Annotated in this window: 53 protein-coding genes (2 of these 53 only partly in view); 39 read left to right on the forward strand and 14 right to left on the reverse strand. The window is 65.3% G+C overall.

Annotated elements, in window-relative coordinates; all coding sequences use genetic code 11:
• The 6 genes from phnD to phnN form a co-directional block, all read left to right on the forward strand.
• On the forward strand, window positions 1–396 hold the final stretch of the coding sequence (gene phnD / locus shn_RS24745) for a phosphonate ABC transporter substrate-binding protein (RefSeq protein WP_064333161.1). The gene continues 510 nt to the left of window position 1, outside the view; the window shows 396 of its 906 coding nt (coding positions 511–906); the start codon falls outside the window, past its left edge; its stop codon occupies window positions 394–396.
• A 179-nt stretch (window positions 397–575) separates the two neighbouring features.
• Window positions 576–1532, forward strand: coding sequence for a phosphonate ABC transporter, permease protein PhnE (gene phnE / locus shn_RS24750; protein WP_245337438.1), 957 nt, complete (start codon window positions 576–578; stop codon window positions 1530–1532).
• Window positions 1533–1541: 9 nt separating this feature from the next.
• Window positions 1542–3044 carry a phosphonate ABC transporter, permease protein PhnE gene (gene phnE, locus shn_RS24755; RefSeq protein WP_064333163.1) on the forward strand — a complete coding sequence of 501 codons (1503 nt, stop codon included), beginning with the start codon at window positions 1542–1544 and terminating at the stop codon, window positions 3042–3044.
• Window positions 3045–3149: 105 nt separating this feature from the next.
• Window positions 3150–3857 carry a DUF1045 domain-containing protein gene (locus shn_RS24760; RefSeq protein ID WP_064333164.1) on the forward strand — a complete coding sequence of 236 codons (708 nt, stop codon included), beginning with the start codon at window positions 3150–3152 and terminating at the stop codon, window positions 3855–3857.
• Window position 3858: 1 nt separating this feature from the next.
• Window positions 3859–4998 carry an alpha-D-ribose 1-methylphosphonate 5-triphosphate diphosphatase gene (locus shn_RS24765; protein WP_064333165.1) on the forward strand — a complete coding sequence of 380 codons (1140 nt, stop codon included), beginning with the start codon at window positions 3859–3861 and terminating at the stop codon, window positions 4996–4998.
• A gap of 2 nt (window positions 4999–5000) precedes the next feature.
• On the forward strand, window positions 5001–5600 hold the full coding sequence (phnN, locus tag shn_RS24770) for a phosphonate metabolism protein/1,5-bisphosphokinase (PRPP-forming) PhnN (RefSeq protein ID WP_064333166.1): 600 nt from the start codon (window positions 5001–5003) through the stop codon (window positions 5598–5600).
• A gap of 9 nt (window positions 5601–5609) precedes the next feature.
• Here the strand turns inward: phnN and shn_RS24775 are convergent, their stop codons facing one another.
• The 3 genes from shn_RS24775 to shn_RS24785 all read right to left on the reverse strand — a co-directional run bounded on the left by shn_RS24775 (window position 5610) and on the right by shn_RS24785 (window position 8005).
• On the reverse strand, window positions 5610–7049 hold the full coding sequence (locus tag shn_RS24775; RefSeq protein WP_064333167.1) for a deoxyribodipyrimidine photo-lyase: 1440 nt from the start codon (window positions 7047–7049) through the stop codon (window positions 5610–5612).
• 7 nt (window positions 7050–7056) lie between these two features.
• Entirely contained in the window at window positions 7057–7422 is a 366-nt protein-coding gene (locus tag shn_RS24780; protein WP_064333168.1) for a YbaN family protein, read from the reverse strand.
• 268 nt (window positions 7423–7690) lie between these two features.
• Window positions 7691–8005: a DUF2934 domain-containing protein gene (locus shn_RS24785; RefSeq protein ID WP_064333169.1), complete on the reverse strand. Its 315-nt coding sequence runs from the start codon at window positions 8003–8005 to the stop codon at window positions 7691–7693.
• A 532-nt stretch (window positions 8006–8537) separates the two neighbouring features.
• On the opposite strand from shn_RS24785, the gene shn_RS24790 reads away from it, so the two are divergent.
• The 18 genes from shn_RS24790 (at window position 8538) to shn_RS24875 (ending at window position 27403) form a co-directional block, all read left to right on the forward strand.
• Window positions 8538–8789 (forward strand): hypothetical protein, encoded by a 252-nt coding sequence (locus shn_RS24790; RefSeq protein ID WP_145926047.1) that lies wholly within the window; start codon window positions 8538–8540, stop codon window positions 8787–8789.
• A gap of 101 nt (window positions 8790–8890) precedes the next feature.
• Window positions 8891–11809: a monovalent cation/H+ antiporter subunit A gene (locus tag shn_RS24795; protein ID WP_064333171.1), complete on the forward strand. Its 2919-nt coding sequence runs from the start codon at window positions 8891–8893 to the stop codon at window positions 11807–11809.
• Window positions 11809–12147 carry a Na+/H+ antiporter subunit C gene (locus shn_RS24800; protein ID WP_064333172.1) on the forward strand — a complete coding sequence of 113 codons (339 nt, stop codon included), beginning with the start codon at window positions 11809–11811 and terminating at the stop codon, window positions 12145–12147. Before shn_RS24795 ends, shn_RS24800 begins: the two co-directional genes overlap by 1 nt.
• Window positions 12144–13781, forward strand: a complete 1638-nt coding sequence (locus shn_RS24805; RefSeq protein WP_064333173.1) for a monovalent cation/H+ antiporter subunit D — start codon at window positions 12144–12146, stop codon at window positions 13779–13781. Before shn_RS24800 ends, shn_RS24805 begins: the two co-directional genes overlap by 4 nt.
• A gap of 1 nt (window position 13782) precedes the next feature.
• The gene (locus shn_RS24810; protein ID WP_064333174.1) at window positions 13783–14259 is read left to right on the forward strand and encodes a Na+/H+ antiporter subunit E; all 477 of its coding nucleotides are present in this window, start codon (window positions 13783–13785) and stop codon (window positions 14257–14259) included.
• Window positions 14256–14537, forward strand: a complete 282-nt coding sequence (locus shn_RS24815; protein ID WP_064333175.1) for a K+/H+ antiporter subunit F — start codon at window positions 14256–14258, stop codon at window positions 14535–14537. The genes shn_RS24810 and shn_RS24815 overlap by 4 nt, the downstream gene beginning before the upstream one ends.
• 2 nt (window positions 14538–14539) lie before the next feature.
• Window positions 14540–14929, forward strand: coding sequence for a monovalent cation/H(+) antiporter subunit G (gene mnhG, locus shn_RS24820; RefSeq protein WP_371328619.1), 390 nt, complete (start codon window positions 14540–14542; stop codon window positions 14927–14929).
• A 176-nt stretch (window positions 14930–15105) separates the two neighbouring features.
• On the forward strand, window positions 15106–15828 hold the full coding sequence (locus tag shn_RS24825; protein ID WP_064333177.1) for a FadR/GntR family transcriptional regulator: 723 nt from the start codon (window positions 15106–15108) through the stop codon (window positions 15826–15828).
• The gene (locus shn_RS24830) at window positions 15825–16997 is read left to right on the forward strand and encodes a PLP-dependent transferase (RefSeq protein WP_064333178.1); all 1173 of its coding nucleotides are present in this window, start codon (window positions 15825–15827) and stop codon (window positions 16995–16997) included. The genes shn_RS24825 and shn_RS24830 overlap by 4 nt, the downstream gene beginning before the upstream one ends.
• Window positions 16998–17037: 40 nt before the next feature.
• Complete coding sequence (locus tag shn_RS24835) at window positions 17038–18297, forward strand: sugar ABC transporter substrate-binding protein (RefSeq protein WP_064333179.1); 1260 nt, start codon at window positions 17038–17040, stop codon at window positions 18295–18297.
• An 85-nt stretch (window positions 18298–18382) separates the two neighbouring features.
• The gene (locus shn_RS24840) at window positions 18383–19306 is read left to right on the forward strand and encodes a carbohydrate ABC transporter permease (RefSeq protein ID WP_064333180.1); all 924 of its coding nucleotides are present in this window, start codon (window positions 18383–18385) and stop codon (window positions 19304–19306) included.
• Window positions 19307–19310: 4 nt separating this feature from the next.
• On the forward strand, window positions 19311–20141 hold the full coding sequence (locus shn_RS24845) for a carbohydrate ABC transporter permease (protein WP_064333181.1): 831 nt from the start codon (window positions 19311–19313) through the stop codon (window positions 20139–20141).
• 11 nt (window positions 20142–20152) lie between these two features.
• Window positions 20153–21220, forward strand: coding sequence for an ABC transporter ATP-binding protein (locus shn_RS24850; protein WP_064333182.1), 1068 nt, complete (start codon window positions 20153–20155; stop codon window positions 21218–21220).
• A gap of 353 nt (window positions 21221–21573) precedes the next feature.
• Window positions 21574–24051, forward strand: a complete 2478-nt coding sequence (locus shn_RS24855; protein WP_371328620.1) for a DNA translocase FtsK — start codon at window positions 21574–21576, stop codon at window positions 24049–24051.
• A 246-nt stretch (window positions 24052–24297) separates the two neighbouring features.
• Entirely contained in the window at window positions 24298–25341 is a 1044-nt protein-coding gene (gene fba / locus shn_RS24860; RefSeq protein WP_064333183.1) for a class II fructose-bisphosphate aldolase, read from the forward strand.
• Between the two features lie 338 nt (window positions 25342–25679).
• Window positions 25680–26828 (forward strand): alpha-hydroxy acid oxidase, encoded by a 1149-nt coding sequence (locus tag shn_RS24865; protein WP_064333184.1) that lies wholly within the window; start codon window positions 25680–25682, stop codon window positions 26826–26828.
• Between the two features lie 41 nt (window positions 26829–26869).
• Window positions 26870–27106, forward strand: coding sequence for a CopG family ribbon-helix-helix protein (locus shn_RS24870; protein WP_064333185.1), 237 nt, complete (start codon window positions 26870–26872; stop codon window positions 27104–27106).
• A gap of 6 nt (window positions 27107–27112) precedes the next feature.
• Window positions 27113–27403 carry a type II toxin-antitoxin system RelE/ParE family toxin gene (locus tag shn_RS24875; protein ID WP_064333186.1) on the forward strand — a complete coding sequence of 97 codons (291 nt, stop codon included), beginning with the start codon at window positions 27113–27115 and terminating at the stop codon, window positions 27401–27403.
• 3 nt (window positions 27404–27406) lie between these two features.
• Here the strand turns inward: shn_RS24875 and shn_RS24880 are convergent, their stop codons facing one another.
• The 4 genes from shn_RS24880 to shn_RS24895 form a co-directional block, all read right to left on the reverse strand.
• Window positions 27407–28441: a histone deacetylase family protein gene (locus shn_RS24880; protein ID WP_064333187.1), complete on the reverse strand. Its 1035-nt coding sequence runs from the start codon at window positions 28439–28441 to the stop codon at window positions 27407–27409.
• A gap of 2 nt (window positions 28442–28443) precedes the next feature.
• Window positions 28444–29832 (reverse strand): glutamine synthetase family protein, encoded by a 1389-nt coding sequence (locus shn_RS24885; RefSeq protein ID WP_064333188.1) that lies wholly within the window; start codon window positions 29830–29832, stop codon window positions 28444–28446.
• The gene (locus tag shn_RS24890; protein WP_064333189.1) at window positions 29829–31202 is read right to left on the reverse strand and encodes a transaminase; all 1374 of its coding nucleotides are present in this window, start codon (window positions 31200–31202) and stop codon (window positions 29829–29831) included. Before shn_RS24890 ends, shn_RS24885 begins: the two co-directional genes overlap by 4 nt.
• Window positions 31203–31291: 89 nt before the next feature.
• Window positions 31292–32341 carry a helix-turn-helix domain-containing protein gene (locus shn_RS24895; RefSeq protein ID WP_064333190.1) on the reverse strand — a complete coding sequence of 350 codons (1050 nt, stop codon included), beginning with the start codon at window positions 32339–32341 and terminating at the stop codon, window positions 31292–31294.
• A gap of 255 nt (window positions 32342–32596) precedes the next feature.
• Here shn_RS24895 and shn_RS24900 point away from each other — a divergent pair, with 255 nt between their 5' ends.
• Window positions 32597–33493, forward strand: coding sequence for a hypothetical protein (locus tag shn_RS24900; protein ID WP_064333191.1), 897 nt, complete (start codon window positions 32597–32599; stop codon window positions 33491–33493).
• A gap of 7 nt (window positions 33494–33500) precedes the next feature.
• Here shn_RS24900 and shn_RS37140 read toward each other — a convergent pair whose 3' ends face one another.
• The gene (locus shn_RS37140) at window positions 33501–34145 is read right to left on the reverse strand and encodes a DUF3307 domain-containing protein (RefSeq protein WP_245337439.1); all 645 of its coding nucleotides are present in this window, start codon (window positions 34143–34145) and stop codon (window positions 33501–33503) included.
• 335 nt (window positions 34146–34480) lie between these two features.
• Between shn_RS37140 and shn_RS36535 the strand changes: the two genes are divergently transcribed.
• The 3 genes from shn_RS36535 (at window position 34481) to shn_RS24915 (ending at window position 37481) form a co-directional block, all read left to right on the forward strand.
• Entirely contained in the window at window positions 34481–34642 is a 162-nt protein-coding gene (locus shn_RS36535) for a hypothetical protein (RefSeq protein ID WP_162853126.1), read from the forward strand.
• A 707-nt stretch (window positions 34643–35349) separates the two neighbouring features.
• On the forward strand, window positions 35350–36345 hold the full coding sequence (locus shn_RS24910; RefSeq protein WP_064333192.1) for a sterol desaturase family protein: 996 nt from the start codon (window positions 35350–35352) through the stop codon (window positions 36343–36345).
• Window positions 36342–37481 (forward strand): GNAT family N-acetyltransferase, encoded by a 1140-nt coding sequence (locus tag shn_RS24915; RefSeq protein ID WP_064333193.1) that lies wholly within the window; start codon window positions 36342–36344, stop codon window positions 37479–37481. Before shn_RS24910 ends, shn_RS24915 begins: the two co-directional genes overlap by 4 nt.
• 19 nt (window positions 37482–37500) lie before the next feature.
• On the opposite strand, the gene shn_RS24920 is transcribed toward shn_RS24915, so the two are convergent.
• The 5 genes from shn_RS24920 to gmd form a co-directional block, all read right to left on the reverse strand.
• A complete protein-coding gene (locus shn_RS24920; protein WP_064333194.1) occupies window positions 37501–37905 on the reverse strand; it encodes a DUF3307 domain-containing protein in 405 nt (134 codons plus the stop codon).
• An 89-nt stretch (window positions 37906–37994) separates the two neighbouring features.
• Entirely contained in the window at window positions 37995–39236 is a 1242-nt protein-coding gene (locus shn_RS24925) for an AGE family epimerase/isomerase (RefSeq protein ID WP_064333297.1), read from the reverse strand.
• A 234-nt stretch (window positions 39237–39470) separates the two neighbouring features.
• Entirely contained in the window at window positions 39471–40547 is a 1077-nt protein-coding gene (locus shn_RS24930) for a glycosyltransferase family 4 protein (protein WP_168168965.1), read from the reverse strand.
• Window positions 40548–40578: 31 nt separating this feature from the next.
• Window positions 40579–41547, reverse strand: coding sequence for a GDP-L-fucose synthase (locus tag shn_RS24935; protein WP_064333196.1), 969 nt, complete (start codon window positions 41545–41547; stop codon window positions 40579–40581).
• A complete protein-coding gene (gene gmd / locus shn_RS24940) occupies window positions 41540–42634 on the reverse strand; it encodes a GDP-mannose 4,6-dehydratase (protein WP_064333197.1) in 1095 nt (364 codons plus the stop codon). The genes shn_RS24935 and gmd overlap by 8 nt, the downstream gene beginning before the upstream one ends.
• 275 nt (window positions 42635–42909) lie before the next feature.
• Here gmd and shn_RS24945 point away from each other — a divergent pair, with 275 nt between their 5' ends.
• From shn_RS24945 to shn_RS24970, 6 genes are all read left to right on the forward strand, one after another.
• Complete coding sequence (locus shn_RS24945; RefSeq protein ID WP_064333198.1) at window positions 42910–43695, forward strand: WecB/TagA/CpsF family glycosyltransferase; 786 nt, start codon at window positions 42910–42912, stop codon at window positions 43693–43695.
• A gap of 146 nt (window positions 43696–43841) precedes the next feature.
• A complete protein-coding gene (locus shn_RS24950; protein ID WP_064333199.1) occupies window positions 43842–45089 on the forward strand; it encodes a glycoside hydrolase family 5 protein in 1248 nt (415 codons plus the stop codon).
• A 133-nt stretch (window positions 45090–45222) separates the two neighbouring features.
• Window positions 45223–46668 carry a lipopolysaccharide biosynthesis protein gene (locus tag shn_RS24955; RefSeq protein WP_064333200.1) on the forward strand — a complete coding sequence of 482 codons (1446 nt, stop codon included), beginning with the start codon at window positions 45223–45225 and terminating at the stop codon, window positions 46666–46668.
• 137 nt (window positions 46669–46805) lie between these two features.
• The gene (locus shn_RS24960; protein ID WP_084438441.1) at window positions 46806–48341 is read left to right on the forward strand and encodes a GumC family protein; all 1536 of its coding nucleotides are present in this window, start codon (window positions 46806–46808) and stop codon (window positions 48339–48341) included.
• Between the two features lie 5 nt (window positions 48342–48346).
• A complete protein-coding gene (locus tag shn_RS24965) occupies window positions 48347–49456 on the forward strand; it encodes a glycosyltransferase (RefSeq protein WP_064333201.1) in 1110 nt (369 codons plus the stop codon).
• Between the two features lie 160 nt (window positions 49457–49616).
• Complete coding sequence (locus shn_RS24970) at window positions 49617–50897, forward strand: hypothetical protein (RefSeq protein ID WP_145926048.1); 1281 nt, start codon at window positions 49617–49619, stop codon at window positions 50895–50897.
• Between the two features lie 29 nt (window positions 50898–50926).
• Here the strand turns inward: shn_RS24970 and shn_RS24975 are convergent, their stop codons facing one another.
• Window positions 50927–52279 (reverse strand): VpsF family polysaccharide biosynthesis protein, encoded by a 1353-nt coding sequence (locus tag shn_RS24975; RefSeq protein WP_245337440.1) that lies wholly within the window; start codon window positions 52277–52279, stop codon window positions 50927–50929.
• Between the two features lie 226 nt (window positions 52280–52505).
• Here shn_RS24975 and shn_RS24980 point away from each other — a divergent pair, with 226 nt between their 5' ends.
• The 5 genes from shn_RS24980 to shn_RS25000 all read left to right on the forward strand — a co-directional run.
• Window positions 52506–53594, forward strand: coding sequence for a hypothetical protein (locus shn_RS24980; protein WP_064333204.1), 1089 nt, complete (start codon window positions 52506–52508; stop codon window positions 53592–53594).
• Between the two features lie 276 nt (window positions 53595–53870).
• A complete protein-coding gene (locus shn_RS24985; protein WP_064333205.1) occupies window positions 53871–54716 on the forward strand; it encodes a hypothetical protein in 846 nt (281 codons plus the stop codon).
• Between the two features lie 30 nt (window positions 54717–54746).
• The gene (locus shn_RS24990) at window positions 54747–55004 is read left to right on the forward strand and encodes an acyl carrier protein (RefSeq protein WP_064333206.1); all 258 of its coding nucleotides are present in this window, start codon (window positions 54747–54749) and stop codon (window positions 55002–55004) included.
• Window positions 55001–56524, forward strand: coding sequence for an AMP-binding protein (locus shn_RS24995; protein ID WP_064333207.1), 1524 nt, complete (start codon window positions 55001–55003; stop codon window positions 56522–56524). The genes shn_RS24990 and shn_RS24995 overlap by 4 nt, the downstream gene beginning before the upstream one ends.
• On the forward strand, window positions 56517–57228 hold the 5' portion of the coding sequence (locus tag shn_RS25000) for a type III PLP-dependent enzyme (RefSeq protein WP_064333208.1). Its footprint extends 569 nt past the window's final position; the window shows 712 of its 1281 coding nt (coding positions 1–712); it begins with the start codon at window positions 56517–56519; its stop codon lies beyond the right edge, outside the window. The genes shn_RS24995 and shn_RS25000 overlap by 8 nt, the downstream gene beginning before the upstream one ends.

Below are 57228 nucleotides of genomic sequence, written 5' to 3' on the forward strand. Positions count from 1 at the left end.
GAAACCGGCTTCGGCGGCGGCCATGAGAACCTGGTTCTCGAAGTCATGAAGGGCACCTTCGATGCCGGCACGACCTTCGGTTCGGGCGTCGGCGAGTGGAAGGACGGCTACACCTCCGGCAACCTGCACAAGATGGTCGAGAAGGGCATTCTCGACATGAACGACCTCGTCGAAGTCTGGAAGTCGCCGCTGATCCCGAACGGCCCGATCGTCGTCCGCTCCTCCATGGAAGGCGACATGAAGGCGAAGTTCAAGCAGTTCATGCTCGACCTGCCGCAGAAGGACGCCGCCTGCTTTGCCGCTGTCATGGGCGGTGACTTCACCTCGTTCACGGAAGTCAACGTCGACTTCTACAAGCCGATCATCGACGCCCGCAAGGCAACGATCGGCGGTTGATCGCCAAACAGCATCCGGCGCCGGCCGCAACCCGGCCGGCGCCTTTTGCTGACGTCGCCACTCCACTCTCGACGTCACCCTCGGGTCAAGCCCGACCATGACGGAAGAGAGGTCGTGGCGCTTTGTCGGCGATCAGGATTGCGCACACAGAACTCTGCCGAGACGGACAGACCATGGCCATGAACACGCTTCACGACGGCTTCAGCGAAAAGGGTGCGCTCATCGAGCGGCACTGGCAGGAGCTGAACGCCCGCCGCCGGCTCTATACCTGGCTCGGCCTTGCCATCCTCGCCATGGCGCTCACCGGCTCGCTCTGGTTCGCCAACGAGACCAATGCCGGAAAGTTCTTCGACCGGCTGCCGCATCTCTTCGATTTCGTCGGCGACATGGTGCCGCGTGACGGGCTGGAGGTCTTTCGCGCATTGTTCGACCTGCCGTCGCCCTATGATGACGGCAGCTTCAAGTACAATTACCCGGAGGGGCGGCTCTACATCACCGAGAGCCTCTATGTGCCGGAATATTTCCACAAGATGCTGGAGACGCTGAACATCGCGATCTTCTCCACCGTCATCGGCATGGTCTTCGGTTTCCTGCTCTGTTTCCTTGCGGCGAAGAACCTCGTCGCCAACCGCCTGCTGCGCGCCTTCGTGCGCCGCTTCATGGAGATCCTGCGCGCCTTCCCGGAAGTCGTGCTCGCCGGCTTCTTCCTCGCCATCCTGTCGCTCGGCCCGCTGCCGGCCGTCATCGCCGTGTCGATCCACACGGTCGGGGCGCTCGGCAAACTGTTCTTCGAGGTGGTCGAGAATGCCGACATGAAGGCGGAGGAAGGGCTTCGCGCGGTCGGCGCAAGCTGGGTGGAGCGCGTCTGGTTCGGCATCGTGCCGCAGGTGCTGCCGAATTTCATGAGCTATTTCCTGCTGCGCCTCGAAATCAACGTGCGCGCCTCGACCATCATCGGCGCCGTCGGCGGTGGCGGCATCGGCGAGCTTCTGCGCCTGTCCATCGGCCAGGGACACCAGGCCAAGACGCTCGCCATCGTGCTGCTGCTGCTCATTACCATCATCGCCGTCGACCAGTTTTCCGCCTGGCTGCGCCGCAGGCTCGTCGGCGATCACGCCTTCCGGCTGACCCAATAGGAGAGTGCCATGACGACCCTCAATCCCGCTCAGATGGATGAGATCGCGGCACGCCATCCGGCCGTCTTCCACCGCTCGTTCTGGCAGCGCTTCCGCGTCGCCATCATCGCCGGCGGCTTCGTGCTCTACGCGCTCTATTGTTGGTGGTTCTTCGCCATCGGCCATGTGCTCGGCACGGCGAACTGGAACATTGCCGGCACCTATCTCGCCGACTGGGTCTCCTATGAGGTGCGCCCGGAAGTGACGATCGATCCCGACGGCGCGATGAAGTTGACCTATCCGCGCTTTTCGCCGCTCGGGCCGAATGCCGAGCCCGACTGGGTCGAGATCGAGCGCGGCACGATGACCCGCACCACGCCTTCCGCCGGCGCTGCGACGGACACCGCCCAAAAGCCCGCCTCGATGGGCTTCATGGGAACGGGCGGTACCATCGGCGGCTCGGCCACTGCCGCGAATGCCATGGCGACCGCGACCACCCGCGAGGAGGAGGTGGTCAAGCGTGCGAAGATCACGCTCAATTCCTCGACGAGCGTCGAGGTCGTGCCGGAGCGGGTGACCGTGCAGCATTCCGGCGAGACACTGCTCGTCGAGATCGCCGGCTCCGATATGACGGTCGAGGGCGCGCTGCCGGCCTGGGCGACGCAGAAGGCGCCGGGCGAAAAGATCACGCTTTCCTTCGGTGTCGCCGGCTGGGGCGAGATCGAGGCGGACGACATCTCGATCCGCAAGCGCTTCTTCGGCTGGGCGAACTTCCTATTCGACACCAATTCGCCCTTCCACGGCAAGCCGCTATCGGAGGTCTTCTCGCTGGTGACGTCGGGCGAGCGCATCGACCCGAAGCAGTCGAACCTGTCGCTTGCCTGGGACAATATCCTCTACAATGCGGAATGGCAGCATCTCGACGTCTGGACGAAGCTGCTCCAGACCATCGTCATGGCCTTCGTCGGCACGCTGTTCGCCATGCTGCTCGCCTTCCCGCTTTCCTTCCTCGCCGCGCGCAACATCACGCGGAGCTGGATCTCCAACCAGGTGACGAAGCGCCTCTTCGACTTCCTGCGCTCCGTCGACATGCTGATCTGGGCGCTGTTCTTCACCCGTGCCTTCGGCCCGGGGCCGCTCGCCGGCATGTCGGCGATCTTCTTCACGGATACGGGCACGCTCGGAAAACTCTATTCCGAGGCGCTGGAGAATATCGACGACAAGCAGCGCGAGGGCGTGAAGTCGGTCGGCGCGGCGCCGGCCGCGGTGCAGCGCTTCGGCGTGCTGCCGCAGGTCATGCCGCTGTTTGCCTCCCAGGCGCTTTATTTCTGGGAATCGAACACCCGTTCTGCCACGATCATCGGCGCGGTCGGCGCCGGCGGCATCGGCCTCAAGCTCTGGGAAGCGATGCGCACGAATTCCGACTGGGAGAACGTCGCCTATATGGTGCTGCTGATCCTCATCGTCGTCTTCGTCTTCGACGGCATCTCGAACGCGCTGCGCTCGCGCCTGATGGGCAAGCCGGCGCATTGAGCGGCGAAAGATCCGGCGTGGCGGCATGATGCTGCCACACGAATCCCTTCAAGTGCCGACGCCGCCGGACCGGCGGCGTCGAACGACTTTCACAGGAATGAACCATTGCGTTACGCCCTCTATTTCACCCCGCCCGCAAGCGACCCGCTGACCCTTGCCGCCCAGCGCTGGCTGGGGCGCAATGCGTTTACGGGGGCGGCGCTGGAACAGCCGGCCGTGAACGGCTTCGATGCGGCCGCGCTCGCCGGCCTGACGGCCGATCCGCGCCGCTACGGTTTCCACGCCACGCTGAAGGCGCCCTTCGCGCTTGCCGAGGGCCGCAGCGAAGCCGAGCTGCTGGCTGCAATCGGCCGTTTCGCTTCCGAGGTCGGGCCTTTCGAGATTCCGCGGGCTGTCGTCGGCCGCCTCGGCTCCTTCTTCGCGCTGGTGCCCGGCGATGATTGCGAGCCGCTACAGGCCTTTGCCGGCGAGGTGGTGCGCCGCTTCGAGCGTTTTCGCGCCCCGCTCACCTCCGCCGACATTGCCCGCCGCAAACCGGACGAGCTCACGGCCGAAGAGCGCCAGAACCTCGTGCAATGGGGCTATCCCTATGTTTTCGACACGTTCCGCTTCCATATGACGCTGACGGGGCGCGTCCCCGTGGAGCGCCGCGCGGCCGTCGAGGCCGCGCTGCTTGCGCATTTTTCCGATTTCCATGAACGCCCGCTGGCGATCGAGGGCCTCGCGCTCTTCCGCGAGCCCTCGCGCGGCGCCGATTTCACCGTCCATTCGCTTTTCCCGCTCGCAGCGGGAGCCAATAGAAAGACCGCCTGACATGACCCGCGAAACCGTTCTTTCCAATGCCCGCATCGTGCTTGAGGACCGGATCCTCGATGGCACGCTGGTGCTCCGTGATGGCCTGATCGCGGACATTTCCGAAGGTTCTTCCGCCGCTGGCGAGGACATGGAAGGCGACTTCCTCCTGCCCGGCCTCGTCGAACTGCACACCGACCATCTCGAAGCCCACTATTCGCCGCGCCCCGGCGTGCGCTGGGGCCTGACGGCGGCGATCCAGGCGCATGATGCCCAGGTCGTCACCTCGGGCATCACCACCGTCTTCGACTGCCTGCGCATGGGCTCGGACGAGGACGGCGGCTTCGAGCAGGGCGAGATGCGCGCCATGGCCGATGCCATCGCCGAGGCGCAGGACGAGGACCGCCTGCGCGCCGAGCACCTCATCCACCTGCGCTGCGAGGTCTCGACCGACAACGTGCTCGACCACTATGCGGAATTCGAGGACGATCCGCTGGTCCGCCTCGTCTCGCTGATGGACCACGCGCCGGGGCAGCGCCAGTTCCAGACGCTGGACCAGTACATCCTCTACTACAAGAAGAAGCGCGGCCTGACCGACGACGAATTCTCCGCCTTCTGCAAGCGCCAGCAGGACCTTTCCGCCCGCTATGCCAAGCCGCACCGCGATGCCATCGCCGCCTCCTGCGCGGCCCGCGACATCTCGGTCGCCAGCCATGACGATGCGACGCTGGAACATGTCGAGGAGGCGATCGGCTACGGCATCCGCCTTGCCGAGTTCCCGACCAGCTTTGACGCCGCCAAAGCCTCGCACGGCGCCGGCATGAGCGTCCTGATGGGCGCGCCGAACATCGTGCGCGGCAAGTCCCATTCCGGCAACATCGCCGCCCGCGACCTCGCGACGATGGGCGTGCTCGACGTGCTCTCCTCCGACTACGTGCCCTTCAGCCTGATGCATGCGCCCTTCATCCTCGCCGACGAGGTCGAGGGCATCGACCTGCCGCGCGCCATCGCCATGGTCTCCACCACGCCGGCCCGCACCGTCGGCCTCGACGATCGCGGCGCCATCGCCAGGGGCCTGCGCGCCGATCTCGTGCGCGTGCGCCGTCCCTCCGGCGTTCCGGTCGTGCGCTCGGTCTGGCGGCAGGGCAGGCGGGTCGCTTGAGCATGGAGGCCGAAATCGTCACGGCCCGGCCCCTGCCGGTCGCGGCCGGCACGATGGTCGTCGTCGTCGGCCCCAGCGGCGCGGGCAAGGACAGCGTGATGGCCTATGCCGCCCGGCAATTTGCCGGCGAGCCGCGCCTTGGCTTCGTGCGCCGCGTCATCACCCGCCCGCCGGATGCCGGCGGGGAGGCGCATGAGGCGGTCGATGCGGCCGGTTTCCAGGCGCGGGCGGCCGCCGGCGCCTTTGCGGTCTCCTGGGATGCGCACGGCCTTTCCTACGGCATTCCGCGCGAAACCCTCGACCAACTTTCGGAGGGCATGACGCTGGTCGCCAATGGCAGCCGGTCGGCGCTGCCCGCCTTCGCTGCGGCCTACGAGCGGCTGAAGGTCGTGCTGATCACCGCCCGCGCCGACATCCTCGCCGCGCGCCTCGCCGCCCGCGGCCGGGAAAGCACCGAGGCCATCGCCCGCCGGCTCGACCGCGCCGTGCCCGAGATCGTCGTCGCTGCCGATACGGTCGTCATCGACAACAGCGGCGCGCTGGAAGAGGCAGGTGATGCCCTCGTGCGCCTGCTTGCCTCCGCCCTTGCGCGGGACGATTAGGGCTCCGGCTCAGTCCGCCTTCAGCGCCTTGAAGGCGGCAAGCGCCCGTTCGCGGGCGCGGGCGTGGTCGACGATGGGTTTCGGATAGGTCCTGCCGAGATCGATACCGGCGCTCTTCAGCGCGGCCTCCGGGGCGGCGAAGGGCTTGTGGATCCAGGCGGCATCCAGGTTTTCCAGTTCCGGCACGAAGCGGCGCACATAGGTGCCGTCCGGATCGAATTTCTCGCCCTGCAGGATGGGATTGAAGATGCGGAAGAAGGGCGAGGCGTCTGCGCCGGAGCCGGCCACCCATTGCCAGTTCGCCGCATTCGAGGCCGCATCGGCGTCCACCAGCGTGTCGCGGAACCATTTTTCGCCGTGCCGCCAGTCGATCATCAGGTGCTTGATCAGGAAGGAGGCCGTGATCATGCGCACGCGGTTGTGCATCCAGCCGTGCCGCCAGAGCTGGCGCATGCCGGCATCGACGATCGGATAGCCCGTCAGGCCGCGCGTCCACAGCGTGAAGGCCTCGCCGCGTTCTTCCCAGGGGAAGGCATCGAACCGATCGTTCCAGTTCTTCTCCGCAAGGGCGGGAAAGTGGAAGTAGAGGTGGTAGCAGAATTCCCGCCAGGCCAGTTCCTTGCGGAAATGGACGAGATCGCCGGTCGGCGCGTCAAGCCCGCGCGTGGCGTGCCAGATGCGGGCCGGGGAGATTTCGCCGAGCGCCAGATACGGCGAGAGCATCGAGGTGGCGTCGAGGGCGGGATGGTCGCGGTCGGTGCCGTAGCCGTCGATCGCGCCGTCCACGAAGGTTGCAAGACGCTCCTGCGCGGCGGCTTCGCCCGGTGTCCATACCTCCCGGAAGGACGCGGCCCAGTCGGGCCTTGCCGGCGTGAGGCGCCAGTCCTCCAGGCGTTCCGACGTCAAGGGTTCGGGGAGGGCGGCCAGCGGTGCCGGCGGGTCGATCGGTTCCTGGGGTTCGCCCGCCCGTTCCAGCGCCTTCCAGAAGGGCGTGTAGACGCGAAAGGGCTTCTTTTCTCCCGTCAGCAGGCGGGTCGGGTCGTGCAGCAACTGGCCGGCGAAGCTGGTGGCGGCAAGGCCGCGCGCCTTCAGCGCGGCCTTGATCGCGCGGTCGATCGCCATGCCCGGCGGGTCGTGCCGGCGGTTCCAGTGGACGGTGTCGGCGCCGGTCTCGGCGATCAGCGCGTCGAGGACCGCATCGGCCGGCCCGCTGCGCAGGACGAGCGGCGCGCCGAGCCCGGAGAGGTTCCCGGCCAGCGCTTCGAGGGCGTGGTGCAGCCACCAGCGCTGGGCGGCGCCGAGCGCGCCGGTTCCACCCTCCGCAGGCTCAAGGACATAGAGCGGGACGACGGGGCGCCCGGTATCCGCGGCGGCGGCCAGCGCCGCATTGTCGTCGATGCGCAGGTCCTTGCGGAACCAGACGATGACCGGGGCTTGGTGCGTTGCCATCGGGCCGTCACGTCCTCTTCGGCAGGGGGCGGGTCAGGATGAAAAGGGCGCTTGCCGACAGGACGAGACCGACCACGACCGCAAGAAGAGGCGACGGCGCCGTGCGGTAATAGAAGAAACCGTAGCTCGCGACGATGAGACAGATGGCGATCGTCTTCGCGCGCGCCGAGATCGCGCCCTCGCGCCGCCAGTTCGCCAGCGGCGGGCCGAGGGTGCGGTGGTTCAGCAGCCAGTGTTCGAGGCGCGGCGAGGAGCGGGAAAAGCACCAGGCCGCGACGAGCAGGAACGGCGTCGTCGGCAGGAGCGGCAGGAAGACGCCGACAATGCCGATCGCCGTCATCAGCACGCCTGCCGCCATATAGATCGATCGCACCGGGTATCCTCGCTTCAGCCCGCGTTCGACCGTTCACATAGAGCGTCGCGTCGCCGTCTCCAAGGGCATTGATGCCGCAGGAGGGCGGGAATAATTGGTAAAGACCGGCTGAGAAGGCAGGGCTTCGCTCTTGCCTCTTCTTCCCGGGGGAGGAAGAGGCATGGTGTCGGGCGCCTTCATTCTATGGCCGATTGCCTGAGGCGGCCGGCTCATGGAGCGCGGAATGGCATATCCGCTATGGCAGGCCGTTTCTGCCGTGTCGCAGCGATCAGGCTTCCTTGCCGTTCGCCGTCGCCTTGACGGATTTTGCCTTCGCGACGATCGGCTTTTCCGTCGCGGCTTCGGCCTTCTTGCGCGGCTTGGCCGGGTCGGACTTCTTCGCCTGCGCCTTCCTGGATATCTCGATCAGCGGCGTCCTGGCGCCGGACGGCCTCGCCTCCGGGGCAAGTGCCACGCGCTCGAATTCGTCGCGCTCCTGCACGGCCTGTTCCCAGTGCTCGGCGTCATGGCCGTGCGGCCGCCCCGCCTCTTCCCAGAGCGTATAGGCCCGCTTGCTGATCCATTCCCTTCGCGCATCCGTCATCGCTAATCCCCGTTCCAGAGTGAACTGACGTCGTGCCGCCGCTGCCGCAGAAAAAGGCAGGCAGGATCGGGACACGGAACTCGCTGGATGGCCGGGACGACATTAACCGGCACGTCCAGATACCAGGCACCATGCGCTCCGGGCATCGCCCCACGGGAGCAGGTCTGCTTCATGCGATTCGCCGGGCTAGAATGCGCCCAAAGCGACGGGGCATCAAGCGGACATGGATGTGGCAGAATGACCGTTTGCCGGCCGGAAAAGGAAAAACATGCTGCCGGCTGCGGTAAACCGGCGTAATTTTGGAAAAGTTTCATGCTTGCGGGTGGACAGCGCCAATCCCGCCAACGTATTGTCCGCATGAGAGAATATTCAACGCGGGCGATGGAATCGAAAGGCAGGGCGTTTGGTAGCGGCAGGGCAACAGCATCGACCTGTTCGTCGGGCTTTTTGCCTCTTCTGTGCTGCGCTTGCCTGTCTTTTGCTGCTGATATCGATGCTCTCGGCGCCGTCTGCCGCCGGTGCCGGTTCGAAGATGCTTCGCTACGGCACCCACAAGACCGCGGGCCATCCCTCGGCGCTTCCCGATGCCGAATGCCGCAAGCGCATTGTCGCCGGGAAAGTGACGCCGCTCGACAGCACAGGCGATCTTGCCTGCCTGCCGGCGCGGGAAGCCTTTGGCCTCGAGGGCATGGTGACCGCCATGGCCATCATCGTGCCTTCGGTCTCCGGCGCGGGGCATGTGGACATGCGCGGGGCGCGTGCCCCTCCGTTGAATTTCACCTGACGACCGCCGCCGATCGTCCCGTCGGTCGCGTGCGGTCTCCCGATTTTGCCGGCATGCCGGCGCGTGAGAAGCTCTGACGTTCGAAAGCGACCGATCAAACGATGACAGGTGAAATGATTCTGGTCCTGCTGGTCTGCCTTCCCTTCGCGGGAAGCCTTGCCGCGACCATTCTGCTGCGGACCGATTCGAGGGTGCTTGCCGCGCGCATGTCCGGCGCCGTGGCCTTTGTGAGCCTGGTACTGACCGCCGCGCTCTATCCCGCGGTGCGCGACGGCGGCAAGGTCCGGATTGACCTCGAATGGCTGCCGCAGCTCGGGCTCAACGTCACGCTGCGCATGGATGGCTTTGCCTGGCTCTTTGCGATGCTCATCACCGGCATCGGCTGCCTCATCGTGCTCTATGCACGCTACTACATGTCGGAGGAGGACCCGGTTCCGCGCTTCTTCTCCTTCCTGCTCGCCTTCATGGGCTCGATGCTCGGCATCGTGCTGTCGGGCAACATCATCCTGCTCTCGGTGTTCTGGGAGCTGACCAGCATCTTCTCCTTCCTCCTGATCAGCTACTGGCATCACAATGCCGCTGCCCGCGACGGCGCGCGCATGGCGCTGACGATCACCGGGATCGGCGGCTTCTGCCTGCTCGCCGGCCTGCTCGTGCTCGGCCATATCGTCGGCAGCTACGATCTCGACGTGGTGCTTTCGTCCGGCGATCAGATCAAGGCGCATCCGCTCTACCTGACGGCGCTCGTGCTGATCCTCATCGGCGCGCTGACGAAGAGCGCGCAGGTGCCGTTCCACTTCTGGCTGCCCAATGCCATGGCCGCGCCGACGCCGGTCTCGGCCTATCTGCATTCGGCGACCATGGTGAAGGCGGGCGTCTTCCTGCTCGTGCGGCTCTGGCCCGCGCTGTCGGGCACCTATGAATGGTTCATGCTGGTCGGCATTGCCGGTGTCTGCACGCTGATCCTCGGCGCCTATTTCGCGATGTTCCAGCAGGACCTGAAGGGGCTGCTCGCCTATTCGACCATCAGCCATCTCGGTCTCATCACCACGTTGCTCAGCCTCGGCAGCCCGGTCGCCGCCGTGGCGGCGATCTTTCACATGATGAACCATGCCACCTTCAAGGCCTCGCTCTTCATGGCCGCCGGCATCATCGACCACGAGACCGGCACGCGCGACATGCGACGATTGAGCGGGCTCTTCAAATACCTGCCGATAACCGGCACGCTCGCCATGGTGGCGAGCGCGGCCATGGCCGGCGTGCCGCTGCTCAACGGCTTCATCTCCAAGGAAATGTTCTTTGCCGAGGCGGTGGAGACGCATGCCGATTCCGTGCTCGACCGCATGCTGCCCTATGTCGCCACGCTTGCCGGCGCCTTCTCGGTCGCCTATTCGCTCCGCTTCATCCACATGGTCTTCTTCGGCCCCGAGCCGACCGACCTGCCGAAGCCCAAGCCGCACGAGCCGCCGCGCTGGATGCGCTTCCCCATCGAGTTCCTGGTGCTCGCCTGCCTCGTCGTCGGCATCATCCCGTCGCTCTCGATCGGCCCGTTCCTGCATTCGGCCGTCGTCTCGGTGCTTGGTACGCGCACGCCGGAATACAGCCTCGCCTTCTGGCACGGCATCAATACCCCGCTCATCATGAGCATGATCGCGCTCATCGGCGGCGCCGCACTCTACGCGGTGCTGAAGGACTATCTTGCCAGGTGCGACGACGGCCCGCCGCTCTTCCGCCATCTCGGCGGCCAGCGCATCTTCGAGCGCGTGCTCGTCACGGTCTCGTGGAAATGGGCACGCTGGCTTGAAAGCCGTCTCAGCACCCGCAATCTCCAGCCGCAGTTGCGCCTCGTCGCGGCCGCCGGATTGCTGGCGGGCGTCGTGCCGCTCTACATGGCGGGCTTTGCGCCGAAGCCGCTGGTCTTCGGCGACATCGATCCCATCTTCGCCGCCATCTGGTGCGTCGGCGCCTTCTGCGCACTGGGCGCCGCCTACCAGGCGAAATACCATCGCCTTGCCGCGCTCGTCCTGCTCGGCGGCGCGGGCATTACGACCTGCATCACCTTCGTCTGGCTCTCCGCGCCGGATCTTGCCATCACGCAGCTCGTCGTGGAAATCGTCACGACGGTCCTCCTGCTGCTCGGCCTGCGCTGGCTGCCCAAGCGCTCGGAGAAGATCGACAACTCCGTCACCCTGTCGGCCCGCAGCCGCCGCTTCCGGGACTTCCTGCTTGCGGTCTCCTGCGGCCTCGGCATGTTCGTCTTCTCCTACGCGATCATGAACCAGCCGGTGCCGGACGCCATAGCCAGCTACTTCCTCGAAAAGGCCTATGCCGAAGGGGGCGGGCGCAACGTCGTCAACGTCATCCTCGTCGATTTCCGCGGCTTCGACACGATGGGCGAGATCGCGGTCCTGGCCATCGTCGCGCTGACGGTCTTCGCTCTCCTGCGTCGTTTCCGCCCCGCGCCGGACAGCATCGAGAAACCGGAGCAGCAGCGCATCCAGGCCGCCTATGACGCCGAACGCCCCGAGCGCTCGGCGGGCGATACGGTGCGCGATTATCTGCTGGTGCCCTCGGTCATCATGCAGTGGATGTTCCCGGTCATCATCACGTTTGCGATCTATCTCTTCCTGCGCGGCCATGACCTGCCGGGCGGCGGCTTTGCCGGCGGGGTCACCATGGCGATCGCCTTCCTGCTGCAATATCTGGGCGGCGGCGTGCGCTGGGCGGAGGACCGGCTGCGCATCCTGCCGCTGCGCTGGATGGGTGTCGGCCTGCTGCTGGCCGCGATCACCGGCATGGGCGCATGGGCGTTCGGCTATCCGTTCCTGACCAGCCATTCGCAATATGTCGAGATACCCTTCATCGGCAAGGTGCCCGCGGCGAGCGCGCTGTTCTTCGACCTCGGGGTCTTCTCGCTCGTTGTCGGCGCGACGGTGCTGATCCTCATCGCGCTCGCGCACCAGTCCATACGCATGCATCGGGTTCGCAATCTCGAAGCCCCCAAGGCGGAGGAGGCCTGATGGAACTCGTTCTTTCGCTCGGTATCGGCATCATGACAGGCTCGGGCGTCTGGCTCATCCTGCGCCCGCGCACCTATCAGGTCATCATCGGCCTCTCGCTGCTCTCCTATGCGGTGAACCTCTTCATCTTCGCGGTCGGCGGCGTGAAGTCCAATGCCGCGCCGCTGCTGGAGGAGGGCGTCGACATCTCGACGATGACCGATCCGGTGCCGCATGCGCTGGTGCTCACCGCCATCGTCATCGGCTTTGCCACGACGGCGCTCTTCCTTGTGGTGCTGCTGGCGGCCCGCGGCCTCACCGGCACCGACCATGTCGACGGCAGGGAGCAGCCGAAATGAGCGGCTGGCAGCAACACCTCATCATCGCGCCCATCGTCATCCCGCTCGTCGCGGGCGCGCTCCTGCTGTTCTTCGACGAGCGCGAGCGCGTCCTCAAGGCAATGATCAGCGTCGTGTCGTGCCTTGCGCTCGCGGCGGTCGCCATCAGCCTGTTCCGTCTTGCGAACAACGGCTCGGACGGTTTCGAGGGCGTCTACCTGCTCGGCAACTGGCCGGCGCCCTTCGGCATCGTGCTGGTCGTCGACCGGCTCTCGGCGCTGATGCTCGTCCTCGCCTCGATCCTCGCCATCCCGACGCTCGTCTTCGCGCTTGCCCGCTGGCACACCGCTGGCGCGCATTTCCACTCGCTGTTCCAGTTCCTGCTGATGGGCCTCAACGGCGCGTTCCTCACGGGCGACCTCTTCAACCTCTTCGTCTTCTTCGAGGTGATGCTGGCTGCGTCCTACGGCCTCCTGATGCACGGTTCCGGCTCGATGCGCGTCAAGGCCGGCATGCACTATATTGCCGTCAACCTCGCTGCCGCGCTCTGCTTCCTGATCGGCGTCAGCGCCATCTACGGCTCGGCCGGCACGCTCAACATGGCGGACCTTGCCGTGCGCATCGGCGAGATCGAGGGCGAGCGGCGCATGCTGCTGGAAGCCGGTGCCGGCATCCTCGGCATCGTCTTCCTCATCAAGGCCGGCATGTGGCCGCTGAACTTCTGGCTGCCGGGCGCCTACAGCGCCGCGACGGCGCCGGTCGCCGGCATCTTCGCCATCATGAGCAAGGTCGGCATCTATGTCATCCTGCGCCTCTCGCTGCTCGTCTTCGGGCAGGGGGATTCGGCCGGGCTCGGCCTCAACGTGCTGCTCTACGGCGGCATGGCGACCATCGCCTTCGGCACGATCGGGGTTCTCGCCTCGCAGGCGCTCGGGCGGCTGGCGAGTTATTCCGTGCTCGTTTCCTCCGGCACGCTGCTGGCGGTCCTCGGTCTCAACAACGGCACGGTGACATCGGGCGCGCTCTTCTACATGGTCAGTTCCACGCTGACGATCGCCGCCTTCTTCCTGCTGATCGAGCTCGTCGAGCGCGGGCAGGATGCGGGCGCATCGGTCCTCGCCGTGACCATGGAAGCCTACGGCGATGCGGACGAGGAGGACGAGGAGGTCGAGGTCGGCGTCACCATGCCCGGCACGATCGCCGTGCTCGGCATCTGCTTTGCCGCCTGCGGCATCCTGCTCTCCGGCCTGCCGCCGCTCTCCGGCTTCGTCGCGAAATTCGCCATGCTGTCGGGCATGATCGGAACGGGCGCGAACAGCGAAGCGCCGATCGCCGCGTCGGCGTGGTGGATCGTCGCCCTGCTCATCCTGTCGGGACTGGCGGCGCTGATCTCGATGACCCGCGCCGGCATCCGCACCTTCTGGGCCTCGATGGAGGGCACCGTGCCGCGGGTCCTCGTCATGGAGATGGCCCCGGTCATGCTCTTGATCGCGCTGACGCTGGCGCTCACCATCAAGGCCGGCCCGGCGATGGGGTACATGGAGGAGACCATCCGCAATCTGCAGCAGCCGGCCGCCTATATCGATGCCGTGATCAATGCGCGCCGCGCTGGTGTCGCCGAACCGAGCGGGCCGGATGGCGGGGGAGGGCTCTGACATGCTTCCCTATCCGCTGCTCAGCGCCTCGCTCGTCATCATGTGGCTCGCCCTCAACGGCTTCACGCTCGGCCACCTCATCCTCGGCTGCATCGTGTCGGTCTTCGCCTCCTGGGGCATGGCGGCCCTGCGACCCGTAAAGCCGCACCTGCCGAAATGGTATCTGCTGCCGAAACTCATCGGCATCGTGCTCTACGATATCCTGCGCTCGAACCTCGCCGTCGCCTCGATCCTCATCACCGGCGGCCGGCGCAAGCACAAGTCCGGCTTCATCACCGTGCCGCTCGATCTTGAAAACCCGACGGCACTCGCCGTGCTCGCCGTCGTCATCACCAGCACGCCGGGCACGGCCTGGCTGGAATACAATTCGCTCAGCAAGACGGTGCTGATCCACGTCCTCGACCTCGTCGACGAAGCGGAGTGGCAGGTGCTGATCAAGACCCGCTACGAGGCGCTGCTGATGGAGATCTTCAAATGAGCCACACGATCCTCGCCTGGTCCGTCACCATCGCGCAGGTATTCCTCGCCATCGCCATGGCGCTTGCGGCGCTGCGCATGTTCCGCGGCCCGCGCGCGCAGGACCGCGTGCTGGCGCTCGACACGCTCTATGTGAACTCCATGCTGCTGCTCATGGTCTTCGGCATGCGCACCGGCAGGGTCATCTATTTCGAGGCTTCGCTGGTCATCGGCATGCTCGGCTTCGTGGCAACGGTCGCACTTGCCAAGTTCCTGATGCGCGGGGAGGTGATCGAATGAGCGTGATCGAGCATGCGGACGACCTGCCGGCCTGGGCGGCGCTTGCCGTCTCCTTCTTCCTCGTCGTCGGCGCCGGCCTGACGCTCATCGGCACGATCGGCTTTGCCCGTCTGCCGTCCTTCTACGAGCGCATCCACGCACCGACGCTCGGCACGAGCTGGGGCACGGGCGGCATCGTCATGGCCTCGATGATCTTCTTCACCGTGCTCGCCACCCGCCCCGTCGTGCACGAGATCCTGATCGGCATCTTCGTGACGGTGACGACGCCCGTCACGCTGATGCTGCTCGCCCGCGCGGCCCTGCATCGCGACCGGGCGGAGGGCAATCCCGAGGTGCCGGCCGAGGCGCCGCTCCCGCGGGAGGCCGAGGGCCAGCCCGCCGCGGGCGAATAGCCGCGAGGCTTCCATTCCATCGTCATTTCCGGACGGGCCGATCTCTGATCGGCCCGTTTTTCATGGGCGATGAAGCTGCTCATGGATGATTGGCGCTTGACAGCCGAAGCTCGCCGCATAATGCTAAGATGTCAGACCAATTTGAGAAGCTGACACGAAACAGGGGAATTGGCATCATGCCAGGCGAACCGAGCGACAGGCCGCAGATCGAGCCGTTGCCGCCCATCGACCGGGCGCGGCAGGTGACGGAGGCGCTCGCCTCCTATATCGACCGCGCCAGCCTTGCGGCCGGCGACCGGCTGCCGGCCGAGCGCGAGCTGATGGCGGCGCTGGCGGTCGGCCGCTCGACGATCCGCGAGGCGATCCGCCATTTCCAGGCGCTCGGCGTCATCGAAAGCCGCAAGGGCAGCGGCACCTATCTCCTGAAGCCGATCACGACGGCAACGGTGCACATGCCGCTCTCCTTCGATGCGGTGCATCTGCGCGACGTGCTGCTCCAGACGCTGGAGGTCCGCCGCGGCATCGAATGCGAAGCCGGCATGGTCGCCGCGCGGCGGCGCACGGATGAGGATGTCGCCATCATCGAGGAGAAGCTGAACGAGATGGAACGCGTTCAGCTCGCCAAGGGTACCTCCGGACCGGAAGACCTCGCCTTCCACCTCGCCATCTATGACGCCACGCACAATCCGCTGTTCAAGCAGCTCCTGGAGCAGATGCGCGGCGCCTTCGAGCGATTCTGGGAAAAGCCGTTCAACCGGCCGGACTTCGCCCGCCGTTCCTTCCCGTTCCACCGCACGCTTTTCAACGCCGTCGCCGCCCGGGATCCCGAGGCGGCGCGGACGGAAACCCTGAAGATCCTCGCCGTCGTCGAGGAAGACATCAAGGACATGTCCCGATGATCAACGGAGCCGATCCGTTCGACTTTGCCGCCCTCACCGTCGCCCATGACGAGGCGAACGCCTTCGACGCGGTGGTGCCGCCCATCGTGCAGACCTCGCTCTTCACCTTCGGCAGCTATGACGAGATGGTGGCCGCCTATCGCGGCGAGATCGTGCGGCCGATCTATACCCGCGGCCTCAACCCGACGGTGCGCGCCTTCGAGGAGATGCTGGCCAAGCTCGAAGGCGGCGAGGACGCGCTGGGCTTTGCGAGCGGCATGGCGGCGATCTCCTCCACCGTGCTTTCCTTCGTCGAGCCGGGCGATCGCATCGTCGCCGTGCGTCATTGCTACCCGGATGCCTTCCGCCTGTTCGGCACGCATCTCAAGCGCATGAAGATCGAGGTGACCTATGTCGACGGGCGCGACGAGGAGGCGGTGGCAAAAGCCCTGCCGGGCGCCAGGCTGCTCTATCTCGAAAGCCCGACGAGCTGGGTGATGGAGGCGCACGATGTCGGCGCGCTCGCCGCTCTTGCCCGGCGCCACGGCATCGTCAGCGTCATCGACAACAGCTGGGCGAGCCCCGTCTTCCAGCGGCCGTTGACGCTCGGCGTCGATCTCGTGCTGCACTCGGCCTCGAAATATCTCGGCGGCCACAGCGACGTCGTCGCCGGTGTCGTCGCCGGCTCGAAGGAACTGGTCGGCCGCATCCGCTCGGAGGCCTATCCCTATCTCGGCGGCAAGCTCTCGCCCTTCGACGCATGGCTGCTCGTGCGGGGCCTGCGCACGCTGCCGATCCGCATGAAGGCGCACGAGGCTTCGGCACTCGAAATCGCCAAACGGCTTCAGGCGCTCGACATCGTCGACAAGGTCTTTCACCCCGCGCTCGCCAACCGCCTGCCGCCGGGATTGACCGGCACGTCGGGCCTCTTCTCCTTCACCTTCCGCGAGGGCATCGACATCCGCGCCTTCGCCGACCGCCTGACGCTCTTCAAGCTCGGCGTCTCCTGGGGCGGGCATGAGAGCCTGATCGTGCCGGGCGAGGTGGTTCTTCAGCAGAAAGCCGAGCCCAATTCCGCGCATGCCTTCGGCATCGATGCGCGGTCCGTGCGTCTCCACGTCGGCCTGGAGGGAACCGAGGCCCTGTGGAGTGATCTGGACGCGGCGATAACCGCCGCGACCGAAACCTGACGTCAAACTTCGAAGCAAAACCAGAAAAGAGGGAACGACCATGAAGAGACTTTTGACTGCAGCACTCATCACCACCCTGATGGCGTCGAGCGCATTGGCCGATACGACGCTCAAGCTCGTCGAGGTGATCACCAGCCCCGAGCGCACGGAGACGCTGAAATCCATCGTCGGCAAGTTCGAGGCGGAAAACCCCGGCACCAAGGTCGAGATCATCTCGCTGCCCTGGGGCGAGGCCTTCCAGAAATTCGCCACCATGGTCTCGGCCGGCGAAGTGCCCGATGTCATGGAAATGCCCGACACCTGGCTGTCGCTCTATGCCAACAACGGCATGCTGGAGAGCCTGGAGCCGTATCTTGCCAAATGGGAGCACACGTCCGGCCTGACTGCCCGCGCGCTGGAACTCGGCCGTGACATCGACGACACGGCCTATATGCTGCCCTACGGCTTCTACCTGCGCGCCATGTTCTACAACAAGAAACTGCTCGAAGAAGCCGGCGTCTCCGAGCCGCCGAAGACGCTGGACGAATTCGCCGAAGCCTCCAAGAAGGTTTCGGCACTGCCCGGCAAATACGGCTATTGCCTGCGCGGCGGCCCGGGCGGGCTCAACGGCTGGGTGATGTTCGGCGCCTCCATGGCCGGCGACAACAAATTCTTCAACGAGGACGGCACCTCCACCTTCAACAGCGAAGGCTGGGTGAAGGGCCTGACCTTCCTGATCGACCTCTACAAGAACGGTTATGCCCCGAAGGACAGCGTCAACTGGGGCTTCAACGAGATCGTCGCCGGCTTCTACTCCGGCACCTGCGCCTTCCTCGACCAGGACCCGGACGCGCTCATCGCCATTGCCGAGCGCATGAAGGCGGAAGACTACGGCATCATGACCATGCCGAAGGGACCGGATGGGAAAACCTTCCCGACGATCGGTTTCGCCGGCTGGTCGATGTTCGCCTCCAGCGCCAACAAGGATCTCGCCTGGAAGCTGATCGGGACGCTCGAAGGCCCGGAGGGCAATATCGAGTGGAACAAGCGCACGGGCGCGCTGCCGGTGCACACGTCCGCGGAGAAGGACCCGTTCTATGCCAGCGAGCAGTTCAAGGGCTGGTTCGCCGAGCTGGAGGACAAGGATGCCGTGCCGACCGTGATGCCGACGCATCTGGAGGAGTTCGCCTTCTTCAAGGATTCGCTGGTCATCAAGACCTCGCAGGAAGCCCTTCTCGGCGACATCACGCCGGAGGACCTTGCGGGCCAGTGGGCAGACTACCTGACCAAGGCCCAGCAAAAGTTCCTCGCCAAGAAATAGGCTGAGGAACGCTCCGGGCGGAGATACGAGGCTCCGCCCGGAGATATATTTTGAACGCCCCGCCACCTTCAACGGAAGCGAGACGATGACCCTTGCCGCCCATCCGCACGCCGTGCGGCCGCTCAGGAAGCGGATTGCCGACGCATCGGAACCCTATCTCTACAGTGCGCCGGCGCTGATCCTCATCATCGCCGTCATGCTGGTGCCGCTGGTGCTCGGCATTTCCTATGCGTTCCGCGATATCCAGCTGCTGAACCCGCTTTCCGGCGGCTTCATCGGGCTCGATCATTTTCTCGCGCTCAGCGAGGACCAGGCGTTCTTCCGCGCGCTGCGCAACACGCTGTGGTGGACTGGCGCCTCGGTCTTCCTGCAATTCCTCTTTGGCCTCATCCTCGCGCTGCTGCTCGACAAGCCCTTTGCCGGCCGCGGCCTCGCGCAGGCGCTGGTCTTCCTGCCCTGGGCGGTGCCGAGCTTCCTCGCCGGCCTCAACTGGGCCTGGCTGTTCAACCCGGTCATCGGCCCGCTGCCGCACTGGATGCATGCGCTCGGCATTCTCGACGCGCCGAACAACATTCTTTCCGATCCGCACCTCGCCATGTGGGGGCCGATCGTCGCCAATGTCTGGTGGGGCATTCCCTTCTTCGCGATCACCCTGCTCGCCGCGCTTCAGGCGATCCCGCGCGATCTCTACGAGGCCGCCAGCATCGACGGGGCAGGGCCGGTGCAGCGTTTCCTCTCGATCACCCTGCCGTTCCTCGCGCCCACCATTGCCATCACCATCCTGCTGCGCACCGTCTGGATCTCGAATTTCGCCGACCTCATCGTCGTCATGACGAATGGCGGGCCGGCCGACCGCACGCAGATCGTCGCCAGCTACATCTTCACGCAGGCCTTCAGGCGCCTCGATTTCGGCTACGCCTCGGCCATCGCCCTCGTGCTGCTGGTCCTGCTGCTGGCCTATTCGATGCTGATCGTGCTTTTGCGCCAGACGCTGCTGAACAAGGGGTGAGACCATGAGAAGCAAGCCTTTCCTCACCGTGGCGCACCGGCTCGCGATCCTCGCCTATATCGTCGTCGCGCTCTTTCCGCTGTTCTGGCTGCTGAAGGTCTCGGTGACGCCGAACGACCTGCTCTACAGCGAAGGCGTACGGATGTGGCCCTCGCGCGCCACTTTCGAGCACTACACCTTCGTCATCGCCCACAGCGCCTTTCCGACCTTCTTCAAGAACAGCCTGATCGTTGCCGGCTCGACGGCCGTGGCGGTTACCATCCTCGCCTCGCTCGCCGGCTACGCCCTGTCGCGCTTCCGTTTCCGGGCGAAATACTGGATCGTCGCCTTGATGCTGATCACGCAAATGTTCCCGCTGGTCATGCTGGTCGCGCCGATCTTCAAGATGCTCTCGCCGCTCGGCCTCACCAACAGCCTCACCGGCCTTATCATCGTCTACACCGCCTTCAACGTGCCCTTCGCCACCTTCCTCATGCAGTCCTTCTTCGACGGCATCCCGAAGGACCTGGAGGAGGCGGCGATGATCGACGGGGCGACGCAGTTCGTCGCCTTCCGCCAGATCATCCTGCCGCTGACGCTGCCCGGCATCGCCGCGACGCTCGGCTTCGTCTTCACGGCCGCCTGGAGCGAGCTGCTCTTCGCGCTGATGCTGATCTCCGGCAACGACGCGGCGACCTTCCCGGTCGGCCTTCTCACCTTCGTTTCGAAATTCTCGGTCGATTTCGGGCAGATGATGGCGGCGGGCATTCTCGCGCTCATCCCGGCCTGCCTCTTCTTCCTCCTCATCCAGCGCTACCTCGTGCAGGGCCTGACGGCCGGCGCGGTCAAAGGCTGAAAGGGTCTTCCATGGCTTCCATCGACATCCAGGACATCCGCAAGAGCTTCGGCGCCTTTTCCGTGCTGCACGGCGTCGATCTCACCATCCGAGACGGCGAGTTCATCGTGCTGGTCGGCCCCTCGGGCTGCGGGAAATCCACGCTGCTGCGCATGATCGCCGGGCTGGAGGACGTCACGTCCGGCGACATCCGCATTGACGGCAAGCGGGTCAACGACCTTGCCCCGAAGGATCGCGACATCGCCATGGTGTTCCAGTCCTACGCGCTCTACCCGCATATGAGCGTCGCCGACAATATGAGCTACAGCCTGAAGCTCCGTCGCACCGCCAAGGAGAAGATCGCCAGCGCCGTCGGCGGGGCCGCTGCGAAACTCGGCCTCGATCCGCTGCTGGAGCGCCGCCCGCGCGCGCTTTCCGGCGGCCAGCGCCAGCGTGTCGCCATGGGTCGCGCCATCGTGCGCCAGCCGAAGGCCTTTCTCTTCGACGAGCCGCTGTCCAACCTCGATGCCCGCCTGCGTGAGCAGATGCGCGCTGAAATCAAGAAGCTGCACGGCGATCTTCATGCGACTTCCATCTACGTCACCCACGACCAGATCGAGGCGATGACGCTGGCGGACCGGATCGTCGCCATGCATGCCGGCGTCGTCCAGCAGGTCGGCACGCCGCTCGATCTCTACGACCGGCCGGCCAATCTCTTCGTCGCGGGCTTCATCGGTTCGCCGGGCATGAACTTCTTCGAGGGGCGCTATCTCGTTTCGGGTGATCACGCGGACCTGCGGCTGGCGAACGGGGTGACCTTGCCCGTCCCGCGGCGGGCCGGCATCGAATCAGGCGCGACGGCGACGCTGGGCATCCGCCCCGAGCATGTGGTGCTCGATGCGCATGGCGCGCTGGAGGCGAAGGTCGACCTCATCGAGCCGACGGGCTTCGGCATCATCATGCATGTGAGCATCCACGATGTCCCGATGAAAATTTTCACGCTCGACCGGGCGATGCTGGATCCCGGTCCGGCGGTCCGCGTCGACCTGCCGCAGGAGCGGCTTCACCTCTTCGGGACGCAGGGCCAGCGGGTGGAATGAAACGGGATCGTGAACACGATTTCGGTCCCGTCCAAAGACAATGTTAACCTTCATTTCCTAACCATCTACGCATCCCTATCGGCAATGATCGTCGAGTTTGCAGGTTCATGCGTATTTCCAGAACAAACTTCTACCCCATCCTTGAAACCGAAGAGGGAGCCGGCGAACAAGCGCCGTATTATTCCCGCGAAAACAATGCCTTGCCGGAATCCCTGCCGCAGGCCGACGATTGGCATGCAGCCGGAGAGCCGGTCGCCAACGACGAGGACTATCGCCCGCGTTTCCGCTCGCCGGTGCTGAGGAGCTACGATCCCGGCCAGTATGCCGACGGAAGCTGGGAGAGCCATTTCTACATGGCGCCGAACGTCCGCTTCACGCGCACCCCCGACAAGGTCGCCGCCAGGATCGAGGAGGCGGCCGCGGAAGAGATGCAGCCGGCCGACCCGATGGTCGAGCAGGTCGTCCAGCCGGCGGCTCAGCCTGCCGAGATGGCGCAGCTTTCCCAGACGGAACTGCTGCAGCGCCTGCGCGAGGCACTGGAGGAGCGCCGCCGCCGCTCCGAGGCACAGCAGGCCGAGGCTGCCGCAGCGGCAACCGTTGTCGAGCCGGTGCCGCCGCTGGTGCAGGCCGTGGTCGCCGCGGGCACGACCGGAACGCCTGCCGATGCCGCCGTCGTGTTCAAGCCGGCCGGCCCGCTGCCGGCACCCGTTGCCGCAGCGGCGGTCGTCCCCGTCGCCAAACCGGCCATTTCCATCACAAAGCCAGCCGAGAAGACCGACGTGCGTACCGCAATCAGCCGTTTTGCCAACCTCTCCGACCACGCCTTCTGGGAAACGCTGGTGCCGGACGAGGATGCGGTCGAGCGGCCGGCAAGGCCGGCCGTCACCGTGGTGCGCATGCCGGCGCCCGTTCCCGCGCCGGCCGCCGTTGCCGTGCCGAAGCCGGTCGCGGTTCCCGAGGTGCGCCAGGACGTGCCCTCCATCGCCTCGCTCTTCCGCGTCGTCGAATGCCGCCCGGCCGTTGCCCGGACTGCGGCGGTCGAGGCCGCCCCCGTTGCCGAGGTCAAGGCGGAGCCTGTGGCGGTCGTTGCGACCCCGGCCGTCGAGACGGTGGCGGAGCCCGTCCCGGCCGTCGCCGAGGTCCAGCCCGTCCCGGTCGCCGTCACGCCGGTCGTCACCCCGGTTGCGGCTGTCGAGCCCGTGCGCGAAACCCCGTCCTCGGTGCTGTCGCGCGCCCGGCCGTTCCAGGTCATGATGGCGACGCCGGCCGGCGATGCCTACGAATATCCGCCGCGCGAACTCCTGCAGGAGCCCCCGGGCACCGTCGGCTACGTTCTGACCCAGGAACAACTGGAGCAGAATGCCGGCCTCCTCGAAAGCGTGCTGGAAGATTTCGGCGTGCGCGGCGAGATCATCCATGTCCGCCCAGGCCCGGTCGTCACGCTCTATGAATTCGAGCCCGCGCCCGGCGTCAAATCCTCCCGCGTCATCGGCCTTGCCGACGATATCGCCCGCTCCATGTCGGCGCTGTCGGCGCGTGTCGCGGTCGTGCCCGGACGCAACGTCATCGGCATCGAACTGCCGAATGCGACGCGCGAGACGGTCTATTTCCGCGAGATGATCGAGAGCCAGGATTTCGCCAAGACCGGCTTCAAGCTGCCGATCTGCCTCGGCAAGACGATCGGCGGCGAACCCGTCATCGCGGAACTCGCCAAGATGCCGCACCTGCTCGTCGCCGGCACCACCGGCTCGGGCAAGTCCGTCGCCATCAATACGATGATCCTGTCGCTGCTCTATCGCTTCCGCCCGGAAGAGTGCCGCCTGATCATGGTCGACCCCAAGATGCTGGAACTGTCGATCTATGACGGCATCCCGCACCTGCTGACCCCCGTCGTCACCGATCCCAAGAAGGCCGTCATGGCGCTGAAATGGGCGGTGCGCGAGATGGAGGACCGTTACCGGAAGATGTCCCGCCTCGGCGTGCGCAACATCGACGGCTACAACAACCGCGTGGCCGCCGCACGCGACAAGGGCGAGACGATCTCGATCAGCGTCCAGACCGGCTTCGACAAGGGAACCGGCGAGGCGATCCACGAGGAGCAGGAGCTCGCCCTCGATCCGATGCCCTATATCGTCGTCATCGTCGACGAGATGGCCGACCTGATGATGGTCGCCGGCAAGGAGATCGAAGGCGCGATCCAGCGGCTCGCCCAGATGGCCCGCGCGGCCGGCATCCACCTGATCATGGCGACGCAGCGCCCCTCGGTCGACGTCATCACCGGCACGATCAAGGCCAACTTCCCGACGCGCATCTCCTTCCAGGTGACGTCGAAGATCGACAGCCGCACCATTCTCGGCGAGCAGGGCGCCGAACAGCTCCTCGGCCAGGGCGACATGCTGCACATGGCCGGCGGCGGCCGTATTTCCCGCGTGCATGGTCCCTTCGTCTCCGACGAGGAGGTCGAAAAGGTCGTGTTGCACCTGAAGGCCCAGGGTCGCCCGGAATATCTGGAGACCGTGACGGCCGAGGAAGAGGAAGAAGAGGACGAGAAGCCAGCGGCAGGCGGTGCGGTGTTCGACAAGGGCGATATCGCGGCAGAAGACGGCGACGACCTCTACGAGAAGGCCGTCAAGGTCGTGATGCGCGACCGCAAGTGCTCGACGTCCTATATCCAGCGGCGCCTTGCCGTCGGCTACAACCGTGCCGCCTCCCTCGTCGAGCGCATGGAGAAGGAAGGCCTCGTCGGTCCTGCCAACCATGTCGGCAAACGCGAGATCATCTCCGGCGAGCGCGGCAGCTTCCAGGCGCCCGAGCCGACCGACGACGATTGACAATTGGGCCGGCGGCGATTGCCCAGCCGCCGGGCATTTGTCCTACTTGTTTGAATCGGAACGCATTTCTCGATCCGGCCCGCCACCGCGGGCCGGATTTTCGTCATGTCCACGGGAAATTCGTTGCGCGTGTCCCATTTAATCGATTTGGCTTGGAACGGGGTCTTTCCGGCCTGTTGCATATGGCGGACCGATCTGTGAATAGTGCCGCCGACCCGAGAAACCAGCATCCCAAGGAGGACAGGAATGGCATTGATCACCATGCGGCAATTGCTCGATCACGCAGCGGAGAATGACTACGCACTGCCCGCATTCAACGTCAACAACCTGGAATATATCCAGGCGGTCATGCGCGCGGCGGATGCGACGGATTCTCCGGTGATCCTGCAGGCGAGCCGCGGTGCGCGCGCCTATGCGGGCGATGCTTTCCTGCGCCACCTGATCCTCGGTGCGGCAGAGGAATATCCGCATATCCCGGTCTGCCTTCACCTCGACCACGGCGACCAGCCCTCCACCTGCATCTCGGCCATCACCAACGGCTTCACCTCCGTCATGATGGATGGTTCGCTGCTCGCCGATGGCAAGACCGTCGCCAGCTACGAATACAATGTCGATGTGACGGCGGAGGTCGTGAAGATTGCGCACGCGGCCGGCGTTTCGGTCGAAGGTGAGCTTGGCTGTCTCGGCAACCTGGAAACGGGCGCCGGCGACAAGGAGGACGGCCATGGCTTCGAGGGCAAGCTTTCCCGCGAGGAACTGCTGACCGATCCGGACCAGGCGCTCGACTTCGTCTCCAGGACCGGCGTCGACGCGCTGGCCGTCGCCATCGGCACCAGCCACGGCGCCTACAAGTTCACCCGCGCGCCGGACGGCGACATCCTGTCGATCGATACGATCGCGAAGATCAACGAGAAGCTGCCGAACACGCATCTCGTCATGCACGGCTCCTCCTCGGTTCCGCAGGACCTGCAGGATCTCTTCACCGCCTATGGCGGCGAGATGAAGCAGACCTGGGGCGTGCCGGTCGCCGAAATCCAGAAGGCGATCCCGCTCGGTGTGCGCAAGGTCAATATCGACACGGACCTGCGCCTTGCCATGACCGGCACGATCCGCAAGAACTTCAAGGAAAAGCCGGACAATTTCGACCCGCGCAACTACCTGAAGCCGGCGACCGCCCTGATGGCGGACGTCTGCAAGGAGCGCTTCGAAGCCTTCCGCACCGCCGGCAAGGCCTCCAGCATCCGCGTGAAGCGCCTGCCCGACATGGCGAAGTTCTACGCGACCAAGTAAGGCGATTGCCCTCCTGGACTGCCGCAGGGCAATTGCATGTGGGGCAGGACGATGCCGCAGCCCCTTCTCCCCCGAGGGGAGAAGGGAGCCGTGGCGACGATTGCATTTCATATGCGATTGTCCTGCGGTCCGCCGGGAGGGCGCTTTTCCGCTGCATCGACCGCCAGCCAGAAAATGCACATTGACAGCGCGGTGGCATCATTCTTTATTTCTGAATATCTCATTCATATGAGGATGCATGTTTCCTCCCGAAACCGGCAGGAAGCCGTTGCAGGCCTGTGCGCCCCCTCGTAAAAGGATGCGATCCCGAAAAGCCGGATGATGCGAGGACAGACAGCATGAGCGTAGACCAGGCCCTGACGATCGCGGACCTCAAGGACCGGGCGCGCCGCCGCGTGCCGAAGATGTTCTTCGACTACGCGGATTCCGGCGCCTGGACCGAGGGCACCTACCGGGCCAACGAGGACGATTTCCACAAGGTCAAGCTGCGCCAGCGCGTGCTCGTCGACATGACCAACCGCTCGCTGGCCAGCGAGATGATCGGCGAGGCGGTGTCGATGCCCGTCGCGCTCGCGCCGACCGGGCTCACCGGCATGCAGCATGCCGATGGCGAGATGCTCGCCGCGCAGGCGGCGGAGGAGGCCGGCGTGCCCTTCACGCTGTCCACCATGAGCATCTGCTCGATCGAGGACGTGCGCTCCGTCACGTCGAAACCCTTCTGGTTCCAGCTCTACGTGATGCAGGACAAGGATTTCGTCCACAACCTCATCGACCGGGCCAAGGCGGCCGGCTGCTCGGCGCTGGTGCTGACGCTCGACCTCCAGATCCTCGGCCAGCGCCACAAGGACCTGCGCAACGGCCTCTCCGCCCCGCCGCGCTTCACGCCGAAACACGTCTGGCAGATGGCGACCCGGCCCTTCTGGTGCCTCGACATGCTCGGCACGAAGCGCCGCACCTTCGGCAATATCGTCGGCCACGCCAAGGGCGTGACGGACCTCTCCTCGCTCTCCTCCTGGACGTCGGAACAGTTCGATCCGCAGCTGTCCTGGAAGGACATCGCATGGATCCGCGACCGCTGGGGCGGCAAGCTCATCCTCAAGGGCATCCTCGACGAGGAGGATGCGCGCATGTCGCTCGACAGCGGCGCCGACGCCATCATCGTCTCCAACCATGGCGGCCGCCAGCTCGACGGCGCCGCCTCCTCGATCAGCATGCTGCCGCGCATCGTCGATGCCGTCGGCGACAGGATGGAGGTTCATCTCGACGGCGGCATCCGCTCCGGCCAGGACGTCCTCAAGGCGCTCTGCTACGGCGCCAAGGGCACCTATATCGGCCGCCCCTTCCTCTACGGCCTCGGCGCCGGCGGCAAGGCCGGCGTGCGCCGCGCGCTCGAGATCATCCGCAAGGAACTCGACGTCACCCTGGCGCTCTGCGGTGAACGCGACGTGAAGAACCTGTCGCGGAAGAACCTGCATACCGATCTTTGAGCGGGGCTGGCGGGGCAGCAGGGTTCATGCGAGAATACGGCATGGACAAGCGTGACGACATTTCCAAGGACCTTGATCGCCGCATCGATGCGCTGGCGGCACGGTCGTCATTGACCCGCGGGCAGATCATCGAGGATGCGCTGGCGCATGGTCGCTCGCTTGCCTGGCAGGAAAAATGGATCGAGGGCGTCGAGGCAGGCCTTGCCGATGCGGAGCGCGGCGACTTTGCGAGCGAGGACGAGATCGCGCTCGTCCTCAACAAATATGCGGCGCGCTGATCGTTGATGGCGAAAGTCGTCTGGACCCGTCGTTATCTTCGGGAGCTTGAGGCGATAGGCGACTATATCGCCGAGCGCAATCCTGCCGCTGCAGCGCGCATCGTAACGGCTATCCACAGTCGCACCCGGCGCCTGCTGGCCGACAATCCCTTCATCGGGCGACCCGGTGAGATCGCGGGAACGCGAGAGCTCGTCGTGCCGGGAACACCCTATATCGTCGCCTATCGTGTGCTGGAAACCCGCATCGACGTTCTCTTCGTGCAGCATGGCGCGCGGGAATGGCCAGACACTCTTTGACCGTCAGGCGCCCTCGAAACCCTGCAGGACGTTCACCGCGTTGATGCCGAGGGCGTCCACCGCGTAGCCGCCTTCCATGACGAAGAGTGTCGGGAGGGCAAGGTCGGCGATGCGGCGGCCGATGGCGAGGAAATGCTCGCTTTCCAGCTTGAACTGCGAGATCGGGTCTTCCTTGAATGTATCGACGCCGAGCGAGATGACGAGGGCGGTCGGGGCGTAGGCGCCGATCCGTGCATGCGCATCTTCGAAAGCGGCCTGCCATTCGAGCCAGCCGGTGCCGGCGGGGAGGGGATAGTTGAGGTTGAAGCCCTCGCCCCGGCCGGCCCCGCGCTCGCGGGCATAGCCGAGGTGGAAGGGAAACTCGAAATCCGGGTCGCCGTGCAGGCTTGCCAGCAGAACGTCGTCGCGGTCGTAGAAAATCTCCTGCGTTCCGTTGCCATGGTGGTAGTCGACGTCGAAGATCGCGACGCGGGCGTGGCCGTTGTCGAGGAAGCGCTGGGCGGCGATGGCGGCATTGTTGAGATAGCAGTAGCCGCCGAAGAAATCGCGGCCGGCATGGTGGCCGGGCGGGCGGCAGAGCGCGAAGGCGGCGCGCTCGCCGGACAGCACGGCATCGGCGCCGGCAAGCGCCGTGTCGGCGGCGCGCCTGGCGGCCTGCCAGGTGGTCCCGGTGATCGAGCCCGCCATGTCGAAGGAATAGTAGGAAAGCCGCGCATCGAGGCCGGACGGCGGGGCGTCGAGCATCGGCATCGAGCGATGGCGCCAGCTATAGGGCCAGACCTCGCCGTCGCGGCCGGCGGCGCGCCATTCGGCAAAGACGTTCTGCAGGAAATCGAGATAGTCCGGCGTGTGGACACGCTCGATGGCCGCGCGGTCGTAGGCGGCGGGTTCGATCACCGGGCCGAGACCGACCTCCTTGACGCGCCTGAGAACGATTTCGGCGCGCTCCGGTTTCTCGAAGGTCTCGACGATGCGACCGAAGGACAGTTCCATGCCGCTGTGATGCAGGTGATGGTCGGCGGTATAGAAGGTTTTCATGATCAGACGACTTCACCATAGAGCGTGCGTTCGAGCGCGGTGACTTCCGCGGCGAAGCGGCGGTATTCGGCGCGCTTGAGGGCGAGGAAGACGTGGTGCAGCCGCTCTCCGAGCGCCTCCTTGAGGAAGGCGGAGCGGGCTGCGGCCTCGATGGCGCTGCGCCAGTCCGGCGGCAGCGCGTCGCCGGCATTTTCCGCATAGGCCGTCGTTTCGGGGCCGGGGTCGGCCCGGTCGAGAATGCCCTTGCGCATGCCGGCAAGCACGGTGGCGCCGACGAGATAGGGGTTGGAATCGATGCCGGCGGCGCGCTGTTCCAGATGGCGCCCGGCGGGCGAGCCGGCCGGGATACGCACCGCGACGCTGCGGTTGTTGGTGCCCCAGGTCGGCGTCGTCGGCGCATAGCTCTGGGCGGAGAAGCGGCGCCAGGAATTGAGATGCGGGGCGAAGACGAGCATGGATTCGTGCATCGTTTCCAGCAGGCCGGCGACGGCCTGTTTCAGGAGGGGCGAGAGCGCCTCGTCCTGGTCGGCGAAGCGATTGATGCCCCCGGCATCGGCAAGGCTCGCATGCACATGCATGCCGGAGCCGGCACGGCCGGCGAAGGGCTTTGCCATGAAGCAGGCCATCATGCCGTGGCGCACGGCGAGGGCGCGCAGGAGACGCTTCAGCATGGCAAGGTCGTCGGCGGCGCGCAGCGCCGCGCCATGGCGCAACGTCAGCTCGAACTGGCCCTGCGCATATTCCGAGATCATCGTCTCGACGGGCAGGCCCTGCGCCTCCGCGCCGCGATAGACGGCGTCGATGAAGGGCTCCAGCCGGTCGAGCTCGGTGACGCCATAGACCTGGATGCCATCCGGCCGTTCGCCGGAAAGCGGCAGGCGCAGCGGCTGGAAGGTGCCGTCGGCCGCGCGCTCGCGGTCGAGCAGGTAGAATTCCAGCTCGTAGGCGAGCACGGGGTGGAAACCGTCGGCCTCCAGATGCGTCACCTGGCGGGCCAGCGCATGGCGCGGGTCGGCCGCCATTGGCGTGCCGTCGAGCTCGAAAAGGGCGAGGCGCAGTTCGCCGCGCGGCGGGGACGTCCAGGGCAGCGGAACGAGCGAGCCGGCAACCGGCCAGGCACGCCGGTCTGCATCGCCATCCGACCAGACGAGGCCGGTTTCCTCCACGTCCTCGCCCGTCACGTCGAGGCCGAGGATCGAGCCGGGCAGGTGCCGGCCGGAGCGGAAGATCGCCAGCAGCTCGTGCCGCCGGATGATCTTGCCGCGCGCGATGCCGTTGAGGTCGATCAGGACGAGGTCGAAGGCGATGATTTCGGGATGGGCGGCGAGGAACGCTTCGGCCTCCGAAATGTCGGCGGCCTCCGGCGGGCGGGTGGCGAGGTCGCGGCTCACGCGGCGGCCCTCCGTTCCGCAAGGCGTCCGGTGACGGTCGCGAAGGCCGCCACGAGCCCGTCGGCCTGCTGTTCCGAAAGGGCGGGGCTGACGAGCACCATGTTGTGGAAGGGCGTCAGGAGATAACCGAGGTTCAGCATGGAAAGATGCAGGGCCGCCTCGATCGTGTCCGACGCGGCGGCCCGCGCCTCCGCGGCGTTGCGCACGGGGACCGGCGAGAAGACGACCTCCAGCCGTGCACCGACGCGTGCGACGGTCCAGTCGAGGCCCGCGGCGGCGATGGCTGCCTTGAAACCGGCCTCGATGCGGTCGGCGCGCGCCTGCATGATGCGATAGGCCTCCTCGGTCATCACCTGTTCGAGGCAGGCGCGCAGGCAGCCGAGCTGCAGCGCGCTGCCCGACAGCGTCGTGCCGATGCCGGAATGGCCGTGGCCGCTCTGCTCGCGGCGGATGACGTGCAGCCTGTCGGAGATCGCCTGGGTCATGCCCCAGACGCTGACCGGTACGCCGCCGCCGATCGGCTTGCCCATCACCATGAGATCGGGTTCAAGGCCGTGCACCTTGCTGTAGCCGCCAAGGCCGGTGGAGATGGTGTGCGTCTCGTCGATGAGCAGCAGCGTGCCGGCCGCGCGCGTCAGGCGCCGCAGCGCAGCATGGAAGCCGGGGGCGGGCGGGATCATGCCGCAATTCGTCATGACGGGCTCTGCGAGCACGCAGGCGATGTCGTGTCCGGCGAGCGCCTTTTCCAGCGCCGCCTCGTCGTTGAAGGGGATCGAGACGGTGAGTTCGCCGAGATCGCGCACCTGGCCGAGCAGGTTGCGACGGGAAACGGTCCTGCCGTCGACGAGGTCCACCAACGTGTCGTCCACCGCGCCATGGTAGCAGCCGTCGAAGACGAGGAGTTTCGCCCGGCCGGTGACGGCGCGGGCGACGCGGATGGCGAAGCGGTTGGCGTCGCTCGCGGTGGCGCCGAGCTGCCAGCGCGGCAGGCCGAAGCGCTCCACCAGCAGGCGACCGACCGCCGCGGCGTCGGAAGAGGGCAACATGGTGGTGAGGCCGCGCGTGCCGGCATTCTTCAGGGCTTCGAGAACCGGGGCGGGGCCATGGCCGAACATGGCACCGGTGTCGCCGAGGCAGACGTCGACGATGCGGTTGCCGTCGATGTCGACGAGTTCGGCGCCGCTGGCCTGGTCGACGACGAGGGGGAAGGGCGTCGGCCAGTCGAGCATCCAGTGCTGCGGCACGCCGTCGAAGAAACCGGATGTCGCCTCGTCATGCGCCGCCGCCGAATGCGGCCGCCGCGCGCGAAAAACCTCCGCCTCCGCCTCGATGAGCGCGCGGGCGCGCGCCTCCAGGTTCGCCCTCTCCATCCCGTTCTCCAGCAAATCCTCAAGAAATGTGATCACATATTGGTTGATGTGATTTCAAGTGTCAAACGACAAGATGCCTGCCGGAAGAGCTAAAGCGCGCTGACGATGCGCAGCCAGTCGTGCACGGAGGCAGCCGCCTGCTTTTCGGCGGAGCCGAGGGCGAGCGGCCCGCGCTCGCCCATCTCGCGCACCTCGCGCGGGCTCATGCCGAACTGGTGCCGGAAGGCGCGCGAGAAGGCGGAGATGTCGGAAAAGCCGCAGGCATAGGCGATCTCGCCGACGGTACGCTTGCGCTCGTCCACCAGCATGTCGAAGGCGGCGCGCAGGCGCCGGCTGCGGATATGGTCGGTGACGCCGCCGATCGGCTCGAACAACCGGTAGAGCGAGGCACGCGACAGGCCGAACACCTTGCACAGATGCTCCGGCCCGAGATCGGGCAAGGCGAGGCTCTGCTCGATATAGCGGCGGATTTCCATGAGGACGGCGCCGCGCACCGTGGGCGAGGGCAGGCTGCGTTCGGCGATCTGGGGGGCGACGAGATTGCTGACGAGGTTGGCCGTGGCGGTGACGATGGCCGGCGCCTCGTCCGGGGTGATGTCCGTCAGATCCGCGAACAGGGCGCGCAGGTGGCTGCCGATCAGCCGTGCGGTGCTGGTCGAGCGTTTCAGGAGGAGGCCGTGCAGGGCGTCGGTCTGCGCGTCCTTGCCGAAGAGCAGGCGGCGCGGCAGCACGAGGGTGAGGTTGCGGCAATGCTGGGTCTCGGCCTGCATGGGGCGCGACAGGTCGAAGAGGGAGATGTCGCCCGCCTCCACCAGCATCGTCTCGCCGTTGACCGTGCGCATGTCACTGCCGTCCAGCGTCACCTGCACGAAGATGAGGTCGAGGCCGCTGCGGGCGATGCGGCCGGGGTCGCGTGCGAAGCGATAGGTCGTGCCGAGCATTTCGGCCGCGAAGAACAGGGCCGGCCCCATGAAATAGGTGGCGAGGCTGGCCCGGAAATCGTCGAGCCGCTCCGGCGTCGCCATGGTCGTGCGGAAGACGGGATCGAGCGTCTCGGCGAAGAGCTGGCTTTCCCGACGGCAATCCGCGCCGGCTTCGGCAAGGACGGAGTTGGAGGGCAGCTTGGCGACGGGACTCATTTTCTCTCGCGACGGTTCGATGACGGGCGGTCCTGCCGATCAAGAGGCAAGGACGGACGAAGGTTCCCGGAAATTCGCCGGCTTGGCACGGTGTCTCATTCTTTTGGCCTCCTGTCTCATAATGCCGATTGGGCTTAGTAATACAATTGACAGTTTCATCGGGCTGCAACCCCATGGAAAATAAAGGGTCATTCAGGCCCGCGATGCCGCGACAACCACAACAGAGGGCGCATCGTTCCGGATCGGGGAAGAGGTATGGATCAGGTTTCCTTTGTCGACAGCGCGCTGGTCTTCCAGGTGCCGCCGTTCGAATTCCTGAATGCGCCGGGTTTTGCCGCGGCGCGGGACCGTCTGATCGCCGGCAAGCTTGCGCTCTATGAGGGCAACCACCTGTTCAACCGGCTCATCCTGGAGGAAGGCCGGTTCCTCTGTTATCTCGCAGCGCTCTCGCTGCATGCCGGTCAGGACATGGCGCAATCCTCCACCTGGCTGACGCTCGGGCGGCTGCAGCGCGAGGTGACGGAACTTGGCGTGGCGAGCCGCAACCGGGTCGAGGCGCAGGTCTCCTGTCTGCGCAAATACGGTTTCCTGACGCAGCAGACCCATGCATCGGACCGGCGCGTGCGGCTGCTCGTTCCCAGCGCCGCTCTTCTTGCGCGCGATGCCGGCATTCTCGGCCTGCTTGTCAGCGGCCTTTCCGAATTCGGGCTTTCGCCGACGGACGGTCACAAGGGTCCCCTTGCGCCGGACCTGCACCGTGCCATGCGCCGCGCGACGTTGCCGCACCTGCCGGGCCTCAGCCGGATCATCCGCCGCCACCTGCCGCTTGCACCCTTCTTCGCCCATGATTGCGGCTACATGATCCTGCTCATCCTGCTGCGCGGCGGCCGCGAGGGCCGTGATGGCCTCATCGGCTCCGGCTATCAGCGGCTTGCCATGCAGACGGGCGTGTCGCGCACCCATGTCCGGCGCATCATCGAGGCGGCGCGTGACGCCGGGCTCTTGACGGCCGCCACGCGCGGCGGCCACGACATCCGCCTGACGGCGAATATGTGGCATGCGGCGGACCGCTGGTTTGCCGACATGTTCGCCCTGACCGATCTTCTGCTGCGCGAGGCCCTGGCGGCAGGGCGCGCCGGCGCGCCGGCCTGACTTCCACCTATCCGGCCGAACCGGCGGCGGCGAGAATGACCGCAAGGACCAGATGCGTCAGGTGATGCAGCGTCTGGTCCGCGCCCAGGAGCCACCAGAAGCCCGTCTTGCTGGGCGTGAGCGCCTGGCGACGGGCGGCAATGCCCTTCATCCGGTCGATCGTGCCGTGCACGAGGGCGTCGGCGATGCCGAGCCAGGCGAGCGGCGGGGCGACGATGGAAAACAACAGGGCGGTGAGGAGGCCGTGCAGGCCGGCATGGATCACGAGCGGCAGCAACCAGCCTTCCTGCCGTTCCTTGCCCATGGCGATCCAGTCCGTCTGGAAGACGAAATCGGCCAGAAAGTGTTTTACGAGGAACGCCGCCATGGCGGCAGCGATCCAAACGGTCGAGATCTGGTCCGGTATGTCGATCATTCCGCTCCCGTCTGCCCGCTGCCCGTAAGGCAGGGGGCGGCCCCTTTCCATGCAATTCCCGAAGGCGGCCGCGCCGCCCCGGCCGGAAACGCCCGGGCGGCCATCCGTCTCGATGATGCCCTTCGCCAGGCTGCCCACCGCCCGATGAAGCGGGACCGGGCAGGTCCGGAACGCATGATAGATGTCCTCCTTGCCGGCGAACAGGGCCTGGCGCGAGATCGTCCCTCCGCCCTTCATGCCAGCCGCCACGCCCCTGAGCAAGGAAGGGACGTGCGACGGCATCCGGTTTCCAGGACACGGGTCTGATTGGAGATTGCCGCCTGCATCGCCGCAGGCCTGTTGGGACAGCGCGACCTGTTCACCGGCCCGGAAAGGCTCCCGTTCGTATCGCGGGGCCCGTCACGCACAGCAATTGTGAAAGGCGAATTCATCAGTGTGGCGAAAATGAGAAAAAATACCCTACCAATCTTATAGGGATAATATATAAATCATTCTCGGAGAACGGGCGGGTATGAATGTCCGCCCCGGAGAAGACCGGAAAATCCGGCCTCCACAGCAAGGGATGATGGTGAATGAGCAATGCGAAACTCGGCGGCCGTTCAAGCTTTGGTCCTCTTGGGGCTGTCAGCGATCGCAGAACACGCCGCGCAGAGCGACAGCTTCTCGTGAACAATATCGCTGTCGCCGGAGCCTTCCTCTTCGTCAGCGCCGTGATTTTCGGCTTCGTCGGCTAAAGCACTTCCGCGCCCCATGATGGCCTCCGATACGATTTCGGAGGATATCCCGGCATCCGGTTCCGTGAAACGCCAGCGCCATGGAGCGCCTGTCATTCCATTGCCTGATCCGGCCCGGATCCATGCGGTGCTGCTGACCAGCTTATCGTCTTGTCCCGGTTCCGGCTCACCCGACTTTCGCCTTGAGGCGGGAGGGGATGCGTCGCGATCATGGCCCCGTTCCCGGACACCGCAAGGCTGACGACCCAAAGAGCGGCGACGACCGCACTGCCACGCCGAAACAATCTCCACACCGTTAAGACTGTGTTGATGGAAACGATCGAATTCTACCGTTCATGCGCGGTGGAAGCAGTAAAGAGGGGAAAATTACTGTAAGCTGCCCAGAAATCCGAAAACCAAACACGCTTCAAGCACGGCCGCAGGAGGTCGGGCAGTTTTGAAGCGGTTCAGCGGGTAGCTTGTCGAAAAGACAGCGAGGTGCTTGCAGCGAAACGGTTTTTTCCGAATTAGGAGGGCCGGACTGCGGCTTCCAATCCGCCGCGCTATTTACCTTCATGCGCTTTTAGGCGATTTATTTAAAATGAACAATCTTTAGTTGTATATAGTTTAGCGCTATGTGAATATGCCGCGTGGACAAGAAGACCGGCTTTAACCCCGCGTTCATTGTCGGCCTGATACGGTAGACTTCAGATCTACTCGTGAGCGCCATGTTTTCCGAAATCTACACAAAGATCGTAAACAAACTGTATAATATCGATTATACAACGCCGGCCCTGATTTTGGGGATGGCGCTGGTTTGCGCGCTGATTGTCTACTGCAGGAAGGTGGAGGACAAGTCGATCCGGGGATTTTTCGACTTCCTGTTCCCCGAGGAAATCATCCTGCACCCGTCTGCCCGCGCCGACGCCACCTTCTGGATTACCAAGCGGCTGATGATGCCGTTCCTGCTTATCCCGGCAGGTGCGACCTTCGTGACCGCCGTGGGCTATGCCACGAACCGGGCCGTGAGCTGGGTTTTCGGCATCGAGGGAACCCTTCTGGAAGGCCCGCCCGGATCGATCACGCTGGTGATCTTCACGGCGACGATGCTGCTCGCCTATGATGTTTCCTACTATTTCTATCACGTCGCGCAGCATCGCTACCCGTTCCTGTGGGAATTGCACAAGGTGCACCATTCCGCCGAGGTCATGGTCGGCATCACCAAGGACCGTGTGCATCCGCTGGACGACCTCATGAACCGCATGTGGGACGGGGTCATTCCCGGAATCTGCTTCGGGATCTGGAGCGTGGTCGCGCTCGATCCCGTGGAAGTCGTCGTCTTCGGCCTGAATGTCTATGTCGTGCGCAACATCCTGATGATGGACTTCGTGCGGCACACCCACCTTCCGATTTCCTTCGGGCCGCTGGACAAGATCGTTCTTTCTCCGCATTGGCACCAGTTGCATCACAGCGTCGATCCGCGCCATTACGACAAGAATTTCGGCCTGCTCTTTTCGTTCTGGGACCGGCTTTTCGGCACGTCGTACGTTCCCGATCCGAACGAGGAACTGAAGTTCGGCCTCGTCGACCGGGATGTCAGGGACTATCAGTCGCTGGCGGGCCTCTACATCCTGCCGCTCAGGAAGATGTGGGGCCACATAGCCTCGCGCTTGTGGCGACGCCAACCGGAGGGCGCGCAAGCCAGGGAGACGTCATCGTCATGAATGCGCGCGCGTCGGTGGACGCTGTGAAGGCCGAGCGCCTGGAGATCGTCGACTCTTCCGATCGCCTCGCGGCGATCGAGGACCAGTGGACGCGCCTGTGGCGCGCTTCCGATGCGCTTGTCTTCCAGAGCCATGGCTGGATTTCGGCCTGGTGGAGGACCCTGAAGAACCAGCAGCAGGTCGCGTTGCGGATAGGCTTGGTCTGGAAGGGCGACAGCCTTGTCGCCGTCCTTCCGCTGGCGATCACCCGGCGCAAGGGGGTCCGCTTTCTCGAATGGGCGGCGGGCGCCCATACCGATTATGGCGACGTTCTTTGCGCACCGGAATGTCCGGATGCGGCCCTGCACCGATTGTGGACGCACCTGTGCGATGCCGGCGGCTTCGATCTCGTCTTGATCGACCGCCTGTTGCCCGATGCGGCGGCCCGGCGGTTTATCGATGCGGGCTCGGCGGCCGGCAGGATCAGGCTGCAGCCGGCCCATCGGCGGGAGATCAGTTCCCGCATCGCCGGCGATTGGCAGAACGGGGCCGCATGGGTGGCCAGCCATCCGAAAAAGACGCGCCAGAACTATCGCCGCGGCATCAAGATGCTCGAGGAAGCCGGCACCGTGAGGTTTCGCCTGCTCGATCCCGATGAACCGCTGGAGCCCGTGCTCGACCGGCTGGCCGCCTTGAAGCGGAAGTGGCTCGAAAGAAACGCGCAGAGCTCGGGGCTTTTCGAAGGCGAGGCACCGGCCCTGAAGGCGCTGGTCGACGTGATGGCGCGATCCGGCGTCCTGCGCCTGTTCGTTATCGAAGTCGACGGCGTCGTGGTCGCCGTGTCGGTCAATTTTGTCCAGCGCAACACGATGATGGCCTGGGTGACGACCTACGATCCGGACTTCGCCCGGGCTTCCCCCGGCATGGTCCTTATCTTCGACTATGTGCAATGGTCGATCGACCGCGGCCTCGCCATGGTCGATCTGCTCTGCGGCGGTGAGGCGTTCAAGGACAGGCTCGCCACCCAAGTCGTCGAACTGGGGTCCGTCGTCGGGGCGGGCAACGCTATCGGCTCGCTCGCGCTTCTTGCCCACGGAATAGGCCGTCGCCTGCTTGAAGGCCGCGCGCCGCAGAAAACACCGGCCGAGTTGTCGTGATCGCCTCGCAATAAGGCGCTCAGGCCGAGCCTGCGGCTGCCAGAAGGATCGCAAGGCCGAGATGCGTGAGATGGTGCAGCGTCTGGTCCGCGCCGAATAGCCACCAGAAGGCCGTCTGCCGCGGCGTGAGCTTGCCCCGGTTGGCGGCGATGCCCTTCAGCCTGTCGATGCCGCCGTGGATCACGGCGTCGGCCAGGCCGAGCCAGGCGAGCGGGGGCGCGACGGCCAGAAAGAGCAGGGCGGTCAGCGCGCCATGCATGCCGGCATGGGCGGAGAGCGGCCACAGCCAGCCCTCCGGGCGCTCCTTGCCCATGGCCATCCAGCCCGTCTGCAGAATGAAATCCGCCAGCAGATGTTTTATGAGGAACGCCGCGAGGCAAGCGGCGATCCCTGTCGTGGAGATCTGGTCCGGTATGTCGATCATGCCACAACCGCCTGTCCGACGGCTCGAAGCGGGGACTGGCGGTCCTGCTTCGAACCATTCGGGACGCAGGGCCGCCCCGCGCTTTCGCGCTAGCGGCCGCCTGCCTCGATGATGCCCTTCGTCAGGCTGCCAGTCGCCGGATAAAGCGGGATGAGGCACGCCTGGAGCGCATGATAAATGTCGCCCTTGCCGGCGAACAGCGTGTAGCTCGGCACGAGGTCCTCCGTCAGTTCCTCATGCCAGCCGCCGCGGTCCTGGTCGAGGAAATGGCGTGCGATCGTGTTCCAGATCCTGCGATACCAGGTCTCGTGGAAATCGCTCGGCAGATGCTCGCAGAGGAATGCCGCCGCGCCCGCGCCTTCGGCCATCGGCCACCACAGCTTGCTGCGCTTGGCAGGCTCGTCGTTCCAGTCGAGCGTATAGAAGAAGCCACCCTTCTCCTTGTCCCAGCCGAGCGCGATGGACTGGGCGAAGAGGGCCTTTGCCGCCTCCGGCATCCATCCATGCCGCTTTCCGCCGAGTGCATGAAGCTGAAGGATGAGGCGGGCCCATTCCAGCCAGTGGCCGGGCGTGGTGCCGGACGGGCGGAACATCTCGTTGCCGCGATACTCCTTGTCGAGCACCCAGTTCTCGTCGAAATGCTCCGGCACGCGAAAACCGTTTTCCCCGGCGCGGCGGCGAATGATGAGGTCGGCAATGCTTTCCGCCTTGTCGAGATAGCCCTTTTCGCCCGTCGCCTCGAAGGCCGCCATCAGGGCCTCGGTCAGGTGCATGTTGGAGTTTTGGCCCCGGTAGCCGGGGATCGCGGTCCAGTCGGCCTCGAATTCTTCCGCGATTGCGCCGTGCCTGGCCTCCCAGAAGCGCGTTTCGAGCACTTCGGTGACGTCGGCCAGCATGCGGTCGGCATCCGGGTGGCCGGCCAGCTTGGCGCTCGATGCGGCGAGCAGCACGAAGGCGTGGCCGTAACCCTGCTTGCTGCCGTCGAGCAGGCCGGAATTGTCGAGCGACCAATGGTAACCGCCGCGCTCTGCGTCGCGATGCCGTTCCCAGAGATATTTCATGCCGTGGTCGATGATGTCGTCGGCGCCGGGACGGCCGAGCAGGCTGGCGATCGAGAAGCAGTGCACCATGCGCGCCGTCGAATGGATGCCGCGCACCGGATTGCCGGGGTTGAGCGGCCGGCCTTCCACATCCAGTTCATGGAAGCCGCCGACCGGATTGAAGGTCCGGTTCTGAAAGAAATCGAAGAGGCGGTTGGCTTCCCGCCAGAGCCACTGGCGATGATAGTCGCGCTGACGCCAGGCAGCGCCGAGATGTCCCGTTGCGTCCATGATGCGTTCTCCTTCCTGATCGTTCTGCATTGTTGTTCTGCGCCGGGGTAAACCGGAGCGCGGGGGAGACTTTCCGCGGCGTAGGATCACGCACGGCCCACAACGCTCGAAATGACGGCTGGCCCTGGACAGGTGGGAGGGGATTTATGGCTCAGAACGGCGGAGGTCGCAACCCGCATTCATCGAAGGATCGGGTCGAGCCGTTCCGCTATCCGTGGAGGCTGGGGCTGCGTTTCACCGCGAATGCAGGGCACGGTAGACCGAGGCCAGCCGGGCGTTGTGGCCATGCAGGTCGAAATGCGTACGCACGCGATCTGCCGCCGCTTGTGCCCTGGCCTGCCGCGACGTCTCATCCGTCGCGAGCTGGCAGATGGCATCCGCAAGACGCTCCTTGTCGCCTGGCTGGACCAGGATGGCCGACCTGTCGTCCACCAGTTCCGGAATGCCGCCCACCGGGCAGCTCACGATCGGCAAGCCATAGGACATGGCCTCCAGGACGGACATCGGCATGCCTTCCGCGCGCGAGGGCAGGACATAGGCATGCGCGGAAAGGAAAGCCCGCTCGCGTTCCTCGCCCTCTATCCAGCCGAGATAGCGGACGCGTGCCGCCAGTGCGGGGGAGGCCGCCAAGCGCGCCTTCAGGCGCTCCACATCGCCGTTTCCGCCGATGGCAAGGCGGATTTCCACGCCCCGCCGGCAGGCCGTTTCCATCGCGTCGAGGAGGTCGAAGACACCCTTGCGCTCGCCGATCAGGCCCATGAAAAGCAGCTCCAACGGCACGTCCGGCGATGCCCGGCCTTTCGCCCGCAGGCCCGGGATCGACACCGCATTCGGCAGCACCACGGCCTCGGACAGTCCGAACTCCATGGAAAGGTCCCGGCGCCAGCTTTCCGACAGGCACAGAACGACGTCGAATTGCCGGAGGAACCATTGCACGAACCGGCGGCGCCCGGGCGGCAGTTCGGCATATTCGGCCAGGAAGTTCGCGCCGTGGAAGTGAAGGATGCTCTTCGTTCGCCGCATCAGCAGCGGCACAATGACGGCCGCCTTGCGATAAAGGCTGGGAAAGTCGCCGACATGGACGTGGATCATGTCCGGCGGGCGGCGCACGGCCAGGCCGACGGCCTGAAGAAGGGCGCGGCCGGCAACGGCGAGTTTTTTCGCCCGGGAACCGTCCGCATGGGTCTGCACGAACGTCATCTCGAATTCGCGCGCAAGCTCGGATCCGCGGTAGTTGGAGACCACCGTCGATATTCCTCCACGCGTGCCGTCGAGAGGCGAGAAATGCGCAATACGTATAAGACGATCCACCAATGGTCCCCGGCTTCGGCCTGGAATACGGTCAGGACGCCGGCCGCAGGCGCTCGACATACTCCCCGTCGAGAAACGCCCGATAGGCGTCGGCGATGCCTTCTTCCAGCCCGATCCTCGGGCTCCAGCCGAGCGCGCGCAGCTTCGCGGCGCTCATCAGCTTGCGCGGCGTGCCGTCCGGCTTGGACAGGTCGTGCACGATGGCGCCCTCGAAGCCGACGATCCTGCAGACGAGCTGCGTCAGCTCCAGGATCGTCACATCCTCGCCGAGCCCGACATTGACATGTCCCTCGCCCGAATAGGTCTTCATCAGATGGACGCAGGCGTCGGCACAGTCATCGACATGCAGGAATTCGCGGCGCGGCGTTCCGGTGCCCCAGACGGTCAGCTCCGGCAGGCCGTCGATCTTCGCCTGGTGGGCCTTGCGGATCAGAGCCGGCACCACATGGCTGGATGTCAGATCGAAATTGTCGCCCGGCCCGTAGAGGTTGGTCGGCATGGCGGAGATGAAATCGTCGCCATATTGCTTGCGATAGGCTTGGCAAAGCTTGATGCCGGCGATCTTGGCGATCGCATACCACTCGTTGGTCGGCTCCAGCTCGCCCGTGAGAAGCGCCTCCTCCACGATGGGCTGGGCGGCAAATTTCGGGTAGATGCAGGAGGAGCCGAGGAACAGCAGCTTCTCTACCTTCACCTTGTGCGCGGCATGGATGACGTTGGCTTCAAGGATGAGGTTGTCGTAGAGGAACTCCGCCGGATAGCTGTCGTTCGCCAGGATGCCGCCGACCTTCGCGGCGGCAAGGAAGACGGCGTCGGGGCGGCGGTCCTCCATCCAGGCTTCGACATCGGCCTGGCGCGTGAGATCGAGCTCCTTGCGCGTCGCCGTGAGGACGTCGCAGCCCTCCTGCGCCAGGCGCCGGACGATGGCCGCGCCGACCATGCCGCGGTGCCCGGCGACAAAGACCTTCTTGCCGGCTAGGCGATAGGCAACCTCATGCATGCGGGCTGCTTTTGGCGTTGAAGGCCTTGCTCTGCATCGACTTGAAGTCCTGCTCGACCATTTCGCCGACGAGCTGATCGAGATTGGCTTCGTGTTTCCAGCCGAGCTTGCTGTGCGCCTTGGCCGGGTTTCCGATGAGAAGTTCGACTTCGGTGGGGCGGAAATAACGCGGGTCGATTTCTATGAGGACGCGTCCGGACGCCTTGTCGTAGCCTTTTTCGTCGACGCCTTCGCCGCGCCATTCGATGGCGATGTCGAGTTTAGCAAAGGCCTTTTCGACGAAGGAGCGGACGGTGTGGGTCTCGCCGGTGGCCAGGACGTAGTCGTCGGGCGTGTCCTGCTGCAGCATCAGCCACATGCCGCGAACATATTCGCGGGCATGGCCCCAGTCGCGCTTGGCATTGAGGTTTCCGAGATAGAGCTTGTCCTGGAGGCCGAGGCGGATGGCGGCGGCGGCGCGCGTGATCTTGCGGGTGACGAAGGTTTCGCCGCGAATGGGGCTCTCGTGGTTGAACAGGATGCCGTTGGAGGCATGCATGCCGTAGGCTTCGCGATAATTGACGACGATCCAGTAGGCGTAGAGCTTGGCGGCGGCATAGGGGGATCGCGGGTAGAACGGGGTCGTCTCGCTCTGCGGAACCTCCTGTACCTTGCCGTAGAGTTCGGAGGTGGAAGCCTGGTAGAAGCGGGTCTTGTCGGTAAGGCCGAGCAGGCGGATGGCCTCCAGCAGGCGCAGCGTGCCCATGCCGTCGGCATTGGCGGTGTATTCGGGGGTCTCGAAGGAGACGTGCACGTGGCTCTGGGCGGCCAGGTTGTAGATCTCGTCCGGCTGGGTTTCCTGCACGACACGGATCAGGTTGGTGCTGTCGGTCATGTCGCCGAAATGCAGGATGAAGCGCGGGTCATCGACATGCGGGTCTTCGTAGAGGTGCTCGATGCGATCGGTGTTGAAAGAGGAGGAACGCCTCTTGATGCCGTGCACCGTGTAGCCCTTGTCGAGGAGCAGCTCGGACAGGTAAGCCCCATCCTGTCCTGTCACGCCGGTGACGAGGGCCACCTTGCCATTACTTTCTACGCGCTTGCCCATCGGGTCCCCGGTCTGTCAAATAGATCAATCAATCGGCTGGACGGCGACATGGTCGATGCGCCACCCTAACAATCGGCGCAACACTACCCGGAATTTTTTGCGATACAACACTCCCCGGTTCCTATAGTTAACTGCCGATTTTCCTTTGCGAAGTAAAAGAGAGCCGCCTGGTAAACACAGGGATAGTCTTAATGGCGGGGAGCCCTGTCCGCCAAACCGCGCAGAACCTGCGTTTTCATTTTTCTTCCGTACCGCCTGGAACAAGAACCTTGCATATGCACGAGCCACCCAAACCTCGCCAGTTCCCCATCCTGGGAATCCCGGTCAGTGTCGTCGACCTGAAGCGCAGCGCAGATCTCGTGAGCCGTTGGGCGCGCGGGCGTGGTGCCAAAACCGTGTTCGTGCGCGAGGTGGCGAGCCTGATGGCCGCCGTGGACGAGCCCTACCTTGCCGCGTTGCACCAGAAGGCCGATCTGGTGGTGCCGGACGGTGTCCCGCTCGTCTGGACGGGACGGTTGCGCGGCGTCGGCAGCGAGCTTGGCCGCGTGCCGGGGGCGGACCTGCTGGATGCGGTCTGCCAGCATTCGCTGTCCACCGGACAATCGCATTATTTCTTCGGCGGCAAGCCGGGCGTGGCCGACGAGATGGCGAAGCGCCTTGCCGAGCGCCATCGTGGCCTTGTGATTGCCGGAACCTTGTCGCCGCCGTTCCGCACGATTGGCCCGGACTTCCGGATGGAAGGGGAGGCGCTGGTGGAGCTGGAGAGGATCAGGCAGGCCGATCCGGACTTCATCTGGGTCGGCATATCGAGCCCCAAGCAGGAATATTGGATGATGCAGGCGGCCGAGCACCTGCCGCGCGGCGTGTTGATCGGCGTCGGCGCCGCTTTCGACTTCCACTCCGGCGCGGTACGGCGCGCCCCCCGGTGGATGCGCAACAACGGGCTCGAATGGGCGCACCGGCTGAGCAGCGAGCCGCGGCGGCTCTGGCGCCGTTACCTGGTTCTGGCGCCGCGCTTCGTGCTCGCTGTCGCCCTGGAATCCATTCGCCGCAAGTCGTGACGATGCCCGTATTTACCTTTCCGCCCGATTCTCGATGACACAGGCCGTGCCCGGTCTATGTTTGCGGGCGGCTTTCAGGTTTCGTGTCCGGCGCTTGATCTGGGGGTAGCCTTCCTTCCTCGAAACGGGACCTGCGACCAAACGCCATGAAGCTGTTCAATCTCCTGTCCCTTCTCTTCGTTCTCGCTTTCGGAACGGCGGTGCATGCCGCTCCGCTGGCGCTTCAGCGCGGCATCAGCGTGCAGGACTGGCTGAACTGGTCTCCGCTCGAACCTGACGGTTCCTATCGCTGGCCGCCCTATCGCAGCGAGACGGAATGGATGACGGCCGCACGTCCGATCTCCGACTGGCCGCAGCTCGACCAGTTCCAGCGCATCCGCGCGATGGGTTTCGATTTCGTTCGGCTGAGCGTCGATCCCGGCCCGCTCCTGGCCAGTCGGGGAGAGCGGCGCGAGCAGGCGCTGGCGGTGCTTGAACGAGCCGTCGCGCGCGTGACCTCCGCCGGCCTGAAGGTCGTGTTCGATCTGCATGCGGCCCGCCAGGTGCCCGCCTACAGCATCGACATGATCGGCGACGGCGCCGATAGTCTCGGCGTCGCGCACTATCGCGAGATGGTCCGGCACGTCGCGGCCATGCTGACGCGTTTCGATACCGGCCGGGTCGCGCTCGAACCGTTCAACGAGCCGGAATATTATCCGTGCGACGAGACCGACGCGGGGGACTGGCAGCGCATCATGGCCGCGACCGTCGTCGATATTCGCGCCATCAGCAAGGACCTGACGATCATCGTGACGGGCGCCTGCGGCGGCAGCGTCACCGGCCTCGTCGACCTTGATCCCGGCTTCGACGATCCCCGTCTCTACTACAGTTTCCACATGTACGAGCCGCACAGCTTCACCCATCAGCTGCCGGCTGCCACGCAGCCGTTCAATTCGGGTCTGCCCTGGCCGGCGGCGATGGGATCGCCCGACGGGGCCATCGCGCATCTGCAGGGATACATGGCGGCAGCCGGGCTCGGCGAAGCGGAGCAGGCGGCAAACCTTGCCGCCGCGGGCGAGCCGATTGCCCGGTATTTTGCGGAGAACTGGGGTTTCCCGCAGGTTCAGGCGCGCATCGGCGAGGCGGTTGCCTGGGCTGAAAGGCATGGAATCCCGCCCGGCCGGCTGTTCATGGGGGAGTTCGGCTGTTACCGCCTGTCGGCCGACGGGCGTTCGGGAGCCCGCGACGAGGACCGGCTACGCTACTTGGCCGCGGTCCGGCTGGAGGCCGAAAGGCTGGGCATCCCGTGGGCCGTCTGGGAATACACCAATCCCCACGGAATCAGCCTGATCGAGCCCTGGGGGCCGGCCGTGGCCGACCGCGGGATGTTACAGGCATTGGGGCTCCTGCATTGATAAATTTACCTTTCACCGAAGTTTGCCTCCTTTTTTCGCGGCAGGTTTGCTAAGAGCATCTCTCGCAAAAGCGCGAAGCGGTTTTGCCTCCGGAAAGGCTCCAGGTAGGGCGGAAGCGTCCCAGGAATATCCCTTGCTGCTGCGTTCGACCCTTACCTACGCGCCCGCGGTGTTCTTGACCCGCATGTCGGCCCTTCTCCTGTTGATCATCGCCACGCGGCTCATCGACCAGGGCGAATACGGCCTGCTCACGCTGGTCGTGACCATCGGCGAGATGACGGATGCCGCCGTCACCGGCTGGCTGCGCATATCTTTGCTCAGGCTCGGCGGGAAGGGCGATGTCAGCCGCAGCAACGTGCGCCTGGCGCGGAGCGTGCTGGTCGGCACGACCGTCCTGGCGCTCGTTGTCGCCGCCGCGGCCTCAGCGGTCGTCGCGCCCGAACGCTGGACGGCCTTCGCGACGGCCGTCTCGGTCTATCTGGCCGCCGGCGCCGTCAGCCGCTTCGGCTTGACGCTGCTGCAGATGCAGCAGCGCCATTCGACCTATGCGATGCTGGAGTTCCTGCGCGCGGTGCTGCAGCTCGTCCTGCCGATCGTGGCAATCCCGCTCTTCGGTACGTCCTTCCTCGTCGTCTCGCTCGGCACCAGCGTTGCCACGCTGGCGGCCGGGCTTGTTTCGCTGCACCTCGCGACGTCGCGCCTGGTCGCCGGGCCAGCGACCTTCACCTACCGCGAGTTCCTGACGCTCGGCCTGCCGATGGTCGTCACGACCCTGGTCTCCTTCGGCCTCACCGATGCCGAGCGGATCATTCTCAAGATGTCGCACGACGCGAGCGCCGTGGCGATCTTCGCTGCCGCCTATGCGCTGGCGCGCCAGCCCATCGATACGCTGGCCAATGCCGTCAACATGGGGGCCTTTCCCGAACTGGTCAGCCGCTTCGACACCGAGGGCGAGCAGGCCGCCGCCACGTTCCTGACGGATCTCATGGCTCTGACGCTGCGCCTGTGTCTGCCGACCGCCGCTCTGCTCGTCGTGCTGGCCGAGGAGATCACCGCGCTTGTCCTGCCGGCGAGCTATCTCGACGGCATCGTGGGGCTGTTTCCCCTCATCGTGGCAGGCGTGATCGCCGCGAACCTGACCAACACGGTCTATGCCAACGTGATGCATGTCCACAAGAGACCCTGGCTGCTGACGGCGGTCTATGGCCTCGGCTCCGCCGTCGGCATCGTTCTGTCGCTGCTTCTCATCCCCCAGATGGCCGAGCGCGGCGCGGCCCTGGCGTTGCTCGGCGGCTCCCTTGCCCTGCTTGCGGCCGGCATCACGGCCACCCGGCGGTTGACGCCGGTTCCGTTGCCGTACCGCGCGATCGGGGTTGCGCTGGTGGTTGCGCTTGCCTGCGGTCTCGGTGCCCGGCTTGCAGCCGATGCATTCAGCGCATTCCCTCTCTTCCTGCGCCTTGCGGCCGCCGGCCTTTGCGCGCTTGCGATCTTCCTTGGCCTCAATGCCCTCTTCCATTGGCAGGAGGCCAGGCGTCTGGCGGCGACATTCCGCCAGAGGCTGTCGCGCCCGGCCACCTGAGCGGGTTCTCCAATGGCGCGCTTTCGGTGCGCAATGCATATCTTAAGTTTCTATTGAGCATTGCGTTCTAAAAAAAGGAATCACAGCGAGAGCGCCCGCTGAGCCATCGGGCATGCCGTTTACCAGGAGTGGGTCCCATGTCGATGTTTTCAGACGTCCCCAAGGGTAGCCCGGTCGTGCGCACGTTCGCGCGCGACCGTGCCAAGCCCCTTGGTCGCAAGATCAAGGCGAGGGATGTGCCGCATGTGGAAAGGCAGAAGCCGGTGCCGGTCGCAACCGGCGCTTCCACCGCGGTCGACAAGGTCGGCGAATTCCTCGAATTCGATTTCCGCCGGGTGTCCGAATGGCTGCGCGCCGGGATGAAGGGCGCCATCGTCCTTGCCCTTCTGGGCGGCCTTGCCGGCGGCGCCTACGGTCTGCTGAGCAAGCGCCTCTATACCGTCGGGACCGATATCCTCATCAACCCCTCCAACCTCCAGGTGGTCGCCAACGACCTTTACGCGGCGCCCAGCCAGGGGGACAACCAGGTGCTGGCGGTGCGCAGCAAGCTGCGCGTGCTGACCTCGCGCAACGTCTTGCTGCACGTCGTGGACGAGCTGGATCTGACGCGCGACAGCGAGTTCAACGATCCCTCGCCGGGTTTGTTCTCTTTCCTGTCCGGCTCCGGCGCGGCCGCCTCGGATCCGCGGACCGCGGTGCTGGAAGTGCTCAGCAAGCGGATAGAGACCAAGGCCGACGAGACCTCGTTTGTCGCGAGCCTGTCCGTCTCCGCCGAAACCGTCGACAAGGCCATCCGCATCTCGCAGGCCGTGGTGACCGGTTTCCAGGATGAGCTGGCCAAGGCCGAATCGGACGGCGCCAGCCGGGCCGCCCGTGCCATCGACGACCGGCTCGACCAGCTCAAGCAGGATGTCCAGGCAGCCGAGGCGAAGGTGGAAGCCTATCGCCGCGCCAACAATCTTGCCTCGAGCCAGGGGCAGCTCGTCAGCTCGCAGAGCATGACCCAGGTCAACAGCGAGATGATCACCGCCCAGTCCCGCGTGATCGCCGCGCAGGCCGCCTACGACGCCGTCCTTGCCGCCGGTCCCAATGCCACCACCCAGGATTCCGTCGCTTCGACCTCGCTCGCCGCGCTGCGCACCCGGGCCAGCAACCTGCAGCAGGAACTCGACGGCCTGTCGATGACCTATGGTCCGCGCTATCCGCGCCTGGTGCAACTGCGCGCCGAGCTCGAAGCCGCCAACGGGCAGATCAAGACCGAGCTGTCGCGCATCCTCGCCAAGGCCCGCTCGAACCTGGAGGAGGCGAAGGCCTCCTTCAAGGCTCTCGACACCAGGATGAAGGACATGACGGGCACGGTCTTCACGGACAATGAGGTCCAGGTCGCTTTGCGCGAACTCGAACGCGACGCCGCCTCCAAGACCGCGGTCTATGAGAGTTTCCTGGCGCGTGCGCACCAGATCACCGAGCGCGAGCAGATCGACACCACGAACGTGCGGGTCATCTCGACCGCTGTGCCTCCGCAAAGCCGCTCCTGGCCGCCGCGCACCAGCCTTCTCATCGTCGCCGGAACCATTCTCGGCCTTGCGGCCGGCCTCTTCCTGGCGCTGGCGCGCGGCATGCTGCGCGAACTGCGGGAACCCCAGCCGGCCGCCGCCGAACAGCGCGCCTGAGCCGCATGGCAAGGCGTCTTCTTTTCCATGCACCCAGCCTGGCCGGCGGTGGTGCCGAGCGGGTGCTCGTGCTGGTGGCCAATGAAATGGCCGCGCGCGGCCATGCCGTGACGCTGCTGGCATGGAACGGGCAGGGGCCGAATGCGGACCTGCTGTCGCCTGCCGTCGAACTCGTCGACCTGCACTTTCCCATGCGCGGCGAGGGGTTCGGCAAGGCGAAGACCCTGGAGGGCCTCGCCCGAACCGTGCGGATGCTGCGCCGTCTCCGGCCGGAGGCCGTTTTCAGCGCACCGGACTTCGCCAATCTCGTCATGGCCGCCGCTCTCGTTCTTGCCCGCAGCCGCGCACGCTTCTTTCCGGGCTTCCACGGTGCTGCCGCCCTCAAGTCGGAGAAGATCGGTGCGATCCTTGCCGACCGCCTCGCCGGCTTCGTCGCCGCGCGTGCGACGCGCGCGATCGCCGTTTCCAAGGGGGTCGGCCGCGATCTCGTGCAGAACGGCTATCCGCCGGAAAAGATTGCCGTCATCTACAATCCGCTTCCGCCGGAAGGCGTGCGCATGCCCGGCGCGCATCCCTGGCGGCAGGCGCTCGCGGCCATGGGCGACGGCCCGGTGATCGGCACCCTCGGCCGCCTCGTGCCCGTCAAGGACCACGCCACCCTTCTGCGCGCCTTTGCGATCCTGCGCGCCGAGAGAAAGGCCCGGCTCGTGATCTTCGGGGAAGGTCCCCTGGAGGCGGAGACCCGGGCGCTGGCGGATGAGCTCGCCATCGCGGACGACGTCCTCTTTGCCGGCTATGTCAACGATCCCGCCGCATGCTACGCCGCCATCGATCTCCTTGCCCTGTCCTCGACCAGCGAGGGCTTCGGCAACGTCCTCATCGAGGCCATGGCCCATGGCGTGCCTGTCGTCTCCACCGACGCGCCCCATGGCCCGCGCGAAATTCTTGACGACGGGCAATTTGGCCCCCTTGTCCCTGTTGCGGATCCGATGGCTTTCGCCGTACAGTTGCAGAAATCGCTGGAAAACCCCATCGATTCCGCGACACTCCGGCAAAGGGCCGACGCGTTCAAGATCAATGCCATCGCGGACAGGTACGAAGGGCTCCTTACATGAAGAAGATCTGACGTTGGGAAAAGTCCTTCTCCTTACCCATCAAAAGTCGTCGAGGCGCTGGTACTGCGAGCTCATCGCGCGTCTTCAAGCAGAGGGCCATGATGTTTCCGTCAAGGCCGTGGCAGGGGCAGGAGCTGCCCGTCATGCGCTCGATCGCGTCATGGCGGTCGAACGTCGTCTTTTCGGTCCCTCGCTTGCGCATCTTGCCGCCCCGGTGGCGACGACGGGCCGTGACGGGTACGATCTCATCATCGATCTTGCCGAAACGGCCGGTGGGCAGGACAGGCCCGTGCTCAGGCTGGAGGTTTTCGGTTCGGGCGATGTCACCGGCGGGATCTGCGATGCGGCAGCGGCGCGGCAATCGGCGGAGTTCGTCGCCCGGCTGGATGGTGTCGCCGTGGGGCGTGCGCGCCCCGCCGTTTCGAGCGGGTTGCGCGTATCGCGCATCCTCGACGAACTGCTCGTCGGCGCGATCTCGCTGATCATACAGGTCGTGAACCGTTTCTTCGACGGCACGCTCGGACCGGTTGCGGAGCGGCCAGCGGAGCAGCGACCCCGCAGCGGCATTCTTCGCGCCTATCTTCCTTTCGCCGCTGCCGCGCTTTCCAGCCGGCTCGGCCGAAAGCGCGCCAACCACTGGCAGGTTGCCTATCGCCTGATCGATGGTCCCGGCGTCGCCGAGACCGGCAGGCTGGACGGCGCAGCCTATACGGTTCTCGCCGATGACGGTGCGCGCTTCTATGCGGATCCCTTCGTCTTCGAGCACGACGGCCGTCACTATCTCTTTGTCGAAGAGTTCCCCTACTGTACCGGGCGCGGGGTCATCTCGGTGTCCGTGTTGGATGAGGACGGCCGCTTCGGCGTGCCCGAGGTGGTGCTGGAGGAGCCGCATCATCTCTCCTATCCCCAGATAGTCGCCGAGGGCGGCGAGATATATATGATCCCGGAAAGCGGCTCGGCCCATGAAGTCGTCCTCTATCGCGCCGCCCGGTTTCCCGATCTCTGGGAACGCCAAGCCGTCCTCATCGCGGGCCGGAACCTGAACGACATGACGCTCCTGCGCTCGGAAGGGACCTATTGGCTGTTCGGCACCGAGCGGTACGGCAAGGGCAATCCGTCGGACACGATGGTCGTCTACCATGCGCGTGCCCTTGAGGGGCCGTGGACGCCGCATCGTCTCAACCCCATAACGATCGATCGGGCCGGTGCGAGGCCGGGCGGTGCGTTCATTCGCCGGGACGGACGGACGTTCCTGCCGGTGCAGGACTGTTCGCGGATATATGGAGGCGGTCTCGGCCTCATGGAACTCGTAAGGCTGGACGAGACGGCGGTGGTCTTCGGCCCGGTTGTTCCGGTAGGGCCTGGCCTGGCATGGGCCCGTGCGGGCACGCATACGCTCAATCGCCAGGGACGGCTGGAAGTCGTGGATAGTTGCGGCTGACGGCGCCGGGCGCCATTGGCCACGAACCGTCACATCTGCGCCGTGCGGGCTTTCCGGCGAGCCGTGGCTGCGCCTGGCGCGCGAGCGGCCGGACGCTTCTGCTCGGTCACGTGCGTGGGGGCTTCGGAAGGCGCGGGCAGCAAAGGCCGCCGGTAGGCGAGCAACAACACGAAGATCGCGGTGACCACGGATGTCTTCTCAGTGAACGTGTTGTTTGACAGCGACGCGATGATGAAGACGGCGGCGCCGAGTTGCGCCGAGCCGGCCGCACCGCGGATGAGCCGCGAGAAGAGGCGGAAAAGCGCGACGGTGAACACGAGCGCGGCCGGCAGGCCGAACAGCATCGTCAAGACGACCGGAGCGCTTTCGATGAATTCCAGGTCCAGCTTCTCGTTCACGACGAACATCAACTGGTCGATATGCACGCCCATCATGATCTCCGACCAGCTAAAATAGTCGAAGACCCGGTAGATCGTGACGCGGGCCATGAAGCTGTCGTCGAAGAGCGTGCCCCGGAAGCGCTCCATGAAGCCCGCCCCCAGGAGCACGACGAAGAGAACGGCGCATAGCGGCATGAGGAGGAGAAGGACGATGCCCTTCGCCCGGCGCTCGGTGCGTTTCGACAGTTTCGACCAGCGCGTGAACAGCAGGAGCAGGAGCAGTTCGAGCGAAGCGAGCACGAAGGCCGTTCTCGCCGTCGAGATCGCGGCGCCCACATAGAGCGTGAAGATCGCGAGAAGCCGCACCCAGAGCGGCCAGCGTGTCGCAGCGACGAAGCCGATCGCGGTCGCGGACATGGCGCCGAGGGTCAGCGGATGTCCCGTCAGGCCGATGGGCCGAAAGACGTCGCGTATGGGAGGATAGGGAAGCAGGCGGTCCTGCGCGATGGCCTCGAAGAAGCCTATGACCGCGCTTGCGATCAGAAACGCCAGCGTGATGTCGCCGAGCAGCCGGCGCATGTCGTGAGGAAGCGTGAGCATGATCATGCAGGCGAATCCGGCCACGACATAGGTGTCGATCACGAAGCCGACCGAACCCGAACGCCCCACCGCCCCGAGATAGACGATCAAGGCCAGCATCAGGCAGGAAAACAGCAGCGCCGACCTGAACAGGACGATGTCGCTGCCGCGCAGGACGAAAGGCCGGGACGCGACGGCGAACGGCAGGAGCAGGAAGATGCCGATCGATCCGAAATGCAGCTTTTCATAGATCGCGCCGCCCGTATCGGTATAGGTGACGAACAGGTTCATCACATGGGGCGACACGTTGAATCGCAACTGGAAGAAGAAGGCGGCGCACAGGAAGATCGCCATGACCAGTGTGTTCTGCCGGGAGGCGATCAGCGGTGGCGATTGATCCGGCGTGGATCTGGCATAGCTCATGGCTTACTCGAGGTGATGGCGATGGACTCGGATACGAGAGCGGCGAATCTCGAACGACAATCGAGTCGCGCCAGTAGAACTGCAAATGCCCTGCTTCGCAAGATGTCCCGCAAGGGAGGAACGGCGCGTGTATTTCAGTTCGATGACACGTTTACCGGATCGGAATGAATTTGGGCGATAGTTCGCAAGACATGCACTCCTGAATTGGCCTCCCGAACGATCGACCATGGCAGAAATCCGCCCGCTTCGACCCGAGGACATCGGGAATGTCGCCCAATTGTTCCAAACCGTCTTTCGCGACCCGGCATCGGCCCCGCCGCCGGGGCTGGTGTCCTATCTGCGTCGGCTCTATCTGGAAATGCCGGGCTTCGAACCGGAGGTTCACTCGCTCGTGCATGAAGACGACGCCGGCGCGATCACCGGCTTCATCGGCGTGAACATGTTGCGGATGCGCTATCGTGAACGGAGCCTGCTCGCGGCGGTCTGCGGCTCGCTCATGGTGAAGGACCACGAAGCCGCTCCGATGGCGGGCGCGCGGCTGCTCAGGGCCGCCCTTGCGGGTCCGCAGGACCTGACCCTCAGCGGAACGGCGAACGCGGTCTCGACGCGCATGTGGTGCAGCTTGCGCAGCGTCACGTTGCCATTTTACAGTCTCGACTGGACCCGCATCATCAGGCCTGCATCCTTTGCTGCCGACAAGGCGGCGCGGACGGTGAAAGCGGCGCGCTTCATCATGCCGGTCGCACGCGGCATCGACCATATCCTTCGCCGGCATACGGCACTCGTCCCGGCGCGCCAGGGCAGCCTCTCGGCCTCTCAGATCGGTCGGGAGCAATTCGCCGCTCTGGTCGAGCCTCTGACGCGGCATTATACGATTCGGCCGGATTGGGCGGACGGGCAGTTGGACGCGATCCTGGCGGATGCCGAACGCAAAAGCCTTTATGGCGAGGTGGTGTTCTGCCAGGCGACGACGACGGCCGGCGTTCCGGTCGGCGCTTTCCTGTTTCACCTGAGGCCGGGTGGAGTGGCCCGCGTTCTGCAGGTTCTGGCCCGGCCCGGCCAGGCCGGTGCGGTCCTCGATTGCCTGACATATGATGCGGCACGAAGGGGCGCGATCGGTTTGCGCGGGCGGACCCAGCCGGCCTTGGTCGAAGTGATGTATGGCCGGCGTATGTTTTTCACCTATCCTCCCGCGACGTCCGTCGTTCACTCGCGTGAGGCCGCCCTGGTCGAGGCCTGCCGCGCCGGCGACATCTTCTTCAACGGGCTCGTGGGTGAGGACTGGAGCCGGCTGATGGGGGATCGCTTCGATTGAGGCGTGTCGCGGCGGTGCAGGGCCGTCGCGGGATCTTGTGTTCCGCAAGGAAAGGATCGCAGCCGATATCAATGGATATCGACAAGTTTTTCGACGCGGCGGAGCACAAGATGTTCCGGACGGATCGATCCTTCAAAGTTTCCTGACAGCCTTCCGGAAGTCGTTTTGTACCGCCGCCGCGCCGTGTCGCTGCGGTAACCTGAAGGCCTCTATTTACGCTTTCAGAAGATTTCACCCATAGAAACAATTTGATAAAGATGGGTGTCTGCGCGGAACATGCTGAAGCTTCGTTCTATAGATGAAGGCTGCCTGGAGGCGGCTGCGAAACTCTTGCGGGAGGGGTTCCCCTCCCGTTCGCTTGCTTTCTGGCAGCGTGGGCTGCGTCGCCTAGCCGATCACAACAGGACCTTGGGCGAGCCGTCGGTCGGCACGTTCCTCATGGCAGGGGAAAAACCCGTCGGAATTCTGCTTGCGATTCCCCGGCAGGATACGGTCACAGGCCGCAGAATCGTGAACCTTTCGAGCTGGTACGTGGAGGAAGCCCATCGCTGGTCGGCAGCCCGCCTGATGATCGCAGCCCTACGCGACGAGGATACGATTTACACGGACCTGACGCCGACGCAGGCCGCGGCCGAGGTCAATGCCCGATTCGGTTTCCGCACCTTCGACACCAAGGTGCATCTTCTGGCCCTGCCCTGGACGGCCATCGTCGGCCGCCGCCGGAACAGGCTCATGGCGCTTGAGGCCGTGCCTCACGGGGCAATTCACGAAGAGTTGATGCGCGACCTCGCGAAGCATCGCGAACTGGGCTGTATCGTGACGATCGTCGCGGCGGCCGGGCGTTATTGTCCGGTTGTCTTCGATATCAAGCCACGCAAACACATACCCACTGCCCGTGTCGTCTTCGCCGAAAGTACAGATCTCGTGATGGATAATCTGGCCGGGCTATCCCGGATGCTGATGCTCCGCGGCGTGCCTTTCATGACGCTCCAGGTCGATGAAGGCGCCAGTCTGCCGCACTCCGTCCTTCTGAGGAACGGCATGTGTTACCAGGTCAGGGGGGAGTGGGACGCCCGAAAGATCGATGAACTTTATTCCGAGCGCGTACTGCTGAAAGTCTAGTGTGCCGGGACCTGACGGAGGATAATTGAGATGCAGAGCACAAGTGCTCCCGCCAGCGACATCGAGGCCGAAGTCCTTGCCTATCTTGGCACGCGTTTTCCCGCGCTCGTGCCGGTGACGCCCGATACGCCCTTGCTCGAGGGTGCGATCGATTCCCTCGGCTTTCTTGAGCTCGTGATGTTCCTCGGCGAGCGTTTCGGCATTTCCCTCGAAGGCGACGATTTCGATTTCCAGGAACTGGCGACACCCGCAAGCCTCGTCCGCTTCGTTTCGCGGATGCGGATGTGACCGCGGCGCCCATCCTCCTGCACCATCTCCTCGTACCCCATGCCGAAAGCGGGCGGTGCGCGCTGGTCCACGGGGAAAGAACGCTCGATTATCGGGGCTTTAACATTGCGGTGGATCGCTTCGCATCGGCGCTGCTTGCGGCAGGGCTCGAGCGCGGGGATCGCGCCGCGATCTTCCTGCCGCGCGGCATGGAGGAATGCATCGCTCTTTTCGCGGTAAGCCGCGCCATGGGTGTCTTCGTGCCGGTCAACCCGCTGTTGCGGGGCCGGCAGATCAGCCACATCGTCGCCGATTGCGCCGCCCGCCTCGTCATCACCAGCCGCGCGCTTGCGCCGATGGTTGCCGAATGCCTTGAAGAGGCAGGCGGCGCGCGCATTCTCCTCGTCGAGGAGATGGCGGAGGCGGAGACGGTGCCGCTGAAGGACGGCAATATCGGCGAGGACCTCGCGGCGATCCTCTACACGTCCGGCTCGACCGGACGGCCGAAGGGCGTGATGGTGTCGCACCGCAATCTCCTTGCCGGCGCGCGCATCGTGCGCACCTATCTTGCCATCACGCCGGAGGAACGCATCCTTTCCCTCCTGCCGTTCAGTTTCGACTACGGACTCAACCAGCTCCTGACCGCGGTGGAGCAGGGGGCGACGACCGTCATCCTGACCTTCCGTTTCGGCGACGAGATCGTTCGCGCGCTGCGCGACCACGAGATCACCGCCCTTGCCGGCGTGCCGACCATCTGGGCGATCCTGACGAAGGCCGCGCCGCTTCTGCACAGGACCGCCTTGCCGCATCTGCGCTACATCACCAATTCCGGCGGCGCGGTGCCCTCGCAGACGGTGGCCGATCTCAGGCGGATGCTGCCGCAGACGAATGTCGTCCTGATGTACGGCCTGACGGAAGCCTTCCGCTCGACCTATCTGCCGCCGGAGGAGCTGGACCGCCGCCCGACCTCCATCGGCAAGGCGATCCCGGAATGCGAGATCTTCATCGTGACGGAGGACGGCCGGCGCGCGAAGCCGGGCGAGCCCGGTATTCTCGTTCACCGCGGGCCGACCGTTTCCCTCGGCTACTGGAACCGGCCCGAGGAAACGGCAAGGGTGCTTCGCCAGAACCCCTTCCGGTCGCGGGACGAGGGCGGCGATATCGTCTGCTATTCCGGCGATCTGGCGGTGGAGGACGAGGACGGCTTCTTCAGCTTCATCGGCCGCAACGATGCGATGATCAAGTCCTCGGGCTACCGCATCAGCCCGTCCGAGGTCGAGGAAGCGATCATGAGCACCGGGCGCTTCCGCCAGGTCGCCGTCATCGGCCTGCCGGATGACTTTGCCGGGCAGAAGCTCCATGCGGTGGCCGTGGCGCTGGAGCCGGATGTCGACGTCGCGGCGGTGTTGCAGGCGGTCGCGGGCATGCTCGCGGCCTATATGGTGCCGCGGGACCTGGAACTGGTCGAGGCTCTCCCGGTGACGCCGAACGGCAAGGTGGACTACCGGAACCTTGTGAGGGAGCGCACGGAAAATGGCTGATCCCGCGGTCAAGGTGACGCGCCACGGCTATGCGCTTGCAGACGAGCTTTTCCAGGTGCGGGGCGACGACCTCCATGTCGGCGGCCTTTCCGTGCGCGAGATCGTCTCGCAACTGGGCTCGCCCGCCTATATCTATGACGGCGCCGTCATGCGCCGGGCCTATCGCCGGCTGGCCGCCGTGCTCGATGGTTTTGCCGCCATCTACTATTCGGCCAAGGCCAATCCGGCCCGCGGCGTCATTCGCCTGTTCATCGAGGAGGGCGCCGGCGTCGAGATCGCCTCGCTCGGCGAATACCATGCGGCCATCGCCGCCGGCGCGAAGCCGGAGCAGATCCTCTTCGCCGGGCCTGGCAAGCGCCATGCGGAGCTTGCGGCGGTGATCGAGGGCGGCATCGGCGAGATCCATATCGAGGGGCTGGACGAGATCGCGCGGCTCCGCGCGATCGGCCGGCCCGTCCGTGCGTCGCTGCGCATCAATCCGGTCCCGGCCGTCCAGGTGGGCGCCATGCGCATGGGCGGCAAGGCGACCGCCTTCGGCTTCGACGAGGAAGACCTCGATGTGGCGATCGCCGCCGTTGCGGCCGTGCCGAACATCGAGCTCGTCGGCATCCATGTCTATGGCGGCACGCAGATCCTCGATGCGGCGGCGCTGATCGAAAGCTGGCGGCACGCCATCACGCTGGCCGCGCGCGTTGCCCGCACGA

Origin of the sequence: Shinella sp. HZN7 (assembly GCF_001652565.1) — a bacterium.
In the GTDB taxonomy this organism is placed as follows: domain Bacteria; phylum Pseudomonadota; class Alphaproteobacteria; order Rhizobiales; family Rhizobiaceae; genus Shinella; species Shinella granuli.

Excerpts from the sequence above, each read along its gene's own strand:
- shn_RS24910 (WP_064333192.1), top strand. The coding sequence starts at position 35,350 with ATGTTTTCCGAAATCTACACAAAGATCGTAAACAAACTGTATAATATC.
- shn_RS24980 (WP_064333204.1), top strand. The coding sequence starts at position 52,506 with ATGGCAGAAATCCGCCCGCTTCGACCCGAGGACATCGGGAATGTCGCC.
- shn_RS24880 (WP_064333187.1), bottom strand. The coding sequence starts at position 28,441 with ATGAAAACCTTCTATACCGCCGACCATCACCTGCATCACAGCGGCATG.
- shn_RS24960 (WP_084438441.1), top strand. The coding sequence starts at position 46,806 with ATGTCGATGTTTTCAGACGTCCCCAAGGGTAGCCCGGTCGTGCGCACG.
- gmd (WP_064333197.1), bottom strand. The coding sequence starts at position 42,634 with ATGGGCAAGCGCGTAGAAAGTAATGGCAAGGTGGCCCTCGTCACCGGC.
- shn_RS24920 (WP_064333194.1), bottom strand. The coding sequence starts at position 37,905 with ATGATCGACATACCGGACCAGATCTCCACGACAGGGATCGCCGCTTGC.
- shn_RS24935 (WP_064333196.1), bottom strand. The coding sequence starts at position 41,547 with ATGCATGAGGTTGCCTATCGCCTAGCCGGCAAGAAGGTCTTTGTCGCC.
- shn_RS24765 (WP_064333165.1), top strand. The coding sequence starts at position 3,859 with ATGACCCGCGAAACCGTTCTTTCCAATGCCCGCATCGTGCTTGAGGAC.
- shn_RS24850 (WP_064333182.1), top strand. The coding sequence starts at position 20,153 with ATGGCTTCCATCGACATCCAGGACATCCGCAAGAGCTTCGGCGCCTTT.
- shn_RS24865 (WP_064333184.1), top strand. The coding sequence starts at position 25,680 with ATGAGCGTAGACCAGGCCCTGACGATCGCGGACCTCAAGGACCGGGCG.
- shn_RS24945 (WP_064333198.1), top strand. The coding sequence starts at position 42,910 with ATGCACGAGCCACCCAAACCTCGCCAGTTCCCCATCCTGGGAATCCCG.
- shn_RS24985 (WP_064333205.1), top strand. The coding sequence starts at position 53,871 with ATGCTGAAGCTTCGTTCTATAGATGAAGGCTGCCTGGAGGCGGCTGCG.
- shn_RS24900 (WP_064333191.1), top strand. The coding sequence starts at position 32,597 with ATGGATCAGGTTTCCTTTGTCGACAGCGCGCTGGTCTTCCAGGTGCCG.
- shn_RS36535 (WP_162853126.1), top strand. The coding sequence starts at position 34,481 with ATGAGCAATGCGAAACTCGGCGGCCGTTCAAGCTTTGGTCCTCTTGGG.
- shn_RS24965 (WP_064333201.1), top strand. The coding sequence starts at position 48,347 with ATGGCAAGGCGTCTTCTTTTCCATGCACCCAGCCTGGCCGGCGGTGGT.
- shn_RS24815 (WP_064333175.1), top strand. The coding sequence starts at position 14,256 with ATGAGCCACACGATCCTCGCCTGGTCCGTCACCATCGCGCAGGTATTC.
- shn_RS24800 (WP_064333172.1), top strand. The coding sequence starts at position 11,809 with ATGGAACTCGTTCTTTCGCTCGGTATCGGCATCATGACAGGCTCGGGC.
- shn_RS24855 (WP_371328620.1), top strand. The coding sequence starts at position 21,574 with ATGGCGCCGAACGTCCGCTTCACGCGCACCCCCGACAAGGTCGCCGCC.
- shn_RS24915 (WP_064333193.1), top strand. The coding sequence starts at position 36,342 with ATGAATGCGCGCGCGTCGGTGGACGCTGTGAAGGCCGAGCGCCTGGAG.
- shn_RS24950 (WP_064333199.1), top strand. The coding sequence starts at position 43,842 with ATGAAGCTGTTCAATCTCCTGTCCCTTCTCTTCGTTCTCGCTTTCGGA.
- phnN (WP_064333166.1), top strand. The coding sequence starts at position 5,001 with ATGGAGGCCGAAATCGTCACGGCCCGGCCCCTGCCGGTCGCGGCCGGC.
- shn_RS24870 (WP_064333185.1), top strand. The coding sequence starts at position 26,870 with ATGGACAAGCGTGACGACATTTCCAAGGACCTTGATCGCCGCATCGAT.
- shn_RS24975 (WP_245337440.1), bottom strand. The coding sequence starts at position 52,279 with ATGAGCTATGCCAGATCCACGCCGGATCAATCGCCACCGCTGATCGCC.
- phnE (WP_245337438.1), top strand. The coding sequence starts at position 576 with ATGAACACGCTTCACGACGGCTTCAGCGAAAAGGGTGCGCTCATCGAG.
- shn_RS24875 (WP_064333186.1), top strand. The coding sequence starts at position 27,113 with ATGGCGAAAGTCGTCTGGACCCGTCGTTATCTTCGGGAGCTTGAGGCG.
- shn_RS24785 (WP_064333169.1), bottom strand. The coding sequence starts at position 8,005 with ATGACGGATGCGCGAAGGGAATGGATCAGCAAGCGGGCCTATACGCTC.
- shn_RS24895 (WP_064333190.1), bottom strand. The coding sequence starts at position 32,341 with ATGAGTCCCGTCGCCAAGCTGCCCTCCAACTCCGTCCTTGCCGAAGCC.
- shn_RS24925 (WP_064333297.1), bottom strand. The coding sequence starts at position 39,236 with ATGGACGCAACGGGACATCTCGGCGCTGCCTGGCGTCAGCGCGACTAT.
- shn_RS24835 (WP_064333179.1), top strand. The coding sequence starts at position 17,038 with ATGAAGAGACTTTTGACTGCAGCACTCATCACCACCCTGATGGCGTCG.
- shn_RS24890 (WP_064333189.1), bottom strand. The coding sequence starts at position 31,202 with ATGGAGAGGGCGAACCTGGAGGCGCGCGCCCGCGCGCTCATCGAGGCG.
- shn_RS24990 (WP_064333206.1), top strand. The coding sequence starts at position 54,747 with ATGCAGAGCACAAGTGCTCCCGCCAGCGACATCGAGGCCGAAGTCCTT.
- fba (WP_064333183.1), top strand. The coding sequence starts at position 24,298 with ATGGCATTGATCACCATGCGGCAATTGCTCGATCACGCAGCGGAGAAT.
- shn_RS24810 (WP_064333174.1), top strand. The coding sequence starts at position 13,783 with ATGCTTCCCTATCCGCTGCTCAGCGCCTCGCTCGTCATCATGTGGCTC.
- shn_RS24970 (WP_145926048.1), top strand. The coding sequence starts at position 49,617 with ATGGCGGTCGAACGTCGTCTTTTCGGTCCCTCGCTTGCGCATCTTGCC.
- shn_RS24805 (WP_064333173.1), top strand. The coding sequence starts at position 12,144 with ATGAGCGGCTGGCAGCAACACCTCATCATCGCGCCCATCGTCATCCCG.
- shn_RS24840 (WP_064333180.1), top strand. The coding sequence starts at position 18,383 with ATGACCCTTGCCGCCCATCCGCACGCCGTGCGGCCGCTCAGGAAGCGG.
- shn_RS24795 (WP_064333171.1), top strand. The coding sequence starts at position 8,891 with ATGACAGGTGAAATGATTCTGGTCCTGCTGGTCTGCCTTCCCTTCGCG.
- shn_RS24830 (WP_064333178.1), top strand. The coding sequence starts at position 15,825 with ATGATCAACGGAGCCGATCCGTTCGACTTTGCCGCCCTCACCGTCGCC.
- shn_RS24775 (WP_064333167.1), bottom strand. The coding sequence starts at position 7,049 with ATGGCAACGCACCAAGCCCCGGTCATCGTCTGGTTCCGCAAGGACCTG.
- shn_RS37140 (WP_245337439.1), bottom strand. The coding sequence starts at position 34,145 with ATGAAGGGCGGAGGGACGATCTCGCGCCAGGCCCTGTTCGCCGGCAAG.
- phnE (WP_064333163.1), top strand. The coding sequence starts at position 1,542 with ATGACGACCCTCAATCCCGCTCAGATGGATGAGATCGCGGCACGCCAT.
- shn_RS24790 (WP_145926047.1), top strand. The coding sequence starts at position 8,538 with ATGCTTCGCTACGGCACCCACAAGACCGCGGGCCATCCCTCGGCGCTT.
- shn_RS24825 (WP_064333177.1), top strand. The coding sequence starts at position 15,106 with ATGCCAGGCGAACCGAGCGACAGGCCGCAGATCGAGCCGTTGCCGCCC.
- shn_RS24845 (WP_064333181.1), top strand. The coding sequence starts at position 19,311 with ATGAGAAGCAAGCCTTTCCTCACCGTGGCGCACCGGCTCGCGATCCTC.